General features: G+C 43.5%; 48 protein-coding genes, 6 tRNA genes and 1 pseudogene (1 of these 55 running past the window's edge). 20 read left to right on the forward strand and 35 right to left on the reverse strand.

The window, feature by feature from the left end; all coding sequences use genetic code 11:
- The 5 genes and pseudogenes from ACINWC323_RS02910 to ACINWC323_RS02895 form a co-directional block, all read right to left on the reverse strand.
- Window positions 1-1110 (reverse strand): IS256-like element ISAba26 family transposase (locus tag ACINWC323_RS02910; RefSeq protein ID WP_009506471.1); only part of this gene is annotated, 1110 nt, incomplete at its 3' end.
- A gap of 54 nt (window positions 1111-1164) precedes the next feature.
- Window positions 1165-1305: pseudogene (locus tag ACINWC323_RS20570) on the reverse strand (phosphatase PAP2 family protein); the annotation flags it as partial.
- 202 nt (window positions 1306-1507) lie between these two features.
- On the reverse strand, window positions 1508-2617 hold the full coding sequence (locus ACINWC323_RS02905) for a porin (RefSeq protein ID WP_009515088.1): 1110 nt from the start codon (window positions 2615-2617) through the stop codon (window positions 1508-1510).
- A 139-nt stretch (window positions 2618-2756) separates the two neighbouring features.
- A complete protein-coding gene (locus ACINWC323_RS02900) occupies window positions 2757-4094 on the reverse strand; it encodes a CitMHS family transporter (RefSeq protein WP_005227013.1) in 1338 nt (445 codons plus the stop codon).
- 468 nt (window positions 4095-4562) lie between these two features.
- Window positions 4563-5636, reverse strand: a complete 1074-nt coding sequence (locus ACINWC323_RS02895) for an AraC family transcriptional regulator (protein ID WP_009514994.1) — start codon at window positions 5634-5636, stop codon at window positions 4563-4565.
- Between the two features lie 132 nt (window positions 5637-5768).
- Here ACINWC323_RS02895 and ACINWC323_RS02890 point away from each other — a divergent pair, with 132 nt between their 5' ends.
- The 3 genes from ACINWC323_RS02890 (at window position 5769) to ACINWC323_RS02880 (ending at window position 10581) form a co-directional block, all read left to right on the forward strand.
- Complete coding sequence (locus ACINWC323_RS02890; RefSeq protein ID WP_009515075.1) at window positions 5769-7229, forward strand: coniferyl aldehyde dehydrogenase; 1461 nt, start codon at window positions 5769-5771, stop codon at window positions 7227-7229.
- A gap of 538 nt (window positions 7230-7767) precedes the next feature.
- Entirely contained in the window at window positions 7768-9099 is a 1332-nt protein-coding gene (locus ACINWC323_RS02885; RefSeq protein WP_009515070.1) for an outer membrane protein transport protein, read from the forward strand.
- Window positions 9100-9351: 252 nt separating this feature from the next.
- Window positions 9352-10581, forward strand: coding sequence for an OmpP1/FadL family transporter (locus ACINWC323_RS02880; RefSeq protein ID WP_009515000.1), 1230 nt, complete (start codon window positions 9352-9354; stop codon window positions 10579-10581).
- A gap of 80 nt (window positions 10582-10661) precedes the next feature.
- Here ACINWC323_RS02880 and thrH read toward each other — a convergent pair whose 3' ends face one another.
- Window positions 10662-11279, reverse strand: coding sequence for a bifunctional phosphoserine phosphatase/homoserine phosphotransferase ThrH (gene thrH / locus ACINWC323_RS02875; protein ID WP_009515019.1), 618 nt, complete (start codon window positions 11277-11279; stop codon window positions 10662-10664).
- Between the two features lie 208 nt (window positions 11280-11487).
- On the opposite strand from thrH, the gene ACINWC323_RS02870 reads away from it, so the two are divergent.
- Window positions 11488-12108, forward strand: a complete 621-nt coding sequence (locus ACINWC323_RS02870; RefSeq protein WP_005288711.1) for a phosphoadenosine phosphosulfate reductase domain-containing protein — start codon at window positions 11488-11490, stop codon at window positions 12106-12108.
- 181 nt (window positions 12109-12289) lie between these two features.
- Window positions 12290-13678: a WS/DGAT/MGAT family O-acyltransferase gene (locus tag ACINWC323_RS02865; protein WP_032881705.1), complete on the forward strand. Its 1389-nt coding sequence runs from the start codon at window positions 12290-12292 to the stop codon at window positions 13676-13678.
- Window positions 13679-13714: 36 nt separating this feature from the next.
- On the opposite strand, the gene ACINWC323_RS20080 is transcribed toward ACINWC323_RS02865, so the two are convergent.
- From ACINWC323_RS20080 to ACINWC323_RS02840, 6 genes are all read right to left on the reverse strand, one after another.
- Window positions 13715-13888 (reverse strand): PA1571 family protein, encoded by a 174-nt coding sequence (locus ACINWC323_RS20080; protein WP_104021909.1) that lies wholly within the window; start codon window positions 13886-13888, stop codon window positions 13715-13717.
- A 135-nt stretch (window positions 13889-14023) separates the two neighbouring features.
- Complete coding sequence (gene rng / locus ACINWC323_RS02860) at window positions 14024-15478, reverse strand: ribonuclease G (protein WP_005227003.1); 1455 nt, start codon at window positions 15476-15478, stop codon at window positions 14024-14026.
- A gap of 63 nt (window positions 15479-15541) precedes the next feature.
- Window positions 15542-16102 carry a Maf-like protein gene (locus ACINWC323_RS02855; RefSeq protein ID WP_032881706.1) on the reverse strand — a complete coding sequence of 187 codons (561 nt, stop codon included), beginning with the start codon at window positions 16100-16102 and terminating at the stop codon, window positions 15542-15544.
- Window positions 16090-16581 (reverse strand): rod shape-determining protein MreD, encoded by a 492-nt coding sequence (gene mreD, locus ACINWC323_RS02850; RefSeq protein WP_009515002.1) that lies wholly within the window; start codon window positions 16579-16581, stop codon window positions 16090-16092. Before mreD ends, ACINWC323_RS02855 begins: the two co-directional genes overlap by 13 nt.
- On the reverse strand, window positions 16568-17425 hold the full coding sequence (mreC, locus tag ACINWC323_RS02845) for a rod shape-determining protein MreC (RefSeq protein WP_009515031.1): 858 nt from the start codon (window positions 17423-17425) through the stop codon (window positions 16568-16570). The genes mreD and mreC overlap by 14 nt, the downstream gene beginning before the upstream one ends.
- 17 nt (window positions 17426-17442) lie before the next feature.
- On the reverse strand, window positions 17443-18483 hold the full coding sequence (locus tag ACINWC323_RS02840) for a rod shape-determining protein (RefSeq protein ID WP_005226999.1): 1041 nt from the start codon (window positions 18481-18483) through the stop codon (window positions 17443-17445).
- 133 nt (window positions 18484-18616) lie between these two features.
- On the opposite strand from ACINWC323_RS02840, the gene gatC reads away from it, so the two are divergent.
- From gatC to ACINWC323_RS02820, 4 genes are all read left to right on the forward strand, one after another.
- Window positions 18617-18934 carry an Asp-tRNA(Asn)/Glu-tRNA(Gln) amidotransferase subunit GatC gene (gene gatC, locus ACINWC323_RS02835; protein WP_004652310.1) on the forward strand — a complete coding sequence of 106 codons (318 nt, stop codon included), beginning with the start codon at window positions 18617-18619 and terminating at the stop codon, window positions 18932-18934.
- A 53-nt stretch (window positions 18935-18987) separates the two neighbouring features.
- Entirely contained in the window at window positions 18988-20466 is a 1479-nt protein-coding gene (gatA, locus tag ACINWC323_RS02830; RefSeq protein WP_009515089.1) for an Asp-tRNA(Asn)/Glu-tRNA(Gln) amidotransferase subunit GatA, read from the forward strand.
- Window positions 20466-21935, forward strand: coding sequence for an Asp-tRNA(Asn)/Glu-tRNA(Gln) amidotransferase subunit GatB (gatB, locus tag ACINWC323_RS02825; RefSeq protein ID WP_009515034.1), 1470 nt, complete (start codon window positions 20466-20468; stop codon window positions 21933-21935). Before gatA ends, gatB begins: the two co-directional genes overlap by 1 nt.
- A gap of 96 nt (window positions 21936-22031) precedes the next feature.
- Window positions 22032-22514 carry a hypothetical protein gene (locus ACINWC323_RS02820; RefSeq protein WP_032881707.1) on the forward strand — a complete coding sequence of 161 codons (483 nt, stop codon included), beginning with the start codon at window positions 22032-22034 and terminating at the stop codon, window positions 22512-22514.
- Window positions 22515-22565: 51 nt separating this feature from the next.
- On the opposite strand, the gene ACINWC323_RS02815 is transcribed toward ACINWC323_RS02820, so the two are convergent.
- The 3 genes from ACINWC323_RS02815 to ACINWC323_RS02805 form a co-directional block, all read right to left on the reverse strand.
- Window positions 22566-23081: a hypothetical protein gene (locus ACINWC323_RS02815; RefSeq protein ID WP_009515011.1), complete on the reverse strand. Its 516-nt coding sequence runs from the start codon at window positions 23079-23081 to the stop codon at window positions 22566-22568.
- A 153-nt stretch (window positions 23082-23234) separates the two neighbouring features.
- Window positions 23235-24005: a hypothetical protein gene (locus tag ACINWC323_RS02810; protein ID WP_009515037.1), complete on the reverse strand. Its 771-nt coding sequence runs from the start codon at window positions 24003-24005 to the stop codon at window positions 23235-23237.
- Between the two features lie 34 nt (window positions 24006-24039).
- A complete protein-coding gene (locus ACINWC323_RS02805; RefSeq protein ID WP_032881708.1) occupies window positions 24040-25104 on the reverse strand; it encodes a DUF1176 domain-containing protein in 1065 nt (354 codons plus the stop codon).
- A 133-nt stretch (window positions 25105-25237) separates the two neighbouring features.
- Between ACINWC323_RS02805 and ACINWC323_RS02800 the strand changes: the two genes are divergently transcribed.
- The gene (locus ACINWC323_RS02800; protein ID WP_009515018.1) at window positions 25238-25987 is read left to right on the forward strand and encodes a DUF4850 domain-containing protein; all 750 of its coding nucleotides are present in this window, start codon (window positions 25238-25240) and stop codon (window positions 25985-25987) included.
- Between the two features lie 6 nt (window positions 25988-25993).
- Here ACINWC323_RS02800 and ACINWC323_RS02795 read toward each other — a convergent pair whose 3' ends face one another.
- Window positions 25994-26893: a LysR family transcriptional regulator gene (locus ACINWC323_RS02795; protein WP_009515047.1), complete on the reverse strand. Its 900-nt coding sequence runs from the start codon at window positions 26891-26893 to the stop codon at window positions 25994-25996.
- Window positions 26894-26993: 100 nt separating this feature from the next.
- Here ACINWC323_RS02795 and ACINWC323_RS02790 point away from each other — a divergent pair, with 100 nt between their 5' ends.
- Both ACINWC323_RS02790 and ACINWC323_RS02785 read left to right on the forward strand, forming a co-directional pair.
- Window positions 26994-27566: a chromate transporter gene (locus ACINWC323_RS02790; protein WP_009515058.1), complete on the forward strand. Its 573-nt coding sequence runs from the start codon at window positions 26994-26996 to the stop codon at window positions 27564-27566.
- Entirely contained in the window at window positions 27563-28078 is a 516-nt protein-coding gene (locus ACINWC323_RS02785) for a chromate transporter (protein ID WP_009515072.1), read from the forward strand. The genes ACINWC323_RS02790 and ACINWC323_RS02785 overlap by 4 nt, the downstream gene beginning before the upstream one ends.
- A gap of 57 nt (window positions 28079-28135) precedes the next feature.
- Here the strand turns inward: ACINWC323_RS02785 and ACINWC323_RS02780 are convergent, their stop codons facing one another.
- From ACINWC323_RS02780 to ACINWC323_RS02755, 6 genes are all read right to left on the reverse strand, one after another.
- On the reverse strand, window positions 28136-30187 hold the full coding sequence (locus tag ACINWC323_RS02780) for a M13 family metallopeptidase (protein ID WP_009514996.1): 2052 nt from the start codon (window positions 30185-30187) through the stop codon (window positions 28136-28138).
- Between the two features lie 221 nt (window positions 30188-30408).
- Window positions 30409-31602 carry a peptide antibiotic transporter SbmA gene (gene sbmA, locus ACINWC323_RS02775; protein WP_009515013.1) on the reverse strand — a complete coding sequence of 398 codons (1194 nt, stop codon included), beginning with the start codon at window positions 31600-31602 and terminating at the stop codon, window positions 30409-30411.
- Window positions 31603-31829: 227 nt separating this feature from the next.
- The gene (locus ACINWC323_RS02770; RefSeq protein WP_032881717.1) at window positions 31830-32810 is read right to left on the reverse strand and encodes a patatin-like phospholipase family protein; all 981 of its coding nucleotides are present in this window, start codon (window positions 32808-32810) and stop codon (window positions 31830-31832) included.
- A gap of 158 nt (window positions 32811-32968) precedes the next feature.
- Window positions 32969-34444: an alanine/glycine:cation symporter family protein gene (locus ACINWC323_RS02765; protein ID WP_009515069.1), complete on the reverse strand. Its 1476-nt coding sequence runs from the start codon at window positions 34442-34444 to the stop codon at window positions 32969-32971.
- 93 nt (window positions 34445-34537) lie between these two features.
- On the reverse strand, window positions 34538-35773 hold the full coding sequence (gltS, locus tag ACINWC323_RS02760; RefSeq protein ID WP_009515087.1) for a sodium/glutamate symporter: 1236 nt from the start codon (window positions 35771-35773) through the stop codon (window positions 34538-34540).
- A 190-nt stretch (window positions 35774-35963) separates the two neighbouring features.
- Window positions 35964-37319 (reverse strand): DcaP family trimeric outer membrane transporter, encoded by a 1356-nt coding sequence (locus tag ACINWC323_RS02755; RefSeq protein ID WP_009514990.1) that lies wholly within the window; start codon window positions 37317-37319, stop codon window positions 35964-35966.
- 425 nt (window positions 37320-37744) lie between these two features.
- On the opposite strand from ACINWC323_RS02755, the gene ACINWC323_RS02750 reads away from it, so the two are divergent.
- Window positions 37745-38449: a nitroreductase gene (locus ACINWC323_RS02750; RefSeq protein WP_005288766.1), complete on the forward strand. Its 705-nt coding sequence runs from the start codon at window positions 37745-37747 to the stop codon at window positions 38447-38449.
- Window positions 38450-38475: 26 nt separating this feature from the next.
- On the opposite strand, the gene ACINWC323_RS02745 is transcribed toward ACINWC323_RS02750, so the two are convergent.
- Window positions 38476-39690, reverse strand: coding sequence for a multidrug effflux MFS transporter (locus ACINWC323_RS02745; protein WP_032881709.1), 1215 nt, complete (start codon window positions 39688-39690; stop codon window positions 38476-38478).
- Window positions 39691-39833: 143 nt separating this feature from the next.
- Here ACINWC323_RS02745 and yccS point away from each other — a divergent pair, with 143 nt between their 5' ends.
- The 4 genes from yccS (at window position 39834) to ACINWC323_RS02725 (ending at window position 46278) form a co-directional block, all read left to right on the forward strand.
- A complete protein-coding gene (yccS, locus tag ACINWC323_RS02740) occupies window positions 39834-42008 on the forward strand; it encodes a YccS family putative transporter (RefSeq protein WP_009515022.1) in 2175 nt (724 codons plus the stop codon).
- 78 nt (window positions 42009-42086) lie between these two features.
- Window positions 42087-42671, forward strand: coding sequence for a YcxB family protein (locus ACINWC323_RS02735; protein WP_005226976.1), 585 nt, complete (start codon window positions 42087-42089; stop codon window positions 42669-42671).
- Window positions 42672-42829: 158 nt separating this feature from the next.
- Window positions 42830-45373: a PepSY domain-containing protein gene (locus ACINWC323_RS02730; RefSeq protein ID WP_032881710.1), complete on the forward strand. Its 2544-nt coding sequence runs from the start codon at window positions 42830-42832 to the stop codon at window positions 45371-45373.
- Between the two features lie 119 nt (window positions 45374-45492).
- Entirely contained in the window at window positions 45493-46278 is a 786-nt protein-coding gene (locus tag ACINWC323_RS02725; RefSeq protein ID WP_009514982.1) for a YdcF family protein, read from the forward strand.
- Between the two features lie 12 nt (window positions 46279-46290).
- Here the strand turns inward: ACINWC323_RS02725 and ACINWC323_RS02720 are convergent, their stop codons facing one another.
- The 9 genes from ACINWC323_RS02720 to ACINWC323_RS02680 form a co-directional block, all read right to left on the reverse strand.
- Window positions 46291-46782 carry a DUF2750 domain-containing protein gene (locus tag ACINWC323_RS02720; protein ID WP_005288779.1) on the reverse strand — a complete coding sequence of 164 codons (492 nt, stop codon included), beginning with the start codon at window positions 46780-46782 and terminating at the stop codon, window positions 46291-46293.
- Between the two features lie 87 nt (window positions 46783-46869).
- Window positions 46870-46945 (reverse strand) — tRNA-Val (locus tag ACINWC323_RS02715).
- A gap of 101 nt (window positions 46946-47046) precedes the next feature.
- Window positions 47047-47123, reverse strand: a tRNA-Asp gene (locus ACINWC323_RS02710).
- A gap of 39 nt (window positions 47124-47162) precedes the next feature.
- Window positions 47163-47238, reverse strand: a tRNA-Val gene (locus tag ACINWC323_RS02705).
- 103 nt (window positions 47239-47341) lie between these two features.
- Window positions 47342-47418 (reverse strand) — tRNA-Asp (locus ACINWC323_RS02700).
- A 43-nt stretch (window positions 47419-47461) separates the two neighbouring features.
- A tRNA-Asp gene (locus ACINWC323_RS02695) sits at window positions 47462-47538 on the reverse strand.
- Window positions 47539-47561: 23 nt separating this feature from the next.
- Window positions 47562-47637: transfer RNA gene (locus ACINWC323_RS02690), tRNA-Val, on the reverse strand.
- A 163-nt stretch (window positions 47638-47800) separates the two neighbouring features.
- Window positions 47801-48310 carry a cell wall-recycling L,D-carboxypeptidase ElsL gene (elsL, locus tag ACINWC323_RS02685; protein ID WP_009515024.1) on the reverse strand — a complete coding sequence of 170 codons (510 nt, stop codon included), beginning with the start codon at window positions 48308-48310 and terminating at the stop codon, window positions 47801-47803.
- A 399-nt stretch (window positions 48311-48709) separates the two neighbouring features.
- On the reverse strand, window positions 48710-49075 hold the full coding sequence (locus ACINWC323_RS02680) for a YbaN family protein (protein WP_005288785.1): 366 nt from the start codon (window positions 49073-49075) through the stop codon (window positions 48710-48712).
- A gap of 100 nt (window positions 49076-49175) precedes the next feature.
- Here ACINWC323_RS02680 and ACINWC323_RS02675 point away from each other — a divergent pair, with 100 nt between their 5' ends.
- The 3 genes from ACINWC323_RS02675 (at window position 49176) to dapE (ending at window position 51558) form a co-directional block, all read left to right on the forward strand.
- Window positions 49176-50048, forward strand: coding sequence for a DUF1853 family protein (locus ACINWC323_RS02675; RefSeq protein WP_009515017.1), 873 nt, complete (start codon window positions 49176-49178; stop codon window positions 50046-50048).
- 108 nt (window positions 50049-50156) lie between these two features.
- Window positions 50157-50300 carry an entericidin A/B family lipoprotein gene (locus tag ACINWC323_RS02670; RefSeq protein ID WP_165569309.1) on the forward strand — a complete coding sequence of 48 codons (144 nt, stop codon included), beginning with the start codon at window positions 50157-50159 and terminating at the stop codon, window positions 50298-50300.
- A 124-nt stretch (window positions 50301-50424) separates the two neighbouring features.
- Window positions 50425-51558 carry a succinyl-diaminopimelate desuccinylase gene (gene dapE / locus ACINWC323_RS02665; RefSeq protein WP_032881711.1) on the forward strand — a complete coding sequence of 378 codons (1134 nt, stop codon included), beginning with the start codon at window positions 50425-50427 and terminating at the stop codon, window positions 51556-51558.
- A 51-nt stretch (window positions 51559-51609) separates the two neighbouring features.
- Here the strand turns inward: dapE and ACINWC323_RS02660 are convergent, their stop codons facing one another.
- The 3 genes from ACINWC323_RS02660 to ACINWC323_RS02650 all read right to left on the reverse strand — a co-directional run.
- Window positions 51610-52065 (reverse strand): hypothetical protein, encoded by a 456-nt coding sequence (locus ACINWC323_RS02660; protein ID WP_005226968.1) that lies wholly within the window; start codon window positions 52063-52065, stop codon window positions 51610-51612.
- A gap of 13 nt (window positions 52066-52078) precedes the next feature.
- The gene (locus tag ACINWC323_RS02655) at window positions 52079-57154 is read right to left on the reverse strand and encodes an Hpt domain-containing protein (protein ID WP_009514997.1); all 5076 of its coding nucleotides are present in this window, start codon (window positions 57152-57154) and stop codon (window positions 52079-52081) included.
- 153 nt (window positions 57155-57307) lie between these two features.
- Window positions 57308-57671: the 3' end of a methyl-accepting chemotaxis protein gene (locus ACINWC323_RS02650; protein ID WP_005288799.1), read on the reverse strand. It continues 1718 nt past the right edge of the window; 364 of the gene's 2082 nt are visible here — the last part of the coding sequence; its start codon lies off the right edge, out of view — the gene reads right to left on this strand; it ends in the stop codon at window positions 57308-57310.

Raw genomic sequence — 57671 nt, forward strand, 5'->3', positions numbered from 1 at the left:
TGATGTTGCTAAGTAAATGACCTTCTTTACTGAGTCATCAGATGAAAAGATTTTCCTTTTCTTCGTTGAATGGCGTATTACGCTATTCAACGACTCAATCGCATTTGTTGTATAAATAGCATGACGTATTTCGGCTGGATAGCTAAAGATCGTTCGGATATTTTCCCAATTGGCCCGCCAGGATTCTCCAATTTTGGGATACTGGTGATTCCATTGATCACAGAAGATGTCTAGGGACTTTAAAGCATTTTCCTCTGTACTTGCCTGATAAATCGCTTTCAGACCCGACGTAACAGCCTTGTAGTCTTTCCAGCTTACAAATCTCAGGCTATTGCGTACAACATGCACAATACACAGTTGAATATCAGTATGAGGGTAAACAGAGGCTATCGCGTCAGGAAAGCCTTTTAATCCATCTACACAGGCAACAAGAATGTCCTGTACTCCTCGATTTTTTAGCTCTGTCATGACTGACAGCCAGAATTTGGCACCTTCTGTCTGAGCAATCCACATACCCAGTAATTCTTTTTGCCCATCCATATTGATGCCTAAAGCAAGGTATACGGACTTGTTAATCACATTGGAGTGCTGACGGACTTTGACAACAATACAGTCAAGATAGACAACAGGATAAAGGCTATCTAAGGCTCTATTTTGCCACTCAGTCACTTGCTCAATCACAGCATCGGTAACTTTGCTGATGAGAGATGCTGACACATCGGCATCGTACATTTCTTTGAAGAAGGCTACAATTTCCCTATTAGTCATTCCTTTTGCATACAGTGAGAGGATTTGGTCATCCATACTGGTGATGCGTGTTTGGTGCTTTTTGATAATTTGTGGCTCAAATGAACCTTCTCGATCACGGGGAATATCTAAAGCCAGTTGTCCATCTTGAGTTGTAATGGTTTTAGAACTAAACCCATTACGGCTATTTGAGCCTTTCTTGGGCTGATGCTTTTCATAACCGAGATGGTCTGAAAGTTCAGTATTGAGTGCAGTTTCAATCATGAATTTTTTAAAGACTGCTGTCATTTGGTTTAAGTCTTCTGGTGTTTTTAGACCTTTAGCCAATTCGGCAGCCATACTTTTGATTGTTGCTTCATCCATGTGAAGTACCTTTTGTAATTATCCTCTGAAGGATAAATGAAAATTAAGTACTTACACAAAATTTAGAACAGTCCCGATAAAAACCGTATTCAGATCTTCCGCTAGAAAAATTGCGATCTTGTCTAAAACAGCATAATCCTTAGCAAAAGTATTGATACTGTTAAACAAAGCAATATTTGAATCTTTAAAAATCATTTCCGTTGCTATCCATACTATCCATGACAGATTTATAGCCCCACCATACAGGACTAAAATGTAAAAATTATGAATTTTTATTTTTTATTCTGCACAAATTTGCAAACACGACTCAACCACGTCTTGATTGGAAATGATCATCCAGTTCACTGAATAAATAGAGTCATTCACCTCTATTTATTCAGCTTAAATTTTGATTTTGTTAGAATTTAAATTCTAAACCACTACCGACTACAGGTTGCTTATCTTTAGCATTGGCCTGCTCAAAAGTTGAATAGCCGCCATAACCATAGACTTTCACTTGTTTATTGAAGGCATAATCTGTTCCGACAAGCAGTTGCTTGACATCGAAATCAGCTGCGCCATTTTTAAAACTGGTTGAGTTCTGGCTATATTGCGCCTTGACTGCCCATTTTGACTGATTAGGCAACTTGTACTCAACACCGATTAACCAGCCTTGTGAATCATCAATATCAACAGCTGCCTTATCATATCCCTTTTTTAAATTCACTTTAGAGGTTTGATATAGGGTTTTTAATGCCAGTCCTTCGATTGGCGTCAAACGCCCAATCACACGTACCGTATCGGCTGCGGCAAATACTTCATCAACTTTAGTTTCGGTGTCTTTGCTATTTAACAGGCCATGTCCCAAGAAATCACTTGGAATTGCCTTGTCATAACCAACACCAACCAAGAACATCGGATGGTTATAGCTCAACGAAGCAGACCAGGCATCGCCCAAACCACGTCCCGCTACATTAACCCCACCATGCCCATCATCTTCAATCCCTTTGCTCTCGCCTGTTGCCAGCAATACACTCGCTTCCAGATTACCTTCATATAGTGCAATCTCAGGAGAGTCATACACCACGACATTATTGACCCGGTTCTCCCCGGTCATAATTCCCGTGATATCGGCCTTATTACTGATATAGTTATTAAAACTATCAACTGGGCTTGATAAATCTTTTAATGGGGTATTATGTTTACCTACTTTAAGTGTACCTAAACGGTCATCTTTCAAACCGATAAAACGATTACGTTGCGACCAGTCGGTTTTATCACCATCGGCATAAAATGCCCATTCAGCTAAATAAACAGCACTTAAATGCTCGGTTAATTTTTCTTCACCTTTAATCCCGACAAATGAACTATTACTGTTCACTTTCCATACATCGCGGTTGGAGGAATGGGCATTCATTTCGGGTAAATAATCCAGACTGGCATCAATTTCACCATATAATTTTGGCGCTGCAAATGCAGAACTTGCTGCAATACTCATCATTGTGACGAATAAAATTCTCATCTTCATTGTTATCTTCCTAACCATCTCAAAAAAAAATTAAACAAATCTGTTTCGCTCTATTCCAAGCAAAAAATAAATAAACAGGGATTCAAATCAAATGATGTGCTTTTATATTTTCGAGATAAAAGCACATGAATAATCAGAATTACAGATTATAAAATGGAAAAACACCAAATATCAAAGCACTACCCATGAGTACGCAACAGGTAATAAATGCCCATTTCAAGGTAAATTTTTGATGATCGGCCAATTCAACAGAGGCTAAACCACATAATAAATAGGTCGAAGGTACCAGTGGAGATAATAAATGAATCGGCTGTCCAATAATCGAGGCACGTGCTACTTCAACCGGGCTAATTCCATAATGTGATGCTGCTTCAGCCAAAATCGGTAACACACCAAAATAGAAAGCATCATTCGACATGAAGAAGGTTAGAGGCATACTCAAAACACCTGTGATCGGTGCCAGATAAGGTCCTAAGCTTGGCGGAATCACAGCAACGAAGCCTTTCGACATCGCTTCAACCATACCCGTGCCCGATAAAATACCGGTAAATACACCTGCAGCAAAAATCACACCGACCACGGCCAACACGCTATCCGCATGCATCGCAATCCGTTTTTTCTGCATATTGACGCATGGGTAGTTCACCACCAATGCAATACAGAAGCCCAGCATAAACAGGATCGACATCGGTAAAATCCCTTTTACCAAAGACGCCATGAGTACCAGGGTAAGAATACCGTTAAACCAGCGTAAGTGCGGACGTTGTGCTTCCGGATCTTTGGAAATGGAGATATTGTCCGCATGGCTAATATCCACCAGTTCAATCACGCCGAGACGTTTACGCTCATATTTGCCATAGAGATAGGCCAGGAAGAATAACCAGGCTGCTGCAATCACCATAGACGGAATCATCGGGATAAAAACATCACTGGCATCGACCTGAAGCGCACTGGCTGCACGTGCGGTTGGCCCGCCCCACGGCGTAAGGTTCATCACACCACTGCACAGCAACATTAAGCAGGTCATGATCAGCGGATTCATTCCCACCCGTTTATATAATGGCATCATGGCTGCCACACAGATCATATAGGTGGTTGAACCGTCACCATCCAAGGATACCAGCAGGGTTAAAAAGACCGTTCCTAAAGTGATTTTTAGTGGATCACCTTTGACTTTCTTCAAAATCCATCTGACGGACGGGTCGAATAGGCCCGAGTCGATCATTAAAGCAAAATATAAAATAGCGAAAAGTAGCATTACGCCTGTTGGAGCAAGCTTCTTAATACCATCCAGCATGGTATTTCCAAGCTCAGCCAGCTGAATATGGCTCAGGCTTTCAAAATAGAAACCTAAGCCCCAGGCAATAATAGCGAAGATAAAAGGAATTAAGATTAATGCAACCAATGCACTGAGACGTTTTGACATGATCAAATACATGAAACACATGATCATGCTGATACCTAAAAAAGTCAGCATTTAAAGCAATCCTTAGCCTGATAAGTTTTTTTTATGGGTAAACACCTTACCCGAATTAAGGACCGATTCTATGCGATTTAACTTTAAGCAATTCATTTAATTTTATTATATGCACACCCCACCCATTCACATGAAAAATGTTTTAAAAATTAAAGCGGGTTCATTATTATCAAATTTATGATTTTTAAAATATTATTATATAACGAACAATCAAAATAAGCTTTTTAAATGACCTATATTGATTAAAATAATGACACATTATGGTGCAATTTTTGATTAAAATTTAACACATTTCATTGAATGATAATTAAAATAAATATCATTTAATTATCCGGCAACACACTTGGCTAAAATACAAGCGGCTATCTGCTTATTTAAAAGGGCTGGAAAATTATAACAATATACTTTCTAATTTATATCAGAACATAAAAGAGTAAATTCATATTTTGAGAATAAAACCTATTTTTCTTATTCAATTATCTTGTTTTTATGCGCTCTATATTCATTTGGTGAAATACCCACCCAGTTCCGGTAAGCTTTCCTGAAATTCGAGGTATCTGAAAATCCCAATCGTTCCGCAATTTCATCCACACTTAAACTGGTGGCTAAATATTCATCTGCCAGGCGTCTTCTGGTGCTATCTAAAATCTCCTGATAACTGATCTCGAGATCTGCCAGACGACGGTATAAGGTCCTTTTGGATAAATGCAGTTGATCCGCGATTGCTTGCGCGGTCGGAAAGCCCCCGACCGAATCCAATAGTAACAGGCGAATGGTACGTACCAATTCCGGCTCTTGTTGCTCGTCCGCTGTACCCAGCATTCGTGCACAAAAGGATTGGCACATGTCCGCTGTAATCGGATTGGCATTGGGACAGGGTTGATCTAGCCACTCAAGTGCAAAATGCCACTGCATCACATCAGCATCAAACTCCACCGGACAACGGAAGGCTTTTTGATATTCTTCGGCATAGGCCGGCGCAGGATAAGGCAGCAACAGTTTTTGCGCTTGAAACGGGGCTTCCAATACACATTCAATCAGGGTTTGAATGGAGCTAAACCAGAACTCGCACACCAACGGTAATAGCTTACCCAACGCGATAATTTCATGACCTTCGAAAATGGCCGTGTTATTTTGAATATAAAAGGTTTTTTTGAGAACGGGGCCTGCAAGCTTGATATGGCGCATCCCTAACTCAGCGGCCTGTTGCAGATTGCGCGATGCATATAAGGCATAGCCATATACCCCAAAATCAGATAACCGTTGCTTTTGTCCGGCACATATTCCGATCAGAGGGTCTTTAGACAGGCGCTGGATATTCTGAAAAAGTTTTAACTTCTGATATTGAGAGACATTGGACGTGGCGCTGGTCAAGGCTTCAACTGCAATCCCCGTTCCTTCCAGCACAACGGGTATCGGATATCCTTGCTGCTGCATTTCATTAAGCAAACTGCTTAAGCCAAGTAAGGGAATTCCCGAGCCGGTATCTGGATCATCATAGCGCCCTTCAATCACATTGTGTCCAGCAGCTGATTTACGCATTTTCTCACCTCTTTCCTTGAGTGATGATGCATAATGGCACGAAATTACTTTTTGTTGTCTCAATTTAACATCGACCACAAAGCACATCAATCATAAAGTCTATTCTACTAATAAGCATGAAAGGAGCAACAAATGACACTTTCAACTTCCCACGCTTTGGCTGATTCGGCAACTGAACATATGTATTCGGTTTTTAAGCAACAACGTCGTGCTTTTGATGCCAAGCCTTATCCGGAGCTGGATGATCGTCGCAGCAAGCTCGTCCAAATAAAAAAACAAATCATCCGTTATCAAGATGTAATTGCCACTGCAATCAATAGTGACTTTAGTTCACGCTCAGTTGATGAGTCAAAATTACTCGACTTGCTCGGTTCAGTACTTGAGGCAGAACATGCAATTCGCCACTTAAAACGCTGGATGCGCCCAAGCAAACGCCATACTGAATTGCTGTTTTTATCCAATCATCTTCGTGTGCAATATCAGCCCAAAGGTGTGGTTGGCGTGATTGTGCCATGGAACTTCCCGGTTTATCTGGCTTTAGGTCCCCTGATTGCGGCAATTGCTGCGGGCAATCGGGTCATGATTAAACTGCCTGAAGTGACACCCGCCACCAATGCCGTGGTTAAACGTATGCTGGCCGAAGTGTTTAGTGAAAATGAAGTGGCGGTGTTTGGTGAAGAAATTTTAGATCCAGCCCAATTCACCTCTTTGCCTTTTAACCATATCGTATTTACAGGTTCACCTGCGATTGGCCGTGTGGTCATGCGTGCAGCGGCAGACAACCTGACCCCGGTAACACTGGAACTGGGGGGTAAATCCCCGGCTCTGATTAGCCGTAACTATCCTTTAGCCGATGCAGCAAAGCGGGTATTACATGGTAAAGCGACCAATTGTGGTCAGATCTGTGTTGCCCCTGACTATGCATTAGTGCCAAAAGAAAAGGTGAATGACTTCGTTGCTGAATGCCAATCCAGCTTTACCAGCATGTATGGTGCAAATATCAGCACGAACTCTAACTACACCTCGATTGTAAATGACCGTCATCTCAAACGTTTATTAGAGATACTGGATGATGCACAAGCCAAAGGTGCACAGGTGATTGCCTGCAGTGAATATGATCGTGACAAAGATGCACGCCGTATGCCGGTACATATCGTATTGAATTGCACAGCAGATATGCGGATTTTAAAAGAAGAATTGTTTGGTCCTGTGTTACCTGTTGTTGCCTACGATACTTTAGATGAGGCCATTCAATATATTCGTTCAGGCGAAAGACCGCTGGCCTTATATTGTTTTAGCCATGATGCCGGTGAACGAGATTATATTCTCAAGCAGACTCACTCAGGTGGGGTCACCATCAATGACTGGGGCTGGCATGTGGTCAATCATGATGCACCTTTTGGTGGCATTGGCAACTCAGGCATGGGGACTTATCACGGTGAAGAAGGCTTCCGCGAACTTTCACATGCCAAAACCGTATTTGCCCGTCATCGTTTCTTCCCGACCCAACTGTTCTATCCACCTTATGGGACTTGGGTACAAAAGCTGGCATTACGTTTCTTCTTGAAACAGGGCGATCCGAATATCAAATAACCTCTGTATCAACAGTAAGTTTAAAAAAAGCATCTTGTCATGAGATGCTTTTCTTATTTTAGTCTTATGTGGCTTATGCATCTCTGCTGTTTAGCCCTAGATAAATTGAAGTGTGGCAGTCCACGTACAACACAGCTTTTGCAATAAAATTATTTGAATTCTGAAAATTGGCTTAAAAAACACCAAAAACTTAAATCATGAAGAAATAAATCTCATTTTTTACAAAAAATCTTTGACCAAATAAAAAACTTTTTTTTCAAAACTGCAAAAATAAATGATTATTATTTGAAAATAATATTTTATATTTATCATCATATTACCAATAAAAACACATATGTATATAAATTTTTTAAGATTTATTTTTGTCCACTTTCTACGATCTTCTCATACTGTCGAGTTCATTTAGAACATTTACTCTTATTTTAATTATGGTATTTTTGTTACATGAAGTTATAGCCAATCACGATAGATAACTTTTTGTTGTCAGATCATAGCTTCTTAACACTTAAGAATCTTGAAGTTCAAGGAAAGATTAAAAATGAAATTAAAACATCTTAGCACTGCCATGATCTTAGCAACGCTACCTGCAACTGGAGTTTTTGCAGCTGCGTTAGACCGTTCAGGTCAATCTATTTCTGCTTTTTTACAGCCAGGTAATTATTTTGAAGCGGGGATTTCAGTTCTAGATCCAACAGTAAAAGGTCAAGAAGCTGGCACCACGGCAACTACGCGTAAAATTAATGATATGGGTGACGATTATTACTTCCCTAGTGCCGCATTAAAACTTCAATTGACTGACAAATTCTCTTTTGGTCTTCTTTATGACCAACCTTTTGGGGCAGATGCAAAATATACTGGGGATAATGTTTTTGTTGCATCACCAAATGATCGTGTTTTAAGCTCACTACCTGTTACCACCTCATCGATTGGTGGAGCAACCACTGGTAATACCTCTGTTGAGGTAGATTCACAGAACATTTCTATGATTTTCGGTTTCCAACCAACTCAAAATTTTAATATTTATGGTGGTGGTGTATACCAAACGATTAAAGGAAATGTACATTTACGCGGTTCAGCTTATAGCGTGTTTAATGGTTATGATGCCACTATTAAAGAAGATGGTGCTGTAGGTTGGTTAGCAGGCGCAGCTTATCAAATTCCTGAGATTGCATTAAAAGCTTCTATTACTTATCGCTCTGAAGTTGATCATAAATTTAATGCAAGTGAAAATTTAAGTTTAGCTACACCGTTAGCTAATGCAGCTCCAGCATTAGGCGGACTTGTTCCACCAGCCTTACTTCCAGCTATTTCACAAGCAATCGGTGGCTTTGCTGCAGCAAATTCAGCTGAGGGTCAAACTAAAATTACGACTCCACAATCTGTTAACCTTGATTTCCAAACAGGTATCATGGCAAATACTGTTGCCTTTGCAAATGTTCGCTGGGTGAACTGGAAAGACTTCTCAATCACTCCTTATAAATTTGGAAAAGCAGCTGAAGCAGTGGGACCATTAGTAAATCGTCCAAATGGTTTCTCTCTAGTTGAATATGCCGATGACCAATGGTCTGTAAACGCTGGTGTGGGTCGTAAACTTAGCGAACAATGGGCTGGTAACGTTTCTGTAGGTTGGGATTCTGGTGCAGGTAATCCTGTAACCACACTTGGTCCAACTGAAGGTTACTGGAACGTTGGTTTAGGCTTACAATATAGCCCGACTCCTGCAACATTTATCGCGGGTGGCGTGAAATACTTCTGGTTAGGCGATGCGAAAGCACAAACTGGTGCACAAGCAGGCGGTAATGACTATGTCGCTAAGTTTGAAGATAACAATGCGATCGCTTACGGTTTAAAAATTGGTTATAAATTCTAATCCAGTCATTTAAAGCAAAAGGTCATCTCAGGATGGCCTTTTTTATTCCCTTTTAATAAATAAAATCAAAATAATAGTTAAATATCATTGCTTATTTAGCGCACAGAATTCGCCAATAAAAAATGTGAATGCTCAAGTATTTTTGGTGACCTTAGCAGTTCATTTATTGACATTTGTAAAATATTTAAGCCCATAAAAATTATGATACTTTTCGCGCCATTCTGTTACAAAGTGATTTGAGAGAACATATTAATGAAGCTGAATGCTATTCAAACGGCTCTTCTACTTAGCTTGGTTCCAACAACGACAACATTTGCCGCAGCACTGGATCGCTCGGGCCAATCCATTGCAGCATTCCTGCAACCCAACAATTATTTTGAAGCGGGTATTACCATTCTTGATCCGAATGTATCAGGTAAAGATATCTCCCAAAACAATACAGGTAATATGGCAAACCATTATTACTCGCCTAATGCTGCCTTAAAAATTCAAGCCACAGATAAATTTTCAATTGGTTTGATCTATGATCAGCCTTATGGCGCCGATGCAGAATATACAGGTCATAGTAACTTTATCGAAAGCCGCCCTGTCCCGTTTAAAGGTGGCACATCCGTTACTGTGGATACTGAAAACTTAAACCTGTTATTTGGTTACCAGCCGAACCAGAACTGGAACCTGTATGCAGGTGCGGTTTATCAAACCCTTGACAGCACCGTGTTATTACGCGGTCAAAGCTATAGTGCCTATAACGGTTATGATTTTAAAACAGGTCGTGATGAAGCAGTGGGCTGGTTAGCGGGCGTTGCTTATCAAATGCCTGAAATTGCACTCAAGGCTTCTTTAACTTATCGCGCCAAGATCAAGCATGAAATGAATGCTTATGAAAAACATGGTGCTGCAGGTATGACAAAATACCCAGACATCAATGCAGGTTTTACTCAGATTAATAATTCTGAAGGCCAGACAGAAATCACCACACCTCAATCCATCAATCTTGATTTTCAAACCGGAATCATGGAGAACACGATTGCATTTGCAAACTTACGTTGGGTGAACTGGAAAGACTTTGCAATCCGCCCATATAAATTTGGTAAAGGTTCAGTTCTATCGGATATTGTAAAGAATACAGGCAAAAAAGACGGTTTCGATCTGGTGGCTTATACCGAAGATCAATACTCGATTACCGCAGGCGTTGGCCGCAAAATCAATGACCAATGGGCAGGTAATCTATCTGTGGGTTGGGATTCTGGCGCTGGCAACCCTGTCACCACATTAGGCCCAACAGAAGGCTACTGGAATGTTGGCGTAGGTGTTCAATATAGCCCTACACCTTCTACCTTTATTGCGGGTGGAGTGAAATACTTCTGGCTCGGTGATGCCAAAGCGCAATCAGGTTCTCAATTTAATACACCCGGTTATGTGGCTGAATTTGAGAATAATGATGCAATCGCATATGGCTTAAAAATTGGCTATAAGTTCTAATGAGTACCCCATAATAAAAGGCGCTTTAAACGCCTTTTATTATTTTGGAATTTTAAAAAATCAGCAATCAAATGGATTCATTATTCAGGAATATCACGTTGTGATACTGAACGAATCGCCTGTTTTAATGCTTCATAGCCATGCAATGGTGGGAACTGCGGAAACTCGGCAATCACATTGTCTGGCGCATCAAACAGGAAACCATGATCCGCTTCACCCAGCATGGTGGTATCGTTATAAGAATCACCTGCCGCAATCACACGGAAGTTCAAGCCATGCAAGGCTTTTACCGCCTGACGCTTCTGATCAGGCTGGCGTAATTTATACGCCGTAATCATACCGTTGTCATCAGTTTCAAGCTTATGACAGAAAATGGTTGGCCATCCCAACTGTTTCATCAATGGATGAGCAAACTCATAGAAGGTATCAGATAAAATAATCAGCTGGAAATGCGTACGCGCCCATTCCACAAACTCTTTCGCACCCTCAAAAGGCCCCATCTCTGCAATCACGGCCTGAATATCATTTAAGCCCAAACCATGCTGTTTTAAGATATTCAAACGCTGAGTCATCAACACATCGTAATCAGGAATATCACGTGTCGTTGCCTCAAGTTCTTTAATCCCTGTTTTTTTTGCAAAGTTAATCCAGATTTCCGGAACTAACACCCCTTCAAGATCTAGGCATACGATTTCCATGCTTATTCAACTATCCTATGTGTTAAAAATTGCGCTAGTTTAGCATGGAGATGTGCTCAACAATTGCTCTTTTTGCATGCCCTAACCATAGATTTTTTGAATAAGAATTTACTTCACGGACATATCCGACCCGACATAATTGGATTACTATAGAAGGCAGTATGTCGTGTAGACGATAAAAACCGATGAGCATAAAAGGCAACGCGTTATGACTTTAAATTTGGATCAAATCAATACAGAATTTGGCAATGATGCTGAAAAACTAATTGAATGGGCATTAAGCTTAAATGAAAAAGCCATTGTGACAACGAATTTCCGTCCATTCGAAGCTGTCATTCTGCACATGTTGACGCGTGTCAAACCTGATATTCAGGTGGTTTGGATGGATAATGGTTACAATACCGAAACCACCTATAAATATGTAGATGAAATTAGCAAGTTACTGAACTTAAACCTTCTTACTTACCTGCCAAAACGTTCACGCGCACATCGTGAAGCACTGGAAGGCCCTGTGCCGGCACTCGATGATCCAAAACACGAAGCCTTTACCGCTGAAGTAAAGTTAGAGCCTTTTGAACGTGCCATACGCGAAACTGCGCCTAAAGTCTGGTTTACCGCTTTACGTGCCACCGATACCGCAGTTCGTGCAGAAATGGACCCGGTCAGTATTAATCCGGATGGTCTGATCAAGGTTGCTCCATTATTAAAATGGACATCAAAAGACCTATGGGAATATATGCAAAAACATAATTTACCGGACAATGAAGATTACTTTGATCCGACCAAAGGTGAAGAACATCGCGAATGCGGTTTGCACCTAAATCACTGATTTTCGCTCCGTATTAAAATAAAACCACTGATTCGTCAGTGGTTTTATTTTTCCTGACTCGTCTGTACAAAGTCATATTTTAACCAGAACAAACAGTATATACTGCGCAGAACGGTTCAATAAGACGAATAAGAACTCATAGAGTATCTTATAAAAAATGCGATGAGAGGCTAGATCTGCTATGCGCCCACTACACCCCATTGATTTTATTTTTCTCTCATTAGAGAAACGGCAACAGCCTATGCATGTAGGGGGATTGTTTCTATTCGAGCTTCCTGAAAATGCATCATCGACCTTTGTACATGATTTAGTTGAGGAAATTCGTCAGTCCAAGAGTATTCCTGTGCCTCCATTCAACAATCAGCTGAATGGCTTATTCTGGGGTGAGGATAGCGAGTTCGATCTGGATCATCATTTCCGTCACATTGCCCTGCCAAATCCAGGACGTATCCGTGAACTGCTGGTGTATATCTCTCAGCAGCATAGTTCGCTAATTGACCGCGCTAAGCCGCTGTGGACCTGCGATATTATTGAAGGTATTGAAGGCAACCGTTTTGCCATGTATTTCAAGATTCACCATGCCATGGTCGACGGCGTGGCAGGCATGCGTCTGATTGAAAAATCACTCTCTCATGATCCAAATGAAAAGCATGTGGTACCGTTATGGTGTGTAGAAGGTAAACGTAGCAAGCGCTTGAAAGCACCTAAACCACCGACGGTGAGTAAAATTAAAGGCGTGATGGAAGGAATTAAATCCCAGCTTGAAGTTGCGCCAAAAGTCATGCAGGAACTTTCGCAAACCATCTTTAAAGAGATGGGCAAAAATCCGGACTATGTCTCGACCTTTCAGGCACCGCCTTCGATCCTGAATCAACGTGTCAGTTCTTCACGTCGTTTTGCAGCACAATCATTTGAACTGGAACGTTTCCGCCGAATTGCCAAGTCATTGGGCGTAACTCTGAATGATGTGATTTTGGCCGTCTGCTCGGGCGCATTACGTGAATATCTGCTCAGTCACAATAGCTTGCCGAAAAAGCCGCTGATTGCGATGGTGCCTGCGTCTTTACGGACCGACGATTCGGATGTCAGCAATCGTATTACCATGATTCTGGCCAATCTGGCCACTCATATTGAAGACCCGATTGAACGTCTCGACATCATTCGCCGTAGCGTACAGAACTCGAAACAACGCTTTAGTCGTATGACCGCCAATGAAATTTTAAACTATAGCGCAGTCGTCTATGGTCCGGCTGGTTTAAACATTGCTTCAGGTATGTTGCCGAAGCGTCAGGCCTTTAATCTGGTGATTTCCAATGTTCCCGGCCCACGTGAGCCTTTGTACTGGAATGGTGCCAAGCTAGATGCACTCTACCCGGCATCGATTGTGATGGATGGCCAGGCACTGAATATCACCATGACCAGTTATCTGGATAAACTGGAAGTCGGCTTGATTGCATGTCGTAATGCTTTGCCGAAAATGCAGAATTTACTGACACATTTAGAAGAAGAGATTCAACGTTTTGAACAGGCGATTCAAGATTTGCCGCAAGCGCAAAAAGTCGAAAATTAGAATAACAGAATAAATTAAGGGGCTTTCGTTAGCCCCTTACTTTTTAATTGTACGGCAACGCTGTAAGAGCTGATGGCAGGCTGAGCGAATCATCGCTGTGGTAATCTGAACTTCTTTACCTTGACTGTCGACCATGTAGCAAGTGTTTACAGGGGTGCTGTCTAAAACGTGTTTAAAACCGTGACTCACTAATCTTTCAGTTACATTCATCATTATATACCTCATATTATTTGCTAAGGGACCCAAAAGTACCTATGGCTCATTCTATGGTTCTAGTATTTAAAATTCATGATAGAAAGTAAAATTTCAGTTGTAACAAGGCTTAAGCGAAATCTTGTTACAACTTTAGGTTAAAATGATATCGTATTGCTCTTGCGTATACAGATTTTCCACCTGGAATTTAATCACACGATTAATAAAATGTTCTAAATCCGCGACAGCTGGGGCTTCTGCTGTTAAGAGCCGATCAATCACTGCTGGATGCGCAACGACAGTAAAGCCACCCTTGGAATCAAATGCACGGGCATAACGCAGAATCTCTCGAAATATCTCGTAACATACTGTCTCTGCTGTTTTTACATATCCTCGCCCCTGACATGTTGGGCATGATTCACAAAGTAAATGTTCCAAAGATTCACGGGTCCGTTTACGCGTCATCTCCACCAGACCTAGCTCGGAAACCTGAGTAATTTTGGTTTTGGCGTGGTCGCGCTCGAGCATACGTTCGAACTGGCGCATCACCTCTTCCCGATGCTCAGCTTCCTGCATGTCAATAAAATCAATGATGATAATACCGCCCAGATTACGCAGCCGTAGCTGTCTTGCAATCACCTGCGTGGCTTCCATATTGGTTTTAAATACCGTGTCTTCCAAGCTACGCCCACCGACATAAGAACCGGTATTGACATCAATGGTAGTCATGGCCTCGGTCTGGTCTATCATCAGATAACCGCCCGACTTGAGCGCGACACGGGTTTGCAAGGCTTTTTGAATATCTTCTTCGACGTTATATAAATCGAATAACGGTTTCTCACCTGGATAATGAATCAGACGGTTTTGAATGGTCGGCACAAACTCATCCACAAACTCGCTGAGTTTGCCGTGAATCTCGCGTGAATCGACATAGATCTTTGCCGTTTCATCACTGGCCAGATCACGTACGATGCGTTGCGGTAAAGGTAACTCTTCAAAAATCAGTTCAGCCGTTGCCGCTTCTTTTTGCTTGCGCTGGATAAATTCCCATAACTTGCTGAGATAGCACATGTCCTGTGCAATCGCAGCTTCATCGACGCCTTCAGCGGCAGTACGCACAATCACACTGCCCGGCAAATGATGCTCGGCCTGAATACCTTCGATAATGCCACGTAAGCGGTCACGTTCATCTTCAGATTCGATTCGCTGAGATACACCAATGTGATTGCCATACGGCATCAACACCAGATAGCGCGAAGGAATGGAAAGATCGGTGCTCAGGCGCGCGCCTTTGGTTCCCAGCATGTCTTTCATGACCTGAACCGTCAGCATTTGCCCAGGATGTAATAACTCGAAGACATTGGGGGTGGGTTGCGAACGCGACCACACCATATCGTTAATATGCAAAAAAGCGGTTCGAGACAAACCAATATCAACAAAGGCCGCTTGCATCCCCGGCAGGACACGCACCACTTTACCTTTGTAGATATTACCCACTAACCCACGTTTAACCGTACGCTCAACAAATAGTTCATTGACCGTACCATTTTCAATCAATGCCACACGACATTCCATCGGGGTGACGTTAATCAGCAACTCTTCTGCCATAACAAACTCAAAACTTTATAAAAATTCTTATATCCGAAAGTGTTATCCCCAGTATTCCAATACTTAGGCTTTAACCCTTTCTAATAACTGTGCTGTCTCATAAAGAGGCAAACCGACTACATTACTGTAGCTGCCCCGAATTTGAGGAATATATTGTGCAGCAATTCCCTGTATCGCATAGGCGCCCGCTTTCCCTACTGGCTCGCCAGTCGCCCAGTATTTTTCCATCTCTGCCAGACTCAGTGGCTGCAACTCGACCTGAGTGCATACCGCAGTACTCAGCACCTGTGCAGACGTTGCCACACAGAGGCCAGAGTAAACCTCATGCCATTGTCCAGACAGTATGGCCCAGATTTCAAAGGCATGCTGTTTTGATTCCGGTTTTCCAATAATCTTGCCCGCAAAACTTACACTGGTATCCGCCGCAATCACAATGGCATCAGGAAACTGCTCTAATACCACTTGCGCCTTGGCTCGGGCCAAACGTTCAACATAGTGTTCAACCGCTTCCCCCTCCTGCACAGCCTCGTCGATATCCGGACTGTAAATTTCAAAGTCCAGACCCAGTTGTGTCAATAGCTCCTGCCGACGCGGCGAGCTGGATGCGAGAATTATATGCGCCATTTATGCAAACAATAATAAACCAGTGGCCATGCTAACACACCTGTCACCACAGGTTGCCAGTGACGTGCAATCGAGAAATGTGTTCCGGCAATGGTCTGGCTAATCCACAGAAAGGTAATATGCGCAACAATTGCCAGTACCGCAATCACCCAGGAATTTCCGAAGGTCAGAATGCGGCGTTCACGAATCAAATAGCGTGTCGTAAAGGCAATCAGTACAAAACTCAGTGCATTTAAGCCAAACGGTGCATCGAGCAACAGGTCAACAAAAAGCCCTATCCCGAAGGCAAACCAGACCCCGCACCAGACCGGCTGGTAAAGAATCCAGAACAGCATGATCATCAACATCATCGATGGACGCCATCCGGATGCCTCATAAGGGATCGGATAGATCATCAATACGGAACCTATCACAATCGACAGGATAATCATCAACAGTGGATCTTTGCGTTTCTCATAGTTCAGTTTAGCGATCGGCATACGGTTGCTCCTGCGCTAAAGATTCCGAGAATAAGACGACCACATGATGACCACTAGCCAGCTGGGCAGCAGGTGCCACGTCGATTTCAGCAAATTCACCCGAGGTATGTCGACTGACTTTCGATACCGTACCCACTAAGTAACCTGCCGGAAAATGTTCACCGAGTCCAGAGCTATAGACCTTGTCCCCAACCTGAATATTGGCACTGGTCGGCACATATTCCATTTTAAGTTGTCCCAGATCACCCGTACCCGTGACAATGGCACGCATTCCTGTACGCTCTAAACGTACCGACAATGAGTGTTCCTTGTCAGAGAGCAGCATAATGCGTGAACTATGTGGATAGACATTAATAATCTGCCCCATAATCCCCTTATCATCCAGTACAGTTTGACCTGTTCTTAAATGATCTACCGAACCACGGTTAATGATAATAATATGCCGCAATGGGTCAGCATCGGTGCCGATCACTTCGGCAATCTGCATACGACCATCGATAATCAATGGGGTATCCAATAGCCCTCTTAAACGGTTATTTTCCGCAGAGAGTTCTGAAAGCTTTTGTAGACGGACTTGTGCCTGAAGGAGTTCAGCCTGCATGGCCGTATTTTCACGGCGCAATTGGGCTTCAGATTTGGTTTGTTGGTTAAGCCATTCTCGCGACAGTACAGGATAGCTTGCCAGCGCATAAATCGGATTATACGCGGCATACAAGACATCCCTTGCGGGTTGGATGACATAGGGCATGCGCCAATCAAAGAAAAGCACCACCAGACATGTAATGACCGCAATGACAAATGAGCGAAAAGATGGCGGTTGTCTTGAAAAAAGATTCGGTTGCACCGCCTCGTCCTTATGATTTAACCAACGAAAAGCATGTCATGGTTTGGATTGTCAAAGAACTCTAAAACTTTACCGCCACCACGAGTAACGCAAGTTAAAGGATCATCTGCAACAATCACAGGCAGACCTGTTTCTTGCGCAAGTAATTTATCCAGGTTACGTAGCAATGCACCACCACCAGTCAACACGATACCGCGTTCTGCAATATCCGAAGACAATTCAGGAGGCGTTTGTTCAAGTGCAGATTTCACCGCACTGACAATACTTTGTAATGGATCAGCAATGGCTTGGGTGATTTCATCAGAAGTCACGGTAATCGCGCGAGGAACACCCTCTGCCAGATTACGGCCGCGAACTTCGATTTCAAGGGTTTTGCCGTCTGTAACAGCCATACCCACTTCTTTCTTGATCACTTCAGCTGTGGTTTCCCCGATCACACAACCGTGCGCTTTACGAACGTAGTTGATGATCTGTTCATCAAATACATCACCACCGATACGTAATGAATCTGCGTATACACAACCTTGCAATGAAATGATGGCGATTTCAGTGGTACCACCACCGACATCAACCACCATCGAACCACAGGCTTGCTCAACCGGCATACCTGCGCCAATTGCAGCCGCCATTGGTTCTTCAATCAAGCGGACATCACGTGCGCCTGCATTGAATACAGCCTCACGAATGGCACGACGCTCAACCAGAGTCGATTTACATGGCACACAGACCACCACACGTGGTGCTGGTGGGAATAAACGCTTTTCATGCACTTTGCCAATAAACTGATTCAACATGGTCTCAGTTACTTCAAAGTCAGCAATGACACCGTCTTTCATCGGACGAATCGCTGAAATATTCGCTGGTGTACGGCCTAACATTTGTTTAGCATCAAGACCTACAGCGGCAACAATTTTTTGTGAACCACTGTGACGAATTGCCACAACAGTTGGTTCATTTAATATAATGCCACGGCCTGGTGCATAAATAAGTGTATTTGCAGTACCTAAATCAATGGCTAAATCCGGCGAAAACAAGCCAATTAGTCGTTTTAGAATCACGGGGGCGTTCTCAATTAAACTTTGTGTGAATACAAGGTGGCAACTTTAACTAAATGTGATGATTTGAACAAGTCAATCGCTTATTATAACGCACGATATTTTGAAATTTTTTAATACTGAATTAGGTAAAGTTATGTCTACATCATCAGATGCTCAGCAGACAACAGACTTAAACGCGCAAACGGTCTCACAAATCGCACACCTTGCACGTTTATCTCTCAATGACACGCAATCTGCTGAATATGCTCAAAGTTTAAATAAAATCCTTGGCATGATGGAAAGCTTGAAAGGCATTAATACCGATGATGTTGAGCCTTTAAAGAGCCCATTTGATAACCCGCAACCTTTACGCGCTGACGTTGTGACTGAAAGCAACCATCGTGATGAATATCAAGCGGTCGCCCCTGCTACTGAAGCAGGTTTGTACCTCGTACCTCGCGTAATTGAATAAGTTTTATTCGATTAGTCAATATTTTATATTTAGAATGTAAAGAAATTTTTCATATGACAGATTTACATCGCTTATCAATCCGTGAACTCTCTGAAGGCCTGAAACAAGCCCAATTTTCATCACGTGAATTGACTGAACATTATTTAAAGCGTATTGCCCAAATTGACCCGAAAGTAAAAAGTTATGTGACCGTCACCGCAGAACAGGCATTGGCCGAAGCGGATGCGGCTGATGCAGCACTGAAGTCAGGCAATGCACATGCGCTAGCGGGTATTCCCCTTGCCCATAAAGATATTTTCTGTACCCAAGGCATTAAAACCACGGCCGGTTCAAAAATGCTGGATAACTTCATTTCACCTTATGACGCAACCGTGGTTGCAAAAGCCAAAGCTGCGGGTCTCGTGACTTTAGGTAAGGTGAACATGGACGAATTTGCCATGGGTTCAACCTCTGAAAATTCTTACATCGGTGCAACGTCTAACCCTTGGGCACTGGATCATGTACCGGGTGGTTCATCTGGTGGCTCAGCAGCGGCTGTGGCAGCTGATCTTGCACCGATTGCGACAGGCACCGATACAGGTGGCTCAATTCGTCAACCTGCTTCATTCTGTGGCTTAACCGGCTTAAAACCGACTTATGGTCGTGTATCTCGCTTCGGTATGATTGCTTATGCATCATCACTGGATCAAGGCGGTCCAATGGCACGTTCTGCGGAAGACTGTGCTTATTTGATGAATGTGATTGCTGGTCATGATGCCAAAGACTCAACGTCAATCAACAAAGAAGTGGATGATTACGTTGCTAATTTGAACGGCACATCTGTAAAAGGTTTACGCATTGGTATTCCAAAGCAATACTTCAATGTTGCAGGTTTAGACGCAGATGTAAAAGCACGCGTTGAAGAGTCATTGAAAAAGCTTGAAGACATGGGTGCAATCTTGGTTGAGATTGATCTCAACATGACTGAAGCCTATGTACCAACTTACTACCTGATCGCGCCTGCGGAAGCATCTTCGAACCTGTCACGTTTTGACGGTGTTCGTTATGGTTACCGTTGTGAAAATCCTGTGGACTTGATGGACTTGTACAAACGTTCACGTTCAGAAGGTTTTGGTGCAGAAGTACAACGTCGTATCTTAATTGGTACTTACGCGCTTTCTGCGGGTTACTACGATGCCTACTATGTCAAAGCACAAAAAGTTCGTCGTTTGATCCAGCAAGACTTCCTCAAAGCATTTGAAAATGTTGATGTGATTGCTGCACCATCTGCACCAACTACAGCTTACAAAATCGGTGCGAATCTCAGCCCGACTGAAATGTATCTAGGCGATATCTATACCCTTGCGGTGAACTTGGCGGGTCTACCAGCCATCAACGCACCGGTTGGTTTTGATAAAGACAGCTTGCCTGTGGGCTTACAGTTGATTGGTAACTACTGGTCAGAATCACAATTGCTGTCGATTGTGCATCAATATCAACAAAACACAGACTGGCATACCAAACGTGCGGCAATTGCTGAGGAGAATGCATAATGGCTGAAGCTCAAAAGTTAAAGTTAATTGACGGTTGGGAAGTCGTTATCGGGATTGAGATCCATACTCAGCTTGCAACCAAATCTAAAATCTTTTCTGGTTCATCGACTGAATTTGGTCAAGACCCAAATACACAAGCCAGCCTTGTTGATTTGGCCATGCCGGGCGTATTACCAGTATTGAATGCGGAAGTGGTTGATCTTGCAATTCGCTTTGGTTTGGGGATTGATGCCTATATCGACCAGGCCTCTGTATTTGCGCGTAAGAACTACTTCTACCCAGATTCGCCAAAAGGCTACCAGATCAGCCAGATGGACAATCCGATTGTGGGCTTGGGTCATATCGACATCCAGCTTGAAGATGGCACTGTGAAGCGTATTGGCGTGACTCGTGCCCATCTTGAAGAAGATGCGGGTAAATCGATTCATGACCAGTTCGAAGGTATGTCGGGTATCGACTTAAACCGTGCGGGCACACCATTGCTTGAAATCGTATCTGAGCCTGATATGCGTTCGGTTGAAGAAGCGGTTGCCTATATCAAGTCAATTCACACGCTCGTGCGTTGGTTAGGTATTTCTGACGGTAACATGGCAGAAGGTTCATTCCGTGCCGACTGTAACGTATCACTTCGTCGTCCGGGCCAATCGTTCGGTACCCGTTGCGAGTTGAAAAACCTCAACTCATTCCGTTTCATTGAACAAGCGATCAATGTTGAAATTGAACGCCAGATGGAAATTCTGGAATACGGCGGCGAGATTGATCAGGAAACCCGCTTGTTCGATCCGAACAAGATGGAAACCCGTTCAATGCGTTCGAAAGAAGAAGCGAACGACTATCGCTACTTCCCAGATCCAGACTTGTTGCCAGTGATCATTGCTGACGAGCAGATCGAAGCGGCACGTGCTGCTCTTCCAGAACTGCCTAAAGCGTGCCGTGCACGCTTTATTGCTGACTTCGGGGTGACTGAGTACGATGCGCATGTATTGACGCTATCACGCGAAATGGCGGACTTCTACGAAGCGGTTGTGGCTGCTGCGGGCGGTGCGAAGCAAGGTAAAGTTTCTGCAAACTGGGTAATGGGTGAATTCTCAGGCGCTTTAAACAAAGCCGGCCTGGAATTGGCGGACTCTCCTGTTTCTGCTGAGCAATTGGGTGGCATGATCGCACGTATTGTCGACAATACCATTAACGGCAAAATCGCGAAGCAAGTGTTTGGCTTTATGTGGGAAGCAGAAGGAAAATCTGCGGATGACATTATTGCTGAAAAAGGCTTGAAGCAAGAAACCGATACCGGTGCGATTGAAGCGATTATCAAAGACGTGCTTGCAGCCAATGAAAAAATGGTTGAAGAATACAAGTCTGGTAAGGAAAAAGCCTTTAACGGTCTGGTTGGTCAAGTCATGAAAGCTGCAAAAGGTAAAGCCAACCCTGCTCAAGTGAATGAATTAATGAAAAAATTGATTGGTTAAGCTAATTTAATTTTAAAAGAAAACCCGCTTTAGAGCGGGTTTTTTGGTTTTATAGGATAAAATATTTACATAGTAAATTTTTAAACTAAAACAGACATGATCCTTCAACTTATGAGAAATAAATTACTGTTGAGTACCTGTTTACTTTTAATCAGCAGTTCTAATTTTGCACAAACACCCCAAGTTCCTAAAGCCGATGCTGAGGCCATTTTTAAAGCGGCAGGGTTTAAAAAACAAAAACATGGTTGGGAAGGCAACTGCGATATAGGTGAAATTACTACATATAAAGACTTAAATGGTGATGGACTAAAAGATGCCATTATTTCAGATGCTGACTCAACATGTTATGGTCGAGAAATGGTTGGTTACCACATCATCTCCCAGCAGAAAAAAGGGATATGGAAAATGATCGTCGAAAATCGAGGCATTCCAACTTTCTTAGACACAAGAGGTAAAGATGGTTGGCCAGATCTTATTAATGCAGGTTCTGGTTTTTGCTTTGCTGTATTCCGTTGGGATGGTCAAGAATATAAGGTTCACCGTTATGAATATGAAGGCAAACCATGTTCATTACGATAAATGAAAATGCAATAAAATAAATCCCTCATGAACGAGGGATTTTATAACTTATTAACGTATCACACCCAACTTATTCCAGATATCAGGCGTTAAAAAAGTCGTAACCAATTTATTTAAATCAATATAACGCAAGGTACCTTGCAACTGCTGTCTGACCGCAGGGTCTTTGACAATATCCTGCCCTGCACTCTGACCTAACTGCTGAAAAGCCTGACCGACTGCTTGAATTCCTTCAGCTTTAATCACGGCTTTGGTCTGCGTCGAACACTGCTCTACAATCACACGCTGTAACACCTGCGCCAGTTTCTGATCCAGCTGGGTTTTCTGCTCAGGCGTGACATTGCTGAATGCCTTTAAATCAGGATGCGCAGCTAAAGCACTAAACGTCCATTGCAACACTGTGGTTTTATCCGCTGCGGTGGTCGCTTTCACCAAACAATCACTCAATTGATCGACTGTTGGCCCTGCCGTTGCCATTTGGGTTGTACCCAACACAGCCGCAGCCATCAAGACCGAACGAATCAGATGAGAAAATTTACGGCGGGTAGAAGAATAAACGCGAGACATAAGCACAGTTCCAGATTGCAATCTTTCCCTTTGTACCATGGACGGTGCAAATCATCTGTTATGACGCTGTAAATTGCGTAAGCCCACGCCTTTAAAGCTTTGGCAAAGTGTAAAATGATCTTCTATAACAAACCTATATTCCTGCATGCGCATTTATTCCATACCGGCATAATCCCAGGATGCAGGTATATTTGGCTGCTTCGATACTTTATTTAAATCAATATTCAGGTTACGACTGCCCTTAAATGATTTCTCACCCGAATCTGAGACAGGTGATACATCCAGACTGTAGCGATAACGGAATTGCCAAAGCATCGGCTTGATCGGACGAATATCCAGACTCAAACCATCTTCATCATGACAGTTACCCTTGGAACGTACATAATCCTGTTCCGAGAAACAGGCCCGAATCATGCGATAAAAATGAAAAGGATAATTTTCAATAAAGCGATGCGTCTGACCAGAATCCTTTAACTCATAAAAGCTGGCCCGTTCAATCCCCGCCCCACCACCTGAATACATTTCAGAAAAAGTATCAATCACGGCAACGGCATAACGGCTCTGATCCATGGGAAATAGCTTTGGAAAAATATACTGTCCTGATCGTGCTATTTCTTCCGCCGATGCCAATGGAATATGCCACTGTTTCAATAGTTTAAAACCTGTTGTTGAAATACCAAACCGAGCAATATTGCCCTCAGATAATAACCATAGACCTTGATCAGGTGTTTTCAAACTTAGCAATTGTGGTTTGTTCTGACATAGGTTTTTGACCTGTTCACAAAGTTGCGTCTGTTCAGTTGAACTCAGTTGTCCCTTTTTAAATTCCAGAATCTGTAAAGGGGCAGCAAGAATAGTTGTACTAAAACAGGTGGATGTACCCAGCAGAATCATTGCAGGCCAAACACTTTTATCCTTTAGCATGATATTTCCTTAGGCTATTTTTATGTCCAATACATTATTTAACGATGGCTTCGATCTGATCAAGATCCCACACCCCACCTGCGGCTAGTCCTTTACACATCCCTGTCCAGCGATCTTGAGTATGTACAAACTTCTGTCCATCCCACACCCATTCATCACTGGCCCAGCAATCACCAATACCACGACCTTTTTGTGAGCTACTGATAATACCGTTATAAAACTCGGAAGCCTGTTCAGTCACAAAGTTTGCCTTGTTTGCAAGTGAATCATCCAGCACCCATGCGCCATAACCTTCGTTATAGGCACCACGCCAGCATAAGGTCATCGCCAATACTTTTTTATTGGTCAGTTTATATAGCTCTATCGTTTGAGGCTTTGTTTCACCATCCTCATACATCCCTTCACAAAATCCCTCCCGTTTTGGCATCGGCTGAGCTGCCATCAAATTACGATATAACGCTGCATAGCGTTTGTTATTTGGCTGCAAGGTTAGATAAGGTTTACTGGAGGTTTTGATCTGTTTGACCGAAAATCTGGGTTGAGCTGCCAATACCTTCGACTCATCCGCTTGGCCCTTTTTAATCAAAGCGCCTACCGTACCAATACGCTTCTGGAAATCATCCATTTTCAGCAAGACTGCAGTCATGCCTGCATCTGAAATATTCCATTGCAGCTGCGCATTTTTAAACAAGATCTCGGTCTGTTGCCGGGATTGCTGCAATAAAGCATTCACTTGATTTGCCGAGAGTTTCCCCATCAGTGGAAATTCAGTCCCCTCAAACGAGACTACGCCCAAATCTTTACCATTGATATAAAAATGAATATTTTTAAGCTTGGCGGCCGGAAAAGACTCCTCTTCATAACGTGCCAGTGCGAATTCCACCTGTACAGCTTGCCGTGGTCCCGCCTGACGGGTCAATAATAATGAAGCAGGCTCATTACGCTCCGCTTCATTTTGATAACCCGCAGCCCGACAAGTACCCGTATTGCTACAGTAGATTTCCCAATCCTGATGCGAGAAAGAAATGCCCTTAATGTCTTGGGCAAAAGCACTCGAACTCAACATAATAAAACAACAGACTGTAAGGATCTTGTTCATAGGGATTATGTCTCAATGCAATTTATTTATTATTCGTTGAAATATTCTAATGCGATTGCATAGAACAGGTTGTAGGTTCTTGTATTGCAGAATATATTCATTTGAACTCAAATCTAAAATACTTAATTAAAAAATGAAGATCTTTTCCGCTATTTCTACTGTTTTATTCATCTTATCAGTGACTTCGGCTCATGCAGAAGTCCGTAGCTTTAAACCCACTTTTCCCCAATTTTCAAATACAGTCCAACAGCGCAAAGCTGACAATCAAATCTATGCCTTGGGTGAAGTATCCTTTGCCAACGATGTCCGCGTTCCCTTTTATGGCGTTACCGTACTCAATCCAGTCGATGATGGCTTATTAAAAGACTTTAAACGCTGTACAGCCAAAAGCTGCCATTTTGACTTTAAGCTGAATGCATCTCAGGCCAAGCAGCTTAAACTTGTTGCACTCCCAGAAATTGGTGCCGTGCTGATCCCGAAAGATTGGCACGATGTGGAGGCAAGTGCAGGTGCAAATGGTACCGGTTCAGCTTTGCTGATGAGTCCAAATCAAAAACAGGCGATTGAATTGTACGACTCATCCGTTTGTGTGGGCTGCGGTATGCCCTATGCCACGCTTTATTTTCCTAATCTGTTAAAGCAGAGTATTGAAAATGAATATGGCGGCTATAAAGACCCGCAAAAACTGGTCAAGGTGGTACATCCCTCCAAACAGGTGGCGTTCTTTAGCTATCAGATTCCACAACTGAATTACAGAACTCATGGTGTGGCTAAATATATTGATGAAGGTGACTTTAACTTCAGGGTCATTAAAGTGACGCTGGATCAATCACAGCAACATCTGGCCGGGCCGATTTTAAACTTCTATCACTTTAACCACTGAACCGTTTCAAACCGCCTGACTGGCTTTGAGTAAACTCAAGAAATGCTCAACCCGAACACTATTGCCTTGGGCACGACAAATTGCATAAATCGGGGCGATACAAGGTTTTTTAGCTTCTAAAGCTTTATAGATGACCTGCTTGTTCCAGAAGTCCTGAATTGACGCGGGGACAATAGACAGCCCAATGCCTGCGGCAATCAGATTAAGGCTCGAGGTTAAGCGCGGTGCCTCTTGAACAATATTGGGACTAAAACCGGCCTGATAGCAGTTTGCCAGAATATTATCGAACAGGTCCTGTCCCGCGATACGGCGATACAACACAAACTCATACGGCTCCAAATCGACTAAGCGGATTGCTCCCGCTTGCCCAGCCAAAGGATGATTACTCGGCAACGCGACAATCAAAGGCTCATCCAGTACATGAATACTTTGGACTTCGGTATGAATCGGTGCCGGTTTGCGTAGAAAAACAATATCCAGTTTTTCATTGATGACTGCATCCGTTAAAGCCGTGCTGCTGTCCTCTTCCAGATGAATCGCTACCGCAGGAAACTGTTCCCTAAACTGACGCAACACAGCTGGCAAAAAAGGATGTAAGCCTGCTGAGTTGGTAAAGCCAATATTGATCTGACCTTCCAGTCCCTGGGCAATGTTTTTTACCCGTTTCGGAATCGACTGGGCATGCGCCAGAATGGTGATCGCTTCCTGATATAAAGCCTTACCGGCTTCCGTAACTTCTACACCACGAGGCAAACGTTTCAGCAAAGCCGTATCCAGCTCTTGTTCCAGACTTTTAATCAATCGGGTCAATGGCGGCTGTTGCATATGCAGTCTGACCGCTGCTTTGGAAATATTGCTTTCTTCCACCACAGCCACGAATGCATTGAGCTTATGAATATCGATCATACATACCTTAAAAGTATAGATAATAGCAAAAATAGCATTTGTGAATATACCATAAATCTTTCATGCTATAGCTCACAAGGTTGAACAGAAAGGTAATCCAATGAAAGCCCAAGTCCTATCAATAGAGCGTGAACCATTAACGACTGCTCCTGATTGTAAGGCACTTTTTACGGGGTTTATGAAATTGGGATTGATGGGTTTCGGTGGCGTGCTACCACTGGCACATCGCATTATCGTTGAAGAACATAAATGGATTGATGCTGGCAAATTTACCGACTTACTTGGCGTGTGCCAGTTATTACCGGGCGGTAACATCATCAATATGGCGGTTGCCATTGGAATGGAATTCCAGGGCGTGAAAGGTGCGATCAGTTCAGTCCTCGGTTTGATCTCCGCCCCAACTGCAATTGTGCTGATGATCTATCAGGTCTATGAGCATTTTCAATATCTGCCTGCCGTCAAACACATGATCCAGGGTTTGGCCGCAGCAGCAGCAGGCTTGCTGTTTGCCACAGGCTTTAAGATGCTCAAACCCATCTTGAAAAGTTATCTGACCCTTTTTACCATCGGCCTGACCTTCCTGTTTATGATCTGGATCAAGCTGCCGTTGGCACTGACTTTAGCGATTCTACTGGCCATTAACATGCTGGTATTGGGAGTGAAAAAATCATGATCTTAGTCACCCTTGCCGTGGTTTTTACTCAACTTTCATTGCTGGCTTTTGGCGGTGGTAATGCCATCCTACCTGAAATGCAGCATCAGGTGGTAATCGTGCATCAATGGATGAGTGCAGAGCAGTTTAGCTCGCTATTTGCCATGGCGCAGGCGGCACCCGGTCCGAATATGATGATTGTGCCTTTGGTCGGCTGGCATGTCGCAGGCCCAGCAGGTTTACTGATCACCTCATTGGCAAAATTTGGTCCATCTTCCATCATTACCATTTATGCACTCAAATTCTGGGAACGCTTTAAAGCCAATCCGTTACGGGCGCGTTTTGAGAAAGCCCTGAAACCGATTACTGTCGGTTTGGTTTTAGTCAGTGCCTGGATGATTGCCGATGCTTCCGCACAGAACCTGCTTCTGGTCATCATCGTGATTTTGACTGCGATTCTCGGGATGTTTAAAAAGATTCATCCACTTTGGGTGATGGCCGCAGGCGCAGGACTAGGAATTGCCTTCCTTTAAATATAAATAGAGCCAATAAAAAACCTGCATGATGCAGGTTTTTTATTGAATTCTGGATTACCAGATGCTGACCCGCTTTTCAGGTGCCAAATACATTTTGTCCCCGGCTTTAATCTTGAAAGCATCATAAAACGGCGCCTGATTGACTAAAGCACCGTTGGCCCGGACTTTATCAGGTGCATGTGGATCTGTTTTTAAATATACAATCGCTTGTGCTTCACGGGTTTTGGCGCGCCAGACTTGCGCCCAGCCCATATAGAAACGCTGCTCACCCGTACGCCCCTCAATCACAGGCGCAGATTTGCCTGCCAAAGACAATTGATACGCTTTATAGGCAATCGATAATCCCGAGTTATCGGCAATATTTTCACCCAGCGTCAGTTCACCATTAACGTGATACCCTGCAATCGGCTCATAAGTATTGTACTGTGCAATCAAGGCCTGGGTTTTGGCTTTAAATTTCTGATGATCTTGCTTGGTCCACCAATTACGCATATTGCCCAATTCATCAAACTGGCTGCCCTGATCATCAAAACCATGGCTAATCTCATGCCCAATGACACTTCCAATCCCGCCATAATTGACCGCATCATCGGCCTCGATATTAAAGAAAGGCGGTTGTAAGATGGCAGCAGGGAAGACTATTTCATTGGAGGATGGATTGTAATACGCATTCACGGTTTGCGGTGACATAAACCATTCATCACGATCCACAGGCTTACCGAGCTTATCCAGTTCGTCCTGATGCTCAAACTCGCTGGCACGAATCACGTTGCCAATGAGATCACCGTCTTTAATGTCTAGCGCGGAGTAATCACGCCATTTCTTCGGGTAACCCACTTTAATGGATAGGCTAGCCAGTTTCTTTTTGGCTTGTACTTTGGTTGCAGGACTCATCCAGTCCAGCTGGCTAATACTTTGATCATAAGCCCGGATCAGATTCTGAACCAAGGTATCCATGCGCTGTTTTTTATCCGCAGAAAAATGTTTTTCTACATAGATTTTACCCAGACCGTCACCAAGCACACCGTTTACCGTTTGTACGCCACGTTTCCAGCGCACTTCCTGTTCAGCCACATCACGTAAGCTTTTACCATAAAACGCGAAACTTTCATCAACAAGAGCTTTATTCAGATAAGGAGCGAAACTGCTGATCAGGTTCCATTTAAAATAAGCCTTCCAAACGTCTAAATCGGTTTTATTCAGCACTGGATCAAGCGCCTTAAAATAACTGAGCTGATGCACCTGAATAGTCTGAATCTTATCCTTTACCCCAACCGTCTTCAGATAACTATTCCAATCAAAGTTACGACTTAACTGATTCAAATCTTTAAGCGGGTAAATATTGTAACGCTTGGATAAATCACGATTTTGAACATTACTCCACTGAATCTTGGCCAGTTCCGTTTCCAGCTGGAGGATTTGTCTGGCATGCTGGGCGGCTTGCTGATCGCCAGAAAGCTGCAGCATCTTTTCAATATGCTTGAGATATTTTGCACGCGTTTCTACAAACTTCTGATCATCTTTCAAATAATAGTCACGATCTGGCAGGCCCAATCGACGCTGTGCCAAACCTGCAATCATTACATCAGAGCGTTTCATGTCCTGATCAATACTGATATCAAATGGCGTTCTCACGCCGATACGCGAGAAATGCCCCATTAATTGAGCGAAGTCTTGTTTATTTTGAATTGCATCTACCTGTGCCAGTTCCTGCTGTAAAGGTTGAAGGCCTTGTGCTTCAATTGTTTTTTCATCCATAAAGCTGGCATACAGACTGGCAATCTTTTGCTCTACGCTGCCTGCTGCCCATTTTTGGGCACTCAGTTGTTCAACAATGGCATGCAACTGGTTGGTCGATAATTCATGTAACTCGTTAAATGCGCCCCAACGTGACTTATCTGCGGGAATTTCAGTATCTTTTAACCATTTTCCATTTACATGATCGTAAAAGTCATGCTGGGCAGACACGGTTTGATCGATATATTGTTGGTCTATACCTGAGATTTTTTGAGTTGGAGAGGATTTAATTGCTTGGTCTGCCCATACATTTGCAGTAAAAGCAGTCAGTGCAAGCGCTAATGCACTTTTGAGCAATGCAGGTTTCATGATTTATCCTATTTATTTAAGTTCTACGCTATACAAGAGAGAAATGAAAAGAGATCATTAATTTTATCAAGGGACTATAGTGAAAGCACACGCTCAAATAAAGTAATTTTCACAGAAATACATATGCAAACGTCACATAAGAAACAAATCCACTCAGCATACAGCCAATAAAAAAAAGCCTTCACATCAACTGAAGGCTGACTAAAATTAGGTCATTCAAACTAATCTAACGTTTTTTCAAATGTGCGAAGACGTTTATAAATTGATAGTAACTCAATAATCGTTGGCCATGAAGTGATAAGATATTGAAAAGATTTTCTAACCAATTGGAATACATTCATAATCTGCATTATGATCCCTAGAGTAATCGCACCTGCTGCAATTGATGGTGCTAAAATAAAAAATCCATATAAATTATCCAATTGTAAATACCAAAACCGCACTAAATTAAAATAGGTATAGTGGAAATACAATTTAAAGTAATTCAAACGTACCTTACTAAATAGCTCTTTCAGTGTTAAAGGATCAGCTCGATCAGCATGGTCTTCACCATAAACTAACTCTTTACGATATGCAGCTTCAACCTTTTGATTATTAAACTCCAATCCTGGAAGCTTAGCACCAACTACCATTAAGACTACGGTTCCAAAAATTGCCCAACCTAGAGCAGCTATCATTAGTGTATGCGGAATTTCGCCAACTATAGGTAAAACTTTGACGTGAACTGAAAGCTGGATCAAAATCGGTAAAAAGGCGATTAAAGTCATAATCGCCTCAATCAAACTTACACCTAGCCCCTCTAAAGTCCCAGCAAATCTCATCGTATCTTCTTGAATACGCTGAGATGCACCTTCTATATGACGTAATCGCTCCCAATACTGGGTATAATAATCATTCATTGCTGTACGCCAGCGAAAGATATAATGGCTAACAAAAAATAAATTCAATATAGCGATGGTGACATAGACCATGGCTATCAAAATAACAGTAAACATTCCACTATAAAGCTGCTTTAAATCACCACCACCACTCGAAACCATTTTCTGTATTAATGAATAAAAAGGGTTATACCAAGCATTTAATACGACATCGACTTGTACTGAAAACCAAATGTTAAACAAAATAAAAGCTGAGCCCCAGATCGACCACTTTTGCCATTTATGATCTGAAAAAATACGCCAAAAACCCGCAAACAAAGCTGTAGCAATAAAGAACCAGCAATAAAACCAGATAAATGAAGGCGCCCAAAAGCGACTGACATCAATCGGTAATTCTGCATTAGCATAGCCTTTAGGAAAACCCAGATATTCGCCCCAGCTATGTCCACCGCTGTACCAAAGCAGCATATTAAGTGCGAGCCAGACCACCGCAGAAATAAAAAATAGACGCGGGTTCGGAAAGAAAGACTTAAACATCTGTTTAACAATCCTTGTTATGAAACAATTTATTTGATGAGGTCATCCTATGACCTAAAACTTAAAACTCTCTGATAGAAAAGTTTTATGATTTGTAGTTATTTACTATTTTTCTGGGCGTTTTAATAGCTTTTTGTAGAATATTTATAAGCTGTTTTTATAAAAAATGAATTTTAGCAAATAGACTCAAACACTTAAGTCCATCTATAAATCTGAACAATATTCAATCATCGTGGCAGGGCTGAATTTTGCTTGACCGCCATATTCTGCTGATCCGCTCTAGAGGGCTTGCTTTTATTTTGAATGGCCCATTGTATATCGGCCAGTTTAGCATTTGCTGCATCAATGCCTGCCTGCATGGTCTGCTCACGGCCTTTTACATCAAAAATATGTGCTTTCTCGCGTAGGTCAGGTTGAATCACAATATCTGCTTCTTTGAGCTCTTCTTCAGCCAGACGACCTTGCATGATATTGATATTCTGGTTAAACAGGCCCCACACATTGGTGGTTTCGGTATGGATTGGCTGAGCCAGAATATCCACCGCAATCACCACATCTGCGCCGAGCTCACGTGCCACCTGCACAGGTACCGGACTGACCAGCCCCCCATCGACATATTCCACATCATGAATCATGGTTGGTACAAACATACTTGGAATCGAAGCGGAAGCACGAACCGCCTGTCCGGTATTGCCATAGTTAAATACGGTTTTTGACCCGTCCTTTAACTCGGTCGCCACCACATACAGCGGGATTTTCAACTTTTGTAAGGGCGTATTATGGACTTGCTGGTTGATATAGTCTTCCACCTTCTTGCCATCAAAAAAGCCTTTTAGACTCAGATTGACATCACGGACATCAGTGGCTTTTAGCTTTAAGGCAATATCACGCAGTTCAGCAGCACTTTTACCGCTGGCATAGATTGAACCGACAATACTGCCCGCACTGGTTCCAACAATAAAGTCAGGGCGAATGCCTTGTTGTTCTAGCACTTCGATCACACCGATATGAGCATAACCCCGTGCCCCGCCACTGCCCAGCACCAACGCCACCACAGGTCGCTTTTGTTGCTGTTTGATATAACTAAAAGGTTGCGAAACAGTATGTGCCTGAGCATCTTCCACAGCAAGGCTTACATGCGCTGTAGTTTGGCAACCTGCCAAGAGCATGATTGAAAGACCAAGGGCCCAGAATTTAAGCTGTTTCATACGCAGTGTTGCCATATTGTCTGTTTTTCTGTGTCGGATTTTAGCGTCAGCACATCTGAAAAGATGTATCAATTTCTTTGCATAGGTCATGAAATCTTCATAAAAAAAGTCCCTCGCAAGGGACTTTTTTTATACATTCAAAGCGTTATTCAAATCACTTACCAGATATCAGAATCAACTTTTTTCTTAAACTCAGGATGATTATCGAGTTTAAATTCAGGATGCTGAATACCTTGTTTTAACTGAGAGGTATAGTCTTTTAAAAGCATGCGCAAGAATGGTGTAAGCAATAGAATTGCAATCAGGTTAATGGTTGCCATTAAGCCCATAGACAAGTCAGCCATTGACCAGATTAACGGTACACTGGTGATCGCACCGAAATACACCATAAGTAGTACCAGAATACGGAAACCGAACATGACTTTAGGGCTGTTGTTAATAAACTGGACATTACTTTCTGCGTAAGCATAGTTACCGATAATAGAAGTGAAAGCAAACAGGAACAGAATAATTGCAAGGAAACTGCCGCCCCAGCCACCAATCTGACTTTCCAGTGCCTTTTGTGTCAGCGTCACCCCTTCAAAACCAGCTTCGTGATACATGCCGGATACCATAATAATGATTGCTGTACATGAGCAAACCACGAATGTATCGACAAATACCCCAAGCATCTGTACCAGGCCCTGATTAACCGGATGCTTAACATCAGATGCCGCTGCGGCATTTGGAGCAGAACCCATACCCGCCTCATTTGAGAACAGGCCGCGTTTAATCCCCATCATCATGGCCATTGAAATCATGGCACCGAAGAAACCACCCGCTGCAGCTTCAAACTCAAATGCTTTGGTAAAAATCAGTTTGAAAATTTCAGGTAACATCGGCAAGTTAATCGCAGCAATATATAAAGCTACCGCGATATATAACAACGCCATAAATGGCACAATGCCTTCTGCGACTTTAGCAATACGCTTGATCCCGCCAAAGATAATCAACGCAGTCATGACAACCAGAATCAGTCCTAACCAGGAAATCTCGAGATCAAGACCACCTAGACCCAAGGTCAGATTGGCTTTATCCCAGCCCCAGGCATGTGATGTGGCTCCAATAATTGCATTTGCCTGAACAGCATTAAATACAAAACCGTAAGCAAGAATCAATGCCAAGGCGAAAACAATACCAAGCCATTTCTGCTTCAGACCTTGGGTAATATAATAGGCTGGTCCGCCCCGGAATTGCTGGTTCTGGTTATCCCGAACCTTGAACAACTGCGCCAGTGAAGACTCGACAAAAGCGGAACTCATCCCAAGAAAGGCAGTAACCCACATCCAGAACACAGCTCCAGGTCCACCGATGGCAATGGCGATTGCAACGCCGGCGACATTCCCGACTCCTACACGGCTGGCCAAGCCAGTAACAAAAGCCTGAAACGGAGTAATACCATGATCATCCTGACATTCCTGACGGCTGCCCTTCATAACCTTGATACTGTGCCAGAACAGTCTTAACTGAACAGCACCAGTAATGATAGTATAAAAGATTCCGACAAAAAGAAGAAAGATAACCAGAAAGTTCCATAAAGGATCATTCAAGAATTGGACCCACGACATGAGCGTGGCATTCAGTTGTTCATTCATATTCAATTCACTTATATGCTGCCCGAAGTGCAGGGTTACTATATTCCATGAGAGATTCAGCAAAAAAGCCCCGTATGGGGCTTTTGGTCCGACTTAGACAAAGAATTTCAGGATGACTTGAATCACCGTTGCATTGATCAAATCAACGAAGAACGCACCACATAGCGGAACAATCAGGAACGCTTTATGAGATGGTCCATACATGTTGGTAATGGCTTGCATGTTGGCAACCGCAGTTGGTGTTGCCCCCATACCAAAACCACAGTGACCTGCAGCCAATACAGCCGCATCGTAGTTTTTACCCATCACACGGAAAGTAATGAATGCTGCATACAATGCCATGGTAATGGTTTGCGCACCTAAAATGACAACGAGCGGTCCAGCAAGATCAGCCAGCTGCCATAATTTGAGTGAAAGCAACGCCATTGCCAGATAAAGTGACAATGAAGCATTACCAAACACGTCAATGGCACGATCAAAGATATCTACCTTTAATACGCTTTCCAGAATATTACGTAAAATAACACCGCCGCCAAGCGCCCAGACAAAGGTTGGTAACTCGAACCAGGTCCCTTTACTGTAACCGGTCATGAATTCTGCAAATGCAAGACATGCAGCAAACATACCCAAAGTGGTAATGGCATTATCAGCAGTGATTAAACGGACTTGATGTGGATTTTCAAATGGTGCCAGCTCGTCAGGATGCTGATCTAGATGCGTATCACGGTTCTTGATCTCTGCCGGTGTCTGCGCTTGAGCAAGGCTATAACGGTTAATTAACAATTTCGCCAAAGGACCACCGATAATACCCCCGATGATCAGACCAAAAGTTGCACTCGCCATACCTAAAGCCAAAGCACCTTGAATCCCGTGCTGGGTTTCAAGAATTTCGCCCCATGCCCCTGCTGTACCATGACCACCGGTCAAGGTGATTGAACCTGCAATCAGACCGACCAGTGGATCAATACCGAGCAAGGTGGCCAGACTCATACCGACCGCATTCTGTACCACAATGAAAGATGCAACACAGACCAGGAAGATCACCAAGCCAATACCGCCTTCTCTAAGCTTCATGAAATTGGCACTTAAACCAATCGAAGCAAAGAAGATCAACATAAAACTGGTTTGTAATTCGCTACTAAAAACAATACTGTAACCCCATACAGAGTGCACGAGTAATGAAATTACGGCTGCAACCAGACCGCCCGCAACAGGCTCGGGAATGTTATAGCGTCTTAAGAAATCAATTTTATTAACGAGCAAACGCCCTAATAACAACACGATAACGGCTGAAATCAGGGTATAAAAACCATTAAAAGTAAATTCCATATCTTCTTCCGTTTACTTTATCAATTCCTTCAATGGCGGGTAGCCACTTTAAAACTGCTAAAATAGTAACTCTCAAAATGAGTGAAAACTCAATCAACTTTATAAAAAGCATACAGTTCAATGTGAGAACCTTTGCAAATTATGGTGATTCAGTTTTCACGGATGATTTTCATCTGCGGGTTAAAATGGCTTAGAAATTATAGCGAGCCATTGCCCCTACACGATTATCTTTACCTTTTTGCCCGTCAAAAGTTTTACGTTCACCGTAGATATATTCCAGACCGAACGTAATCGGTGTTACTGGTGAATACATGATATTCCACCAGCCCTGTTGCAGGGTTTTGTTCTGGGCGGTGTCTTTTGCAACCACGGCCTGTTTTGCAAAGTCATTGCTGTCATCTGCAAACATGGCGCCATAGGCCAAGGTACTGCGTAATTTCGGGTTAATCTGATAGGTTGTACCGACTGTCACTGCATCAAATTCATTCAGATTCAAATCAAAATTATTTGAATTTACATTGAAGGCATTGTTGGTATACAGCAGGAATTTGCTATCGCCTTTGACATGCGAATAGTCAATCATGGCCTGTAATGAATCAGTGAATTTATATTTTGCACCTACAGCAACACCCCAACCCAGTTCAGCTTCGCCTGAATTGGTGCGGTTATTGTTGTTGTCGTAGGTCGCTTTACTACGTGCTTCTGTCAACAAGGCACGTGCAGAAGTGGTTCCCTTGCCTTCAGCAAAATCATATTTTACTTTTGAGGTTAAGGATGGCGCACGGTTATCGTCATTGCCTTTTTCTAAAGCAACCGCATAACTGGTTTCTGGTGTGAACTTGCCGCTATAACGAACCATAGGCGTACGGTAAGTACCAATTCCCAGTGGCGAGTTAAAGTCCAGCATTTCCGGTTGCAAATCTGTGGCCAGGAAGGTCGATGTGGTTTGACCAAATAGCCAGTCGTTATAAGTCATATAAGCATGACGGATACGAATGGTGTCATTGCTGCTACCACCACGGAAGTCCACTTCTAACTTACCGCCAACGTCAGCGCCTTCAACCGGTGCTTTAAAATCAAGACCAAGACGGGTCACGGTTGCAGTGCTATAGAAACGGTCACTGTTCTTTTCAGCGCCTTCCAGATCAACCTTATTGATGCGGTTAAAAATACCGTCACCACCTTTTGCCTGATAAGACGCGTCACCACGCAAGAAACCGTACAGTTTTACTTCCGCACCAGAAGCAGTGCTAAAACTTAATGGAGATTTTTTCGGGGCAGCGGTTGTGACTACTGCTGCTGTATTTTGATTATTGGTTGCAGCTACTGCAGTTGCAGGGGCGACGGCAACTTGAGCGGCATCATTTTGTTGTTTTGCCTGGGGAACATATTGCTGTAATAAAGCTCTTAATTCCTTGACTTCATCGCGAAGTTGCTGAATCTGTTCTTGCTCGCTGGCAGCGTGTGTACTGTTCATCATTAAGGCAGCAACTGTGATTGCTAATCCTTGCATTACGAACGGCTTACGGATGAGAGATAAACTCATGAGAAGCTCCTTGTATATAGTGTATATTTCAACATTTCCCACAGAGATTGAATTGGATAAATTCAAGCTGTCTTTAAAATAGAAAATTCCCCCTTAGCCATTCAGCAAGGAAAGTCTAATCATTTTTAAAAAGGGCGTATTATGCATAAATTTCGGATATTGTGTGTACTTTTTATTTAAAGAGTTTTATTGATTCCATTGAGTAGGCATAAATATTATTTCGATTTCATTATGTTACTTATAGAATTATTTTTCACACAAACCTAACAAAAGATAGAAAACTCACAACAATTAGTGTTAATCCTCTAATTTTTTTGCGTATTTTTTATGCAATCCTATATTTATACCTGAAAAACCCGCAACAAAAAACATTTATTGATTTATATTCTCCTGTCATTAAAAGATCAAAAGGTTAAGGAGTTTTCATGAACACGGAACAAGTCCGCTTGGTGGACGAGGCCATTACCTCTCGTCATTCGGTACGTGCGTTTTTAGATACCCCTGTTGACACCCAAACCATTAAAGACATCCTGACTGTCGCCAGCCGTGCCCCTTCTGGGACCAACGTCCAGCCCTGGAAAGTCTATGTAGTCACTGGACAAAAACGTGCCGAAATGATTGACCGTGTGTGCGCTGCACAAATCGAACTTCTACAAAAACCAGAACTGGCCGCACAATATCAGGAGACCTTTGCCTACTATCCTGAAACCTGGATTTCACCATTTATCGATCGTCGTCGTGCCAATGGCTGGGGTCTCTATGGCTTGCTGGGCATCCAGAAAGGTGAAAAAGAGAAAATGGCAGCGCAACAGCTGCGTAACTTCCAGCTATTTGATGCGCCAGTCGCCCTGTATTTTACCGTGAATAAAATCATGGGCATCGGTTCAAAAATGGATATTTCCATGATGTTGCAGAATGTCATGGTCGCCGCCAAAGCCCGTGGTCTAGATACCTGCCCGCAAGCAGCCTGGAATCATTTCCACCCGATCGTTCTGGATATTCTGGGCGCGCCAGAAGATGAAGAACTGGTGTGTACCATTGCCTTGGGTTATGCCGACCCTGACCATATCGTCAACACCTTCATTACCCCTCGTGAACCGGTTGAAAACTTCACCGTATTTCTAGATTAAAGCGTTCGAATTGCAGCAGTATTTCTTTAACCAGAGATACTGCTTTGTTGTTTACCGACTTTTAAGATGGCAAAGAAACCGGCACTGGTAAATAACAACATCATGATGCCCATATTCAGCGATGCTTTCCAGAACAGGAAATTCAGGATGATCCCAGCCAGTAAACCGCAGGCAAATTGCATACTGCCCATAATTGCACTGGCTGTACCTGCACGTGCACCCTGTTGAGACATGGCCAAAGCCATGGCATTCGGCCCGGTTAAACCAATCCCGGAAACCACTAAAAACAAGCCCGGCATCAGTAAGGCTAGAGGTGCATCTGCCATCAGCCCCGCGCCTAGTACAATCAAGGCTCCAAAACACTGAATCGCACCTCCCAGTTTTAAACGCTGGAAAATTCCCATACGGGTATTCAGGTGTTTATTAATCGAGGACATTAGCATGATGCCTGCTGCATTTAAGGCAAAGGCATAAGAGAAATGTTGCTGAGATAAGCCATACTGTCCCATAAAAACCGCAGAAGCCGAGCTGATATAACAGAATAAGGCCGCACCGGTTAAGCAGCCTGCAAACATCGGCACACGGAAACTCTCATCTTTTAAGATCGCTGCATATAGCGTGGTCACCTGATAGACCGATAATTTTAAACGGCGCTCAACCGGCAAAGATTCTTTAAAGAAGAAATGTACACAGAGCCAGCACATTACCCCAATCAGCGCCAAGGTAATGAAAATCGCTTCCCACGGAAAAAAGTTGAGAATCCATGCCCCAAAGATGGGTGCCAGAATCGGTGCCAGTCCCATCACAATCATCATGCTGGAAAATGCCTGTGCAGAACCCTGCATATCCAGACGGTCACGGATTGCAGCACGCGCCATTACAACCCCAACACAGCCGCCCAAAGCCTGGAAAATACGGGCTGCGATCAAGGCCCATTCATTGCTTGCAAAGACACACGCCAGACTGGCGATGGCATATAGTGCCAAGCCAAAATAAAGCGGCTTTTTACGCCCAATCCGGTCACTGACCGGACCATAAATTAGTTGACCCATTGCCAGACCCAAGAAATAGGCAGGCAAGGTATTGGCAACCATTTGTGTACTTACCCCAAATTCATCGGCCATTTGCGGCAATGCGGGTAAATACATATCAATCGATAACGGCCCTAACGCAGTTAACAAAGCAAGCAACATAATCCATGCTGTTGAATATTGACGTTGATTGGTTTGCTCGGCCTGCATACTGCCCCACTTTAACAAATTTTGGAATATTCTAAGCTTAGCATCCCCATCAGTTTTGTGCATAATATTAACGTCTGCGAACACTTTAACCCTGTGAACAGCCACGATGAAAATTCAATTGTAGAATACAAGAAGGACAACCCTTGAATCCTTGGTTCGGACGTTTAAAACAAACAACCTATAACACCACGTTGATGTATAACGTGCGTATGCTGATTGCCTTTACCGGGACAGCTTTCGTTCCTTATTTACTCGATTATCAACTCGCCACCATCCCCTTAACCCTCGGTGTGGTTGCTGCCGCGATTAGTGATATTGATGACCGCTTTTCTGTGCGCATCATGAATCTGATTTATACCTATATCGGATTTTTTATCACCGCTGCATCGGTTCAACTGTTATTCCCTTATCCGGTTGCCTTTGCAATCGGCCTGATTGCTTCCTGTATCGGCTGGATCTTGCTTGGCTCGCTGGGAAGACGTTATGCCACCATTGCGTATGGCTGTCTAGTGACTTCCGTCTATGCCATGCTAGGCGTACATTTATTTGAGCAATGGTATGTTCAACCCGCGCTTCTCGTTGCGGGTGCGGCCTGGTATGGCCTACTCTCTACCATCAGTTTTCTGCTGTTCCCGGTACGAAAAGTCCGGGATCAGCTTTCGGCATCTTATTCGGCGCTGGGAAGTTTCCTGTTTGCCAAGTCCAACCTGTTTGATGTCGACATGACCCCGTCCAGCTATCAACAAAGCATGATTGATATTGCCATGGAAAATGGCAAGCTGGTGGCGATCTTTAATGATCTGCGCATGTCCTTATTAACCCGGCTCAAAGGTGACCGCGGTCAAAAAGATACCCGACGCAGCCTGCAATATTATTTTGTGGCGCAAGATATTCATGAACGCGCTGATTCAGCGCATATTGATTATCAGAAACTGGCCAAAGTGTTCCAGCATAGTGACATCCTGTTCCGCTTCCAGCGCATCCTGTCGATTCAGGGCAAAGCCTGTCAGGATCTGTCTCAATCGATTTTAAGTCGTACCCGTTATGTGCATAACAAACGCTTTAAGCATAGCTTTGAAAATTTACGTACCTCTCTGGAAAAATTGCGGGAAGATGGACATTATGATCAGGTGCGGATTAATGCTCTGTTTGCGCTGTATCAGAACCTGAAATCGATTGATGCGCAATTACAGAATCTGGAAACCGAACGCAATCTGCAAAAGATCAATGCCCAGCATGCAGAAAGCCAGCTGAAAGATGATGATCTCAAAGGCTGGAATGACATTATTGTCCGTGTAAAACAGCATCTTTCTCCTGAATCGGTATTGTTCCGTCATGCTGTACGTTTATCCATTGTGCTATTTATTGGCTATGTGTTTATCCAGATGACCGATATCGCATACGGTTACTGGATCATGTTAACGGCGCTGTTCGTCTGCCAGCCGAATTTTAACGCCACCAAACGCCGCCTCTATTTACGGATTATCGGTACATTGGTTGGTATTATTGTCGGTCTTGCGATTATCTACTTTATTCCTTCAATTGAAGGACAACTGGTCATGCTGGTGCTGAGTGGTGTGCTATTTTTAGAACTGCGCAGTAAGCAATATGCACAAGCCACGGCCTTTATTACCATTCTGGCGCTCATCAATTTCAATCTGGATGGCTCTGCCTTTGCAGCAGGTTTTCCCCGCTTTATTGATACCGTGCTCGGTTGCGCTCTGGCCTGGTTTGGTGTGAGTTTTATCTGGCCGGACTGGAAGTTCCGTAGACTGCCTCGCTCGATCCGCCGTTCTTTACAGGCGCAATGTCAATACCTGAGCGAAGTGGTCGCGCAATATCATCATGGTCGTAATAATGCCCTGAATTATCGGGTGGTACGTCGGGCGGCCCATAATACCGATGCAGAAGTGGCATCACTGATTTCGACCATTGCCACCGAACCGAATATTGATGTTAACCAGAAAAGCCTGGCCTTCGAATTTCTCTGTCTCAGCCATACCTTTTTAAGCTATATCGCTGCCTTGGGTGCGCACCGTGAAAAAATTGAAGATCAGGAAGTGCTGTCCTTACTGGATCAGGCACTGGATGATATTCAGGGAGCGTTACTCAGAGACGAGGTGCCTGATTTATCCGCACAGAATATGATGCAAGCCATCCGTGACCGTTTAAGCCGCAATGAGGAAAATGAACAGAATTCATTGATTATCTTGCAACAACTGTCACTGATGCTGGGCGTACTCACCCGTTTGAGTATGCTGAAACAAAGCCTGAGTCATGAACCCCATGAAGACGGCACCGAATATGCATCGCTCTAATCATTCGCCATTGGCATAATATCTTTGCATGCCAATAGGTGTTAAACTTAACCCAGTTCTAGACTCATTTTTTACACTATGACCGCCAAAACGCTATACGCTTATACGCTACAACCTGTTCCTTACGAAGTTTCTGAAGCTGAACAACGTCAAGCTCAACTTATGATTTGGCGTAGTACCAACAAATTCAGCCGCAAAGCATGGATGATTATGATTGCACTTGTGGTGCTTTCCTTGGTTGCAGCAGGACTAATTAAATATTACTCAACCTACTCAACCGTACTGTGCTGGGTGGTGATTGTAGGGGTGGTGCTGTTTTATCTGATCAAGAAATTTGGTCTGGAATGGTACGTGAAACGCAAGATGACCGAATTCCCTGTTCAGGAAATTAAAGGCTTACGTTTAGGTGTACAACCGCACGGGATCGTGATGCGCCAAAAAATGGGCCTACAAGAAGGTACTGCTACCATTGGCTGGAAAGATATCTATGAATGGTATAGCTCTCCTGACTTTATCCTGGTGAATTTCAAGGTAAAAACGCCTAAAGGTGAACAACAACAAGGTGCTTACATCTTGCCAAAGCGTATGGATTCAAAGAACTTTTCTTTTAATACCGTTCGCAAGCACTTAAATGAGACTGTAGGCGCGCCTAAATCGATTTAAGACACGGATGAACAAGAACCTCTCGCCATGAGAGGTTTTTTATTGCCCATAAAATAAATGAGAATCAAAATCAATATTACCTGCAAAATCCACATTGTATTCTTATTCTTGAGTTATAATTTTTTACATGAATTCCACTCTATTTACATTTTTTGACCATGTTTAAAAAAGTTTTCTTCCAGATACACTGGTTTTTAGGGATCACCGCGGGGCTTATTCTCTCTTTAATGGGAGTTACAGGGGCGATTTACTCATATGAACCACAAATCCTTAAATGGATCAATCAAGACAGCTATGTTGTTGAAGTGGCTCAATCACCCAAATTAACCCCTGCCCAGCTTTATCAACATTTCAATCAACAACAACCAGAAATTGAAATTAACAGTATTACCATCGCTGCTGATCCCGCTGCGTCCTCCACCGTCAATATCAAAAAAGAAGGTGCGCGCCGTGGCTATAACATGATGGTCAACCCATATACAGCGGAAGTTTTACCTGATATTAAAGGTCGTGATACGTTGCAATTTATCCAACGTTTACACCGTAATTTAACGGCAGGTGAATTTGGGGCACAGATTACTGGTGCCTCTACCCTGATGCTGATTTTCTTTGTATTGAGTGGTCTGTATTTACGTTTTCCCAAGAAGCATAGCTTTAAACAATGGTTCTTCATTAAACCCAAGTTGAAAGGCCGTAATTTCATCTGGGATTTACATGCCGTTGTCGGCACATGGGTGGTGATATTCTATCTGCTGTTTGCCTGTACCGGCCTATACTGGTCCTATGACTGGTGGCGTGCGGGGATGTTCAAAGTCATGGGGGTTGAACAACCGCAACGTAACCAACAGCACAATGAATCTGGAAATAGAAAACATAAACAACAAGCTTTATCGACCGAGCAGGTCAATCACATCCTGACCCAGAGCTGGACGGGCGTCAATGCGCAAATCGGGCGTGAATATTCAAGCCTGACCTTAACTATTCCAAAGCGTGACGATGCCAAAGTTGAAGTGTCTTTTGTCGATGCGATTCCACAACATGAGCGCGCACGTAACCAAGCCATCTATAATTACCAAGATCAACAGTTTGAAAAACTTGAACTGTATGAAGATAAAAAGCTCAATGAAAAAATCATGAGCAGTATGCTGCCTGTACATCGTGGCAGTTTCTTTGGTTCGACCTATCAATTTATTGCCATGCTGGCGTCACTCAGCATGCCGCTGTTTTTTGTGACCGGCTGGATGTTGTATTTAAAACGCCGTAAACAGAAGAAGCTGACCCAAGCCGCACGTCAATCCCTTAGCACTCAACAGATTGACCCGAATGCGCAACCTTGGCTGATCACTTATGCGTCTCAAACCGGTGTGGCAGAGCAACTGGCGTGGCGTACAGCGACGAGCCTGCAAGAAGCACAACAACCCACCACGGTAAAACCGATCCAGCAACTGACTGAACAGGACCTGCTACAAACAGCACAGGTTTTATTTGTGATCAGTACCTACGGGACTGGTGAAGCACCCGATCTCGCCTCAGGTTTTAGCAAAAAACTGATGCAGCAAAAGCTTGATCTCAGCCAGATGCAATATGCCGTGCTTGCGCTGGGCTCCAAAGAATATCCAGAAAGTTATTGCAGCTTCGGTTATGCAGTTGATGCATGGTTAAAACAATGTCAGGCACAACCCTTCTTTGATCTTATTGAAGTAGATAATGCCAATGCGCATGATATTCAGCGCTGGAACCAAGCCCTTTCAGTGGTGACCCGACATGAATTACATGCCATGAATATCGAGAAAGTCTTTGATCAATGGACGTTAAGTGCGCGTACGCTGCTCAACCCAAATAGTGTAGGTCAAGCGGCTTATAATATTGAACTGACCTCTGCTTCGGATATGACTTGGCATGCCGGTGATATTGCTGAAATTCAGCCAGCAAATAGCCCAATAGCGATCCAAAACTTTTTAGCCAAACACCAGATTGCAGCACAGACTGTTGTGCAATCGCTCAACCAGACGGTTGAACAGGTACTGTGGGATAAAAACCTGCGTATTGAAACTCAACCTTTCAATAGCATCGAAGAGTTACTGGCGCAGCTTCCAACCTTGCCAACGCGTGAATATTCAATTGCCAGTATCCCGTCGCAACAGTTGTTAAGACTGGTAGTGCGTCAACAATATGATGATAACCATCAACTCGGTTTGGGTTCTGGCTGGTTAACCGAATATGCGCCGCTCAAACAAGCAATCGCGCTACGTATCCGCACCAATGAATCGTTCCATTTGATTGATGATAACCGTCCAATTCTATGTATTGGTAACGGTACCGGTATTGCGGGTTTAATGAGCCTGTTACAGCAGCGTAATCGTCAAAACTACACCGCCAACTGGCTGATCTTTGGTGAACGTCAACGCGAACATGATTTCTTCTATCAGGAAACGATTGAAGCGTGGAAAAATATGGGCACATTGCAACGACTTGATCTGGCCTTCTCTCGTGATCAGCAACAGCGTATCTATGTACAAGATATTCTACGCAATAATGCCGATGAGTTAGTAAAATGGGTCGAGCAAGGTGCGGTGATTTATATCTGTGGTAGCATCGAAGGCATGGCCTCAGGTGTAGACCAAGCTTTAACAGATATTCTCGGTGAACAAAAACTGGATGAATTACGTCAAGCAGGCCGTTATCGTCGAGATGTGTATTAAGCCCTCTCATTAAAAAAAACGAGTGCCAGTCACTCGTTTTTTTATAAGACAATCGCAGTGTTGCCTTTCTTTTAATTTTGCATACACTTAGCACGATTCAAATCGACACAATTAAGATTATGCAAATAAGTTTATGGATTCGCCTTGCTTTAGCCCTTATCGGTTCAGTTCTGTTCTTAGATGGCGCAATTCTGATTGCCTTTAAAAAGATTCATATTGGTACTGTACTCCCGCTACTGCTCGGACTGTTTTTCTGTCTTTATGCTTATTTCTATTATCATGTTGAACGTTTCTTTTTCTACCACTTCCATCTGCATAGCCTGTGGCGTTTTGGCTGGCTGTGTTTTTGGGCATGGTTGGTCAGCTTAGGCTATTTCTTTGATTACCTTGCGGATAATCGTACGGAAACACAACCTGTTGCACCGGTAAAAGCCATTATTGTTTTAGGCAGTGGCGTAGAAAATGGACAACCTTCTGCGACGCTGGCAAAACGATTGGATCGTGCGGCTCCTGTAGCTTTAGCGCAGCCTGATGCAAAACTGGTGCTGACAGGCGGGATTGATTATGGTGAAACCGAAAGCGAAGCTGTGGTGATGTCTGGTTATTTACAGCAGCACTACCATATTCCTAAGTCACAAATCATTCTGGAAGATAAAAGCACCAGCACTGAACTAAACCTTAAAAATAGTCAAACTTTATTACAGGCCCAACACATCAATATCCAGCAACCGATTGCAATTGTCACCAGTGATTTCCACACCTTAAGAGCTGCCGCCATTGCTAGAAAACAAGGCTATCGTAATATTACCCTGCTCGGAGCGACCACACCTTTGGCAACACGCTATAATGCCTGGTTAAGAGAATATTTTGCTTATGCCAGTGGCTGGTTACTGAATGAATATTGATTGAGCCCTTTACTATTCCAATGAGGATGAAGCTGGCTGATGCAAACGAATATCACGCGGTAACGGTAGTTTTAACTCAGCAAATACATCGGGTCGTTGTAAGTAAATCTGGTATAAAAAGTTCTTAATATCTAATAATAAAGCATCGGGGCTAACCAGCAGGTTATTCCCTTCAGGGGTTAAATCCAAAGATAAGATGGTATTATTTTCTTTTAAAAATGGAATCATCTTCTCAATAAAAGCCAACAAGGGTACTTCCTGAATTTCGTATTGTGCCCAATTGTCTTTAATCAATAATTTCGCCAAGCTTTTATTTTGCCATACCGATAATGCATGCTGACCTGATGGTGTTGAACATAAAGCCCAGCCGTCATGATAGAGCGCTATCACGTGACGTTGCATAATAATGTTTTGAATAAACTGACGGTAAGTGTCTTTAAGTGAAGAATTGGCAGATGTAGCTTGAGATTTCGACGCAGCCTTGCGTTGATAAGGATTTCTCATAAAGTACTTCGTATTAGAATCATTATTGATGCTAATCATAAAATAACTTTGTAATGATTACAATGATATGAGATTGGGGAAGATATATGGTGGGCGCTGACGGGATCGAACCGCCGACATTCTGCTTGTAAGGCAGACGCTCTACCAACTGAGCTAAGCGCCCTGAGGAATAAAAATTGATTGAATATCAATTTTTATGACGCAAGACAAACGGAGTGCGTAGTGTCTTACATTATCACCCTCTTGAACAGGGAATCAAGAGAATGGCGCAGCGGACGGGGCTCGAACCCGCGACCCTCGGCGTGACAGGCCGATATTCTAACCAACTGAACTACCGCTGCACTGTATTACTTCCATAGAGAAGTAAATGTCACAAATTATGGTGGGCGCTGACGGGATCGAACCGCCGACATTCTGCTTGTAAGGCAGACGCTCTACCAACTGAGCTAAGCGCCCTGAGCGAGGTAACAAATCTAAAGCATCGCTTTAAAAATTTGTTTGAATATAAAAGACATAAATTCTAATCTATTCAACTCTAGCTATTCTTGCAATCTTAAAGTGGCGCAGCGGACGGGGCTCGAACCCGCGACCCTCGGCGTGACAGGCCGATATTCTAACCAACTGAACTACCGCTGCACGATAATTTTGCAATCATAGCAAACGAATATTAAAACTTAAGTGGCGCAGCGGACGGGGCTCGAACCCGCGACCCCCGGCGTGACAGGCCGGTATTCTAACCAACTGAACTACCGCTGCACTTGAGTCTTAACGTAAAGGCTTGGTGGGCGCTGACGGGATCGAACCGCCGACATTCTGCTTGTAAGGCAGACGCTCTACCAACTGAGCTAAGCGCCCTTAACGTCTTCATCGTTTGTGAGGTGCATTATAGAGAATCTTTACAGCCTGTCAAACGCTTTTGCCATTCTTTTCTGAAAAAACCGTACGAATGATTAAAAAATAAGTGATTCCATGCAAAAACTGATATTTTCGTATTTTATTTAAGCACTTATTTGCATTTTCACATATCGTTTTCTAAGGCTTGTTCGGATATATACACCAGCGCCTGTTCGGAAATGAGTTCAAATAGCTCGATAATTTCATCATTTTTCATTCGAATACAACCATGCGACATCGGAACACCCATTGGCTCTGTATCCGGCGTACCATGAATATAGATATAACGCTTAAAGGTATCGTGCCCTTCCCCATGGTTGAAGCCTTCTTCAAGACCATCCAGCCATAAAATCCGCGACAAGATCCAGTCTCGTTGAGGAAATTGCTGGGCTAATTGCAGGTCGTATACTTCACCTGTCGGCTGACGTGCAATAAATACTGCATTCTTTGGTGCATCGCCGCCAATCTTTTGGGCAACCTGATGCCAGCCTCTTGGGGTCTTTCCACTATTTTCCTGTTCACCAATACCGTTTTTGCCCGAAGAGATCACATAGAATTTATTCTGTTTCGGCAAACGTAGTGTTTGCTGTGCCAAGTCTATGATGATGTCTGCCTGATCAAGGGTATAGGTCATTGTTATCTCGATAGATGATAGAACATCTTCATTTCAACATAGATGAAGTCTTTTTTCTTGTAGTTTTCAGTAGTTTTAGTCGTGTATCAATCTTAAAGTTGGTGTAGGAAAATAAAATACCATCGGAAGATATTGGTTTGGTTCTTTGTTCGTGTTATTCGGATATGTTTTGAATGGGGTTTAAGACAAAGATTGCTTAATGTATTTCCTCGAATACGGTTCTCGTCTTGCGCATGAGGAATCTATTCCGTAAGAGCGTTGCTTTTCTTAACTCGCCACTCGCAGCATAGCTGCTCGTCTTGCGCATGAGGAATATATTCCGCAAGAGCGTTGCTTTTCTTTACTCGCCACTCGCGGCATAGCCGCTCGTCTTGCGCTTCGGGCAAAGCGTTGCTTTGCTTATCCTCGCTCAGGCTCGGGTCTTAACCATAACCACACAGCCACGATAAACATGGTGACATCGGTAAAGACTTTCACCCAAAACGGTGCATTGGTGAACAGCATCAAAATACCGCTAAGCAGCATCATGATACTGGCAATCCATTTCGCCTTCCGCGGGACTGTGCCATGTTCACGCCAGTTGCGTAAGGTCGGGCCATATTTAGGGTGATTTAATAACCAAGCATCCATTTCCGGCCAGCCTTTGGAAGCCGCCCATGCAGCCAGAATCAGAAAAACCGTAGTGGGCATGCCTGGTAAAATTGCCCCAATGATTCCCAACGTAATAAAAATCACGACCAGACTACGCCAGAATAAAGTTTTCATTGAGCAATTAACCAACACCTGTTTACAACCGTGCTAGTATAAAGTGTTTTTATTGTGGTTTCTTAAACTTAACCTATTATTTCCATGATTGAGTGGCTTGATGTCTAAAATGCTTACCACCCCTTGTTTTTTTGAGCCGTGGTTACAGTTTAACAATCCGATCGTACGGCATTTAGCCTTCTGTATTGCAAGCCCCAATATTCTGGCAGACATTCCAGACGATCTCAGCCTGAAAAATCATTTTGAATTACATCCAGACCCGATTTGGCAAACCCATTATCAAAATTATGAATCACGTTTAAAGCAACTGGATCAGCAGCCCCAGCCGCTGGTTGATTTTCTGGCACAACTCAAAAGCACACGACTAGGCCTGCGATTTGAGAACCTGCTCTGGTTCTGGCTACTGGACGATGATTACCATCCTTATCAGTTGCTCGGACATAGCATTCAAAAAATTGCAGGTGCGGTGACTTTAGGCGAACTGGACTTTGTTTTGCTCAATCAGGAAACCCAACAAGTTGAACATTGGGAAGTGGCTTTAAAATATTATTTAGGTGAAGGAAAACTGGCACTGGCTCAATGGTTTGGATTAAATAGACAAGATACCTTACAGCGCAAACTCAAACATTTTACCGAACGTCAATTCCAGTTTACTGAAGCCAACAACCATCTCATTCAGCGTAAGTTTGCAGTCATGAAAGGTCAGCTGTACCTGCCTACGCAACAGGATAAATCAAGTCTTCCATTTTGGATTAATACTTCACGGCGTTTAGGTCAATGGGGAACTCAGATACCAAGTACGCCTTATTATCGTTTGCAAAGACATGAATGGCTCTGTCCTGATCAGGAGGCTTCTTCACAACCCGCTCTCTGGTGGACCAATGGTCTGTATTATCAATCTACAGCCACACCAAGTTTTTATATGTACCGTCAGGCTTCACTTTTATGTAGTTTTACTTCATTCACTTGTTAATAGCTAAGATAACATTTTATAACACATTTACCATCAAACCCTTATGTTCATTTTGCAGTAATTTTTTTAGCCTCTTAAGTACATCATAATTACATTTAAACGGAGAAGATGATGAAAAAAATCTTAGTTGCTTCGATCATGACTGCTTTTGTTCTCACTGGCTGTAATACATTTAAAGGTTTTGGGCAGGATGTATCTAAAGCGGGTGATAAAGTCTCTCAAACTGCCGAAAAAACTCAAGATAAAATGTAATTTCTATAAAACAAGCTGTACCGAACCTTATCTAGAACTAGATAAGGTTTATTTTTAATACCTTTCTCCATCAGATTCCCCTATTATACCGGTTCATATTTCACCAGATTTAGCTACATCCCGCATGAACCATTCCGATACGCTTGAACTTAGTTTACAACTCCTACGCCAGCCTTCAGTAACCCCTGTTGACCATGATTGCCAGAAGATTATGGCCGAACGCTTAGCAAAGATTGGCTTTAATATCGAAAACATGCGTTTTGAAGATGTTGATAATTTATGGGCGCGTCGTGGTACTGAAAGTCCGGTATTCTGCTTTGCAGGCCATACCGACGTGGTGCCGACCGGTCATTTAGATGCATGGAATTCAGACCCGTTTTTACCGAGTATTCGTGATGGAAAACTCTATGGTCGTGGCTCTGCCGATATGAAAACAGCGTTGGCGGCCATGGTAGTTGCGTCTGAACGTTTTGTTGCCAAACATCCCCACCATAAAGGCTCGATTGCATTCTTAATCACTTCGGATGAAGAAGGTCCATCGATTAACGGTACCGTTAAAGTGGTTGAAACACTGGAAGCGCGCAATGAAAAAATGACCTGGTGTCTGGTCGGTGAACCATCCAGTACACATCAGTTGGGTGATATTGTTAAAAATGGTCGTCGTGGTTCGTTGAATGCGGTTTTAACCGTTCATGGTAAACAAGGCCATGTGGCCTATCCGCATCTGGCTGAAAACCCGATCCATACTGCATCTAAAGCGCTGAATGAGCTGTGTGAAACGGTCTGGGACAATGGCAATGAATATTTCCCTGCGACTTCTTTCCAGATTTCCAATATTCAGGCAGGCACAGGCGCGACCAATGTGATTCCTGGTACGCTTAAAGTGACTTTTAACTTTCGTTATTCAACTGAAGTTACCGCCGATATCCTGAAACAACGTGTGCTTGAGACTTTAGATAAACATCAGCTCAACTATGATATTCAGTGGACTTTGTCTGGCTTACCCTTCCTGACTCCGGTAGGCGAACTGGTGAATGCAGCAAAAACCGCGATTAAAAATGTGACTGGCGTTGATACCGTACTTTCAACCAGTGGTGGAACCTCTGATGGTCGCTTTATCGCGCCAACCGGTGCACAGGTGCTTGAGTTGGGCGTATTGAATGCCACCATCCATCAGATCAATGAACACGTCAATGTCGCAGAATTAGAACCGTTAGCTGAAATCTATGAGCAAATTTTAGTAGAATTGCTAGCTTAAGCTTGTAGCTAAGCGCATAAAAAAAGGAACTCCAATGAGTTCCTTTTTTGATTACAACCCCAGTTGGGTTTGGATGTTTTGCAGATGAGGGACATAAAACCTGTTCTCCCCCATCTTCACATATTGAAAGACCGTCTTATCATCGATGTCCCGTTCTTCATCGACAATCTCCGAAATACGTAAACGGATCGACTCAGGCATTTCATTACAGACTAGGGCAAAACGCTGCGATACATCTTCACCTTCGATCACCAGCGCCACACCTTGTTTCTGTGCAGGATCATTTACAGCGTACACAGGCAGCTTTAAATCATGCCATTCAATATGTTCAACATTGGTCTGGGTATCCATTGCCGACAACACGATATTTTGCGGTAACAGCATCGGAACCTTTTGATGACATTCAATAATGTAGGCATCAATAAATCCGGTTGAAACCGTAATTAAATGTTGTAACTCTTGCTGGTCAATCTGCCCCAATGCCGAGTTTGCGCCTTTATTTACCATTCTTTGCTACCTCTTAGCGCACAGCCAGTAAAGTTTCAATATTTTCCAGCAAAGCCTCTTCCTGGAACGGTTTACCCATATATTGACTTACACCGAGTGACAATGCGCGTTCACGATGTTTCTCACCGGTACGTGAGGTGATCATGATAATTGGCAAGTCCCGATGCAATTCATGGTGTCGAACCAGATTGGTGACCTCGAAACCGTCCATACGCGGCATTTCAATATCCAGTAGCATCAGATCAGGTTTCACTGTTTCGAGTTGCTCCATCGCATCCACACCGTCTTTGGCCGTGACCACATCATAGCCCTGGCGCTCTAACAAACGTGAAGTGACCTTACGTACGGTGACCGAGTCATCGACAATCATGATCAGGCGACGTTCATCATAACGCTGTTTAGTGTAGCTTTCATCCGCCTGCTTGCTGCGTGCAGTTGACTGCGCTTGTCGTGCAATGTTCTGACCATCCAGAATCAAACAGACCTGACCATCCCCCAGAATGGTTGCACCCGCAATCACGCCAATACTGGAGAACTGCTGTCCGACCGGTTTCACCACAATCTGACCACGCGAACCAATCAACTGATCCACCAGCAATGCCGTGGTCTGGCCTTGGGCACCTTTGATCAGCAATACCGGTAAAGAATGCACCACACCACTTAAACGCGGTATTGGCTGGCCTGCCACAAACTCAGAAAGATAGCGTAAACGGTAACGTTCCTGATCAATGGTGAAATAGTCATCCTGACTGTCAAAGTACTGTTCCAGTGCCATAGGTGAAATACGCACAATACGGTCAATCTGGGCCAGCGGGAATGCAAACTGTTGATCGCCTGCTTTAACCATCAAGGCATCACTGACCGCAACCGTGGTTGGAACACGGATGGTAAAGGTCGTACCTGTGCCATAGGTGGATGCCACACTGACATGGCCGCCTAGGGCTTTAATATCGCTTTGTACCACATCCAGCCCGACACCACGCCCAGAAATCTGGGTGACCTGAGCCGCAGTACTAAAACCTGGATGGAAGATAAATTGTAAAATCTCTTCCTGTTCCAGCTTCTGATCTGGCGTCATTAAACCGGTTTGCAGTGCTTTTTCCTTGATACGATTGACATCAATGCCCTTACCATCATCACTGAAGGTTACGACCACATCAGTACCTTGACGGCCAATGTTCAGGACAATATGCCCGGTTTCAGGTTTCTTGGTCTGTAAACGCTGTTCACGATCTTCAATCCCATGGTCAATCGCGTTACGCAACATGTGCTCAAAAGGTGCCACCAGACGTTCAAGAATACTGCGGTCCAATTCCCCTTCAGTATTGTTCACCACTAATTCAGTTGGACGGTTCAATGCCGAAGCCGTTTGGCGCACGATACGCTGTAAACGCGGTAACAGACGTGAGAATGGTACCAGACGGGTACGCATGAGGCTTTCTTGAATTTCAGCCTGAATACGGGATTGCTGTAATAGCAAACCTTCTGTATCACGAATCTTTTCAGACAATGTGGTTTTGAAATCCACCAAGTCCGAAGCTGACTCGGCCAGTGATTTTGACAACTGGTTCAGCGATGAATACTGATCCATCTCTAATGGGTCGAAGTCGGCATAACGCGCATCTTCCCCGCCATGTCGTGCAATAATCTGGCTTTCCAGCTCACCTTCCATTCGACGTAACTGATCGGCCAAACGCTTGATCGCCAGTTCCATTTCTGTCAGCGTACCGCCGAGTTGCCCCAGATCCATCTCGATACGCGAACGGTTGATCGCATTTTCTCCTGACAGGTCAATCATCTTCTCGATGACATCCGCAGAGACACGAATCATCTCATTATTCTGCTCAATGCGCTCTGTCGTTTCCCACTCGCCCAGCATTGATGGCGGTTCTGTGCCATCGCCCTGAACAAACTCCATGCTATATTCAGGTGTGAAGATATCTCTCGCAGAAAGTTTCTGAGGAAGCTGTGCAGAAACGTCGACAAACTCCATCTTCTCCAGACTTTGTTTCAACCCATCAAAATTGGCATATTGACGTTTAAAGATGGCCTCATGCAACCATGCCAATGCGGTATTTAGCAGGTTGTCATACACATTTGAATTGAAATGATGCACACCAAACTGCTCAAAAGCATTTTCCAGATGGTAGGCAATCACGGCAATGGCATCCATCTCAGCCATGCGCGCGCCGCCTTTTAAACTGTGGGCATTACGCTGTAACTGCAGCAACAGACTACGATTACCGCGTTGTTCAAACCATTGCTTCAATAAGCTTTGAGCCTGTTCCAGTAACTCTTCTGCTTCCTCAAGGAAAGTCTGCTCCACCAGCGAGCGAACATCATCCAATGACGCTGCCACCGTCTCAACGCTTTGAGTTGCTGAAGTCGTATCACGTATCTCATCCGAAGCAACATCACTGCTTTCAGGCTGCAAGGTCAGCGTTTGCGTATCAGGTTCAGCTTCAACTAATTCAGGTACTTCTGACTGGGCCTCAACAACATCCGCTTCAATTGTTTCAAAGGTATCTACCGGCTCAAGCACAGGCTCAAGCATTGCAGGTGCAACCGTTTGGTCTGCCTGTTGCAGTAACTGCACCACATGCGTTGATGGATAATCGGTTTGCTGATCGCGAATAGTCTGAATCCGGTCTGCAATGTCATCCTGAACTAAGCGAATAATCGCAACCAGTTGTGGTGTTGCCTGAATCTGCTGATTAATCAGCTTTTCATAGAGACTTTCCAGCTCATGCGCAATCAAGCCAATATGAGGCGCCTGAATCATATTTGCCCCACCTTTCAGGGTATGCAAATAACGCATCAGATTTTTTAGCGCATTTAAATTGTGATGATCGGCAGTCCAAGTAGTTAAGTCCGCATCAATTCCGGCAAGCAGTTCATCGGCTTCTTCAAGGAAAATATCCAGCAAGTCTGGATCGAAGTCACGATTGGACGTTGCTGATTGTAATTGTTGCTGATCCAGTGCCAGTTGTGCGGCAAATACAGTGACATCGACAGTTGCATTGGCTGGGGTTGCAGTTTCCGAAATACTTGTATCAACAGCGCTATCATTAGCCTGTGTTTCAACCGTTTCAAGAACAGGTTGCGGTATAGCGGAAGTAACATCAGCTTGCGGAGCTGTAACCGCGATTTTTTCCAGATTATGGAGAGCAGCCAAAGTATGCGTTGCTGGATAATCGACCTGCTGATCACGGATAATCTGGATACGATCCGCAATATCATCCTGTACCGCACGAATCACGGCAATCAGTGCCGGCGTTGCTTGAATTTGCTGGTTAATCAGCTTTTCATAAATGCTTTCCAGCTCATGCGCAATCAAACCTATATGAGGTGCCTGAATCATATTTGCTCCACCTTTCAAGGTATGCAAATAACGCATCAGATTCTTTAAGGCATCCACATTGTTATGATCCACCGCCCATGTATTTAAATCAGTATCAATCCCGGCAAGCAGTTCATCTGCTTCCTCAAGGAAGATATCCAGCAAGTCCGGATCAAAATCACGGTTGGCTTCATCGGCATTTAACTGTTGCTTATCCAGTGCAAACTGGGCAGCTAAGTCAGTCACAGCGCTTGACGTTGCTTGTGGTTCAACCGCCAAAGTTTCTTCAACTGTATGGGTCTCGACATCCACAGGTTCTTGCTGCACAGACTCAACATTTTGTTGAGTAAATGAGCTTAATTCATTTAAGACACGTTCATGTGCTTTGGTTAAGGTGACACGCTGGCCGGCTGCCAAGGTATCAAATAACTGGATAAACTGTTGATGAACTTGATGGTAAAGTTCAAAAGCATAATCGAGATTGAGTAAACTTGGTTTAAAAATAAGATCTTGATAGCTTGAACGTAACAAACTGGTGTACTGATACATACCAATCGTTGCATGATGATGCGTATGCTGTAACAGGATTTCTGCCTGCTGACTCAATAACTGGATATATTGCGGGAACTCATGCCGTGCACGTTTCTCGAAATCAAATTCGACATCCAGTAAATCATTAATTTCCAATTCAATTAACTGAGACACCAGACCTTGTGGCCGTACTGCATCGCCATGCTTTTCTTCGAGCTGAAAATCATAACTGTCCCAAGCGACATTAAAAGTCTCATAAATTTCATTGAGCTTCTGCGGGCTGCCTGCATGCTTCAAGGTATGTAAATAATCCCCGACAAACTGTGCATAATGCGTCAGCAAAGCCGTCTCATCTGAACTTGAGTCCAGTTCTTCCTGCAATAAGGTTTTAAACAGGTTTTCAACTTTTGAACTGGCTTCAAAAACATGATCGACATGCGCCATGGCAGAACTGCCACGCAAGGTATGCAATGCACGAATCAGGGTATTGTATTGATCATTGCTTGGGCGGTCATTTTGTAAGAACTGGTTGATGGTCGCCAGATGCTCTTCGGCCTCTTCCTGGAAAATGGCCAGGGTTTCTTTGGCCAAGGCCTCATCTTCAAATGGTGCAATCCCTTCAAGCTCCGAGACAGACTCAACCTGCTGTAGCGCTTGTTCCTGTGCAGCAGTTTCAACGGCAGCATCATCTCCTAGCTCAAGGCCAGTCAGCACCTGTTCATGATTAAGATCAATGGCAAGATTTAAAAGCTCTGCCAGCGCAGGTTCAGGACTTTGCTGCTGTTGTAATTGTTGTCCGAGTAAAACCAAGGGTTTGAAATCAACCTGATGGACCTGAACTGCCTTAAAGTCATGCGACAGTTTAAAACGATAAAGATTAAAAACCGTCTGTACATAGCGTTGAATATCAGCATTCAAAATAATCGTGCCCGCAATCACACGATTTAAAGTATCTTCAACGGTCCATGCCAGTTCACCCGACGACTTCGCCCCGACCATTCTTCCAGAGCCTTTTAAGGTATGGAAATGACGGCGAATATCGCTCAGCACATTCTGTTGATGTGGTTGTTCTGTCCATTGAACAAGTAATGGTTCTAACTCAACAAAGATCTCATCCAATTCTTCAATAAAAATTTCAAGAATCTCTGCATCTTGTTCAAGATAACTGTCTTCAGGAAGCGTCATCGTTTCAACTAACGTTTTTAATATTTGTTTCATAGCTGCTTCTTTCGTTTTTATCCACTAAATGTGGGTAAAAATTACGTCTATCTATCAGACAAGATGTAGTTCCACTGCGCCATCACCTTGTTGAGATATCCAACACATCTAAAATGGAAAGACAGACACCCCCATCTGCCTTTCCAATTCGGTTTACTCAGGTAACTTAAAGTCAGTTACTGATTCACGTAACGATTCAGCCATGTTTGCCAACTCAGAAACCGAGCGTGCGGTATCAAACGTAGCGGTAGTCGTTTGTGAGGTAATTTCCTGTACGACATTCATCGTGGTTGCAATATGACTCGCAGAAGCCGACTGAAGTTTTGCCGCATCCGAAATGCTTGCAATCAGTTTCGCCAGGTCACCCGAGACCGTTTGAATCTCATCCAGTGCAATCCCCGCATCTTTTGCCAGATTCGCACCACGTACCACCTCGGAAGTGGTTTGTTCCATCGAGATTACGGCTTCATTGGTATCGGTTTGAATGGTTTTCACCAGACTTTCAATCTGTTTGGTT

Source organism: Acinetobacter sp. WC-323, assembly GCF_000314615.1.
In the GTDB taxonomy this organism is placed as follows: domain Bacteria; phylum Pseudomonadota; class Gammaproteobacteria; order Pseudomonadales; family Moraxellaceae; genus Acinetobacter; species Acinetobacter courvalinii.

What these genes read in the sequence shown, in the direction of transcription:
- ACINWC323_RS02905 (WP_009515088.1), bottom strand. Translation starts at nt 2,617, where the DNA reads ATGAAGATGAGAATTTTATTCGTCACAATGATGAGTATTGCAGCAAGT.
- ACINWC323_RS02900 (WP_005227013.1), bottom strand. Translation starts at nt 4,094, where the DNA reads ATGCTGACTTTTTTAGGTATCAGCATGATCATGTGTTTCATGTATTTG.
- ACINWC323_RS02895 (WP_009514994.1), bottom strand. Translation starts at nt 5,636, where the DNA reads ATGCGTAAATCAGCTGCTGGACACAATGTGATTGAAGGGCGCTATGAT.
- ACINWC323_RS02890 (WP_009515075.1), top strand. Translation starts at nt 5,769, where the DNA reads ATGACACTTTCAACTTCCCACGCTTTGGCTGATTCGGCAACTGAACAT.
- ACINWC323_RS02885 (WP_009515070.1), top strand. Translation starts at nt 7,768, where the DNA reads ATGAAATTAAAACATCTTAGCACTGCCATGATCTTAGCAACGCTACCT.
- ACINWC323_RS02880 (WP_009515000.1), top strand. Translation starts at nt 9,352, where the DNA reads ATGAAGCTGAATGCTATTCAAACGGCTCTTCTACTTAGCTTGGTTCCA.
- thrH (WP_009515019.1), bottom strand. Translation starts at nt 11,279, where the DNA reads ATGGAAATCGTATGCCTAGATCTTGAAGGGGTGTTAGTTCCGGAAATC.
- ACINWC323_RS02870 (WP_005288711.1), top strand. Translation starts at nt 11,488, where the DNA reads ATGACTTTAAATTTGGATCAAATCAATACAGAATTTGGCAATGATGCT.
- ACINWC323_RS02865 (WP_032881705.1), top strand. Translation starts at nt 12,290, where the DNA reads ATGCGCCCACTACACCCCATTGATTTTATTTTTCTCTCATTAGAGAAA.
- ACINWC323_RS20080 (WP_104021909.1), bottom strand. Translation starts at nt 13,888, where the DNA reads ATGAATGTAACTGAAAGATTAGTGAGTCACGGTTTTAAACACGTTTTA.
- rng (WP_005227003.1), bottom strand. Translation starts at nt 15,478, where the DNA reads ATGGCAGAAGAGTTGCTGATTAACGTCACCCCGATGGAATGTCGTGTG.
- ACINWC323_RS02855 (WP_032881706.1), bottom strand. Translation starts at nt 16,102, where the DNA reads ATGGCGCATATAATTCTCGCATCCAGCTCGCCGCGTCGGCAGGAGCTA.
- mreD (WP_009515002.1), bottom strand. Translation starts at nt 16,581, where the DNA reads ATGCCGATCGCTAAACTGAACTATGAGAAACGCAAAGATCCACTGTTG.
- gatC (WP_004652310.1), top strand. Translation starts at nt 18,617, where the DNA reads ATGTCTACATCATCAGATGCTCAGCAGACAACAGACTTAAACGCGCAA.
- gatA (WP_009515089.1), top strand. Translation starts at nt 18,988, where the DNA reads ATGACAGATTTACATCGCTTATCAATCCGTGAACTCTCTGAAGGCCTG.
- gatB (WP_009515034.1), top strand. Translation starts at nt 20,466, where the DNA reads ATGGCTGAAGCTCAAAAGTTAAAGTTAATTGACGGTTGGGAAGTCGTT.
- ACINWC323_RS02820 (WP_032881707.1), top strand. Translation starts at nt 22,032, where the DNA reads ATGATCCTTCAACTTATGAGAAATAAATTACTGTTGAGTACCTGTTTA.
- ACINWC323_RS02815 (WP_009515011.1), bottom strand. Translation starts at nt 23,081, where the DNA reads ATGTCTCGCGTTTATTCTTCTACCCGCCGTAAATTTTCTCATCTGATT.
- ACINWC323_RS02810 (WP_009515037.1), bottom strand. Translation starts at nt 24,005, where the DNA reads ATGCTAAAGGATAAAAGTGTTTGGCCTGCAATGATTCTGCTGGGTACA.
- ACINWC323_RS02805 (WP_032881708.1), bottom strand. Translation starts at nt 25,104, where the DNA reads ATGAACAAGATCCTTACAGTCTGTTGTTTTATTATGTTGAGTTCGAGT.
- ACINWC323_RS02800 (WP_009515018.1), top strand. Translation starts at nt 25,238, where the DNA reads ATGAAGATCTTTTCCGCTATTTCTACTGTTTTATTCATCTTATCAGTG.
- ACINWC323_RS02795 (WP_009515047.1), bottom strand. Translation starts at nt 26,893, where the DNA reads ATGATCGATATTCATAAGCTCAATGCATTCGTGGCTGTGGTGGAAGAA.
- ACINWC323_RS02790 (WP_009515058.1), top strand. Translation starts at nt 26,994, where the DNA reads ATGAAAGCCCAAGTCCTATCAATAGAGCGTGAACCATTAACGACTGCT.
- ACINWC323_RS02785 (WP_009515072.1), top strand. Translation starts at nt 27,563, where the DNA reads ATGATCTTAGTCACCCTTGCCGTGGTTTTTACTCAACTTTCATTGCTG.
- ACINWC323_RS02780 (WP_009514996.1), bottom strand. Translation starts at nt 30,187, where the DNA reads ATGAAACCTGCATTGCTCAAAAGTGCATTAGCGCTTGCACTGACTGCT.
- sbmA (WP_009515013.1), bottom strand. Translation starts at nt 31,602, where the DNA reads ATGTTTAAGTCTTTCTTTCCGAACCCGCGTCTATTTTTTATTTCTGCG.
- ACINWC323_RS02770 (WP_032881717.1), bottom strand. Translation starts at nt 32,810, where the DNA reads ATGAAACAGCTTAAATTCTGGGCCCTTGGTCTTTCAATCATGCTCTTG.
- ACINWC323_RS02765 (WP_009515069.1), bottom strand. Translation starts at nt 34,444, where the DNA reads ATGAATGAACAACTGAATGCCACGCTCATGTCGTGGGTCCAATTCTTG.
- gltS (WP_009515087.1), bottom strand. Translation starts at nt 35,773, where the DNA reads ATGGAATTTACTTTTAATGGTTTTTATACCCTGATTTCAGCCGTTATC.
- ACINWC323_RS02755 (WP_009514990.1), bottom strand. Translation starts at nt 37,319, where the DNA reads ATGAGTTTATCTCTCATCCGTAAGCCGTTCGTAATGCAAGGATTAGCA.
- ACINWC323_RS02750 (WP_005288766.1), top strand. Translation starts at nt 37,745, where the DNA reads ATGAACACGGAACAAGTCCGCTTGGTGGACGAGGCCATTACCTCTCGT.
- ACINWC323_RS02745 (WP_032881709.1), bottom strand. Translation starts at nt 39,690, where the DNA reads ATGCAGGCCGAGCAAACCAATCAACGTCAATATTCAACAGCATGGATT.
- ACINWC323_RS02735 (WP_005226976.1), top strand. Translation starts at nt 42,087, where the DNA reads ATGACCGCCAAAACGCTATACGCTTATACGCTACAACCTGTTCCTTAC.
- ACINWC323_RS02730 (WP_032881710.1), top strand. Translation starts at nt 42,830, where the DNA reads ATGTTTAAAAAAGTTTTCTTCCAGATACACTGGTTTTTAGGGATCACC.
- ACINWC323_RS02725 (WP_009514982.1), top strand. Translation starts at nt 45,493, where the DNA reads ATGCAAATAAGTTTATGGATTCGCCTTGCTTTAGCCCTTATCGGTTCA.
- ACINWC323_RS02720 (WP_005288779.1), bottom strand. Translation starts at nt 46,782, where the DNA reads ATGAGAAATCCTTATCAACGCAAGGCTGCGTCGAAATCTCAAGCTACA.
- elsL (WP_009515024.1), bottom strand. Translation starts at nt 48,310, where the DNA reads ATGACCTATACCCTTGATCAGGCAGACATCATCATAGACTTGGCACAG.
- ACINWC323_RS02680 (WP_005288785.1), bottom strand. Translation starts at nt 49,075, where the DNA reads ATGAAAACTTTATTCTGGCGTAGTCTGGTCGTGATTTTTATTACGTTG.
- ACINWC323_RS02675 (WP_009515017.1), top strand. Translation starts at nt 49,176, where the DNA reads ATGTCTAAAATGCTTACCACCCCTTGTTTTTTTGAGCCGTGGTTACAG.
- ACINWC323_RS02670 (WP_165569309.1), top strand. Translation starts at nt 50,157, where the DNA reads ATGATGAAAAAAATCTTAGTTGCTTCGATCATGACTGCTTTTGTTCTC.
- dapE (WP_032881711.1), top strand. Translation starts at nt 50,425, where the DNA reads ATGAACCATTCCGATACGCTTGAACTTAGTTTACAACTCCTACGCCAG.
- ACINWC323_RS02660 (WP_005226968.1), bottom strand. Translation starts at nt 52,065, where the DNA reads ATGGTAAATAAAGGCGCAAACTCGGCATTGGGGCAGATTGACCAGCAA.
- ACINWC323_RS02655 (WP_009514997.1), bottom strand. Translation starts at nt 57,154, where the DNA reads ATGAAACAAATATTAAAAACGTTAGTTGAAACGATGACGCTTCCTGAA.